Genomic DNA, 49370 nt, shown 5'->3' on the forward strand with positions numbered 1-49370 from the left:
CGTTGTTGTGCAGGATATCGAGGCGGCCGAAACGCTCGACCACCGTCGCAACCATGGCCTTGACCGAAGCCTCGGATGACACATCGGTGCATACGCCGATGGCCTGCCCACCCTGTGCCACAATCGACTCGGCAACCTGTTGCGCGGCATCGCCGTTGATATCCACGACCGCAATCTGCGCCCCATGGGAGGCCAGCACACGCGCGCATTCAGCGCCCAGACCGCCACCGGAGCCGGTGATAATGGCGACGCGACCGTCGAGTTTTCCTGCTGTCATATCGGATCTTCCTATTCAATATCTGCGCGGGCGCGCGTCATTCGCCGGTGAAGCGCGGGGCGCGTTTCTCACTGAAGGCTGTCGCAGCTTCCTTCACATCCTGAGTGGTGGCGAGCAAGGCGAACAGATTCAACTCAAGATCAAGGCCACTTTTCAAGTCCAATTCCAGGGCTGCGCGGGCAGCTTTTTTGACATAGGCCGAGGCCATCGGCGGCTTGCTGGCGATGCGCCGGGCAAGCTCGGTGACTTCGGCCTGCAAGCTCGCGCTGTCGCTGGCCAAACGGCTTACCAGACCGATATGCCGGGCTTCTTCGGCATTCATTCGGTCACCGGACAGCAGCATGTCCAGTGCCCGCCCAGCGGCGACCACGCGGCACAGACGCTGCGTGCCACCACCGCCCGGAATCAGGCCAAGGCCGGTTTCCGGCAACGCATAAATCGCGTCTGGCGAGGAGAAACGGATATCGCACGCCAAGGCCAGCTCCAAACCGCCGCCCATGCAGTAACCGTGAATCGCGGCAATGATCGGCTTGCTGATCTGATCCAATGCTTCGATCCAGCGGGCGCCTTCCATGCGTTGGCGCACCTGCAAGGACGATTCGACGCCGCGGCGCTCCTTGATGTCCGCGCCCGCGCAGAAGCCGCGCGGGCCTTCGCCACGGATGACGATGACCCGTACGCCTGGATCTTTTTCCAGCAGCGCCAACGCCTCGGGTACACCCTGGCGGATTTGATCGTTGATCGCATTGATTTGCCCAGGGCGGGTCAACACTACCCAACCAAGCGCCCCGTCGCGCTCGACGCGTACAGCTTCGTTAATCACCAACGGCAACTGTTGGCCAGCATCGGCGCTCATACCGGGCACTCCTCGAATTCAAAGACCTGACCATCCAGTTCTTTTGGATCGACCTTGATCAGCGAACGGCCGCCGACAGCTTCGGACGACTCGAGCCACTCGAACGCCGTCCCTCGCGCGCGCAGATCTTCGGCCTTGGCCGCCAGATCGTTAACGCCGATGCGGATGTAGTAAGGACCCGGCCCCCAATTGTTCAGATAGTGACCCGCATCGGTGTTCCAGTACGTTGCTTCGAGCACGTCCAAGGTCGCGCTGTTGGCCACCGTGAAGCCCATGCGCGCACGGCGATAGCCTTCGCTGCGGATGTTTTCCACCGGGCCGCTAGGCTCCCAGTCGAGGTTGCAGGAGACCTTGCGCAGGGTTTCATCGAGGTCGCGCACCAGGAACCCGCGAGCGGTCACCCGCACCATGTCACCGGGCTTCAGGTCACGCGGTTGAGCCGGCGGCAGGGCGTAGGTTTCCGCCGGCATCTGCAGCGGCTCGGTGGGCATGATTTCGATGCACAGGCCGCCATCGACCGTAGGCTGGTAGAACGGCTGCTCCGGGGTCGCCCCGAGCCAGAGGCGGTCGAATGGCATTTCCGGGGTGCGCTGAGCCATGCGGAACGGCAGCCGACGGCGCATCAACTTGTCCACCAGGGCATCGAACTTGTCGCCATGCAGCGCCAGGACGATGGAGTGGGTGAGCATCGGCCGGTGATGGCCCTGGAAGTCCTTCAGACTTTCCAGAAAGTCATGAAACAGCGGGTCGCCCGGATTGGGCAGATCAAGGTGCCATTGCGGCTCGATGCGCGTCGGCGCAACGGCCAGCGACTTGTGTACGCGCAGGAAGTGCGCGATGTATGGGTGATTGTCGAACGCCTGACGCCAGCGCTCGTGCTTGTAAATGCCGAGCTTGTCCACCAGCTTTTCCGTCATCCCATCGGGGTCCGGAACCATCATGTCGGCACTCATCAACAATTCAAACATAGCACTCTCCCTCCAATAGCTGGCCAGGGCGCTAGCCTTGGCCGATAAGTCAGTGGAGCCCGCCGTCTGTGCGGCGGACTCGGTCAATGAGCAGAAATCGCCTGGGTGTTGCTGTCGGCCTGCTTGCACGAGGGCCGCGGCTCGTCTGTGCCGAGGGTCTCGGCAGCCATGACGGTGGTCTTCGGGTTGAGCAGGAAATGCGACAGCGCCGGGATGAGGATCAACGCGCCGAGCATGTTCCAGAGGAACATGAAGGTCAGCAGGATGCCCATATCGGCCTGGAACTTGATCGGTGACCAGGCCCAGGTAACGACCCCGGCTGCCATGGTCAGACCGATCAGCGCCACCACGCGGCCGGTGAAGTCCAACGAGCGGCGGTAGGCGACGGCCAGCGTGCCGCCGCGCTCCTGCACCGCGAGCTGCACGCTGAGCAGATAGAGCGCGTAATCCACACCCACACCCACACCCACGGCAATCACCGGCAGGGTTGCCACCTTGAGGCCGATACCCAGCCAGACCATCAACGCCTTGCAGATAATCGTGGTCATGATCAGCGGAATCAGCGCGACCACGGTGGCGCGCCAACTGCGGAAGGTCAGCAAACAGAGCAACGCAGTGGCGCCATACACCGCGAGGTACATGGTGACGATGCCCTTCTCCACTTCGATGTTGGTGGCGGCTTCAATCCCGGCATTACCGGCAGCCAAGAGAAACTCAAGCGGTTGTTCGGCATCGGCGGCGCTGTTGTGCTCGGCGGCGAACGTTTCCGCGACCTGCAATACGCGGGTCAGAGTGTCGGCCTTGTGATCCGCCAGATAGGCGATCAGCGGCGTGACCGAGCACTTCTGATTGGTGATGCCCGGCGACGAGATCATCGCCGCATCCACCGACGAGTTGGTAATCGCCTGGTCGCGGCTGATGGTCAACCACTTGGCACTGCCCTCGGCCATCCCCGAGGTCACGAAACGCACGGTTTCAGCCAGCGAGCTGGTGGTCTGCACGCCCTCGGTCTGGCGCAGGCGCCAGGCCAGGCGATCCATGGTTTGCAGAGACTGATAGAGGCGGCAGCTGTCCTCGTTGGTCTTCATGATGACCACGAACTGGTCGCTGGACAGACCGTAATGTTCGGTGATGTAAGCACTGTCGCGGTTGTAGCGCGAATCGGGACGCAACTCAGGCGCACCAGGATCGAGATCGCCGATTTTGAGGTCGAGCATGACCACGCTGCAAACCACCGTGACGACGACCGACAAGCCGATCACCACAGTTGCCCAGCGGCGCTCGGTGAAGCGATCAAGACCGTGCCAGACATGCCCCAGCAAGCCGCGATTCTGCTCGCCGGCGCGGTCCTTCTCGATGGCGATCCGCGCGGCCTTCTCGCTCACACCGATATAGGACAGGGCGACCGGGATCAGCAGCAGTTTGGTAAAGATCAATACCGCCACGCCGATGCTGGTGGTAATGGCCAGATCGCGGATCACCGGAATGTCGATAATCACCAGCACGGCGAAACCAACGATATTGCACAACAGTGCGGTGAGCCCGGTGAGGAACAGCCGCCGGAAGGTGTAGCGGGCCGCGATGTACTTGTGGGTGCCGCGGCCAATGTCCTGGAGGATGCCATTCATCTTCTGCGTGCCATGGGAAACCCCGATGGCGAATATCAGAAACGGCACCAGAATCGAATACGGGTCCAGCTCATAGCCGAGCAGTTGCATCAGCCCCAGCAGCCAGACCACGCCCGCTACTGCGATACTCACCAGCAACAGGGTGCTGCGCAGGCAACGGGTATAGAAATAAACGAACAACGCGGCAATCACCACCGAGGCGCCAAAGAACATCATCACGGCGTAGAGGCCGTCGATCAGATCTCCCACGAGCTTGCTGAAGCCGACGATATGAATGCCAATCTTGTCGCTTTGCAACGAGCGTATCTGCTCTTCCAGCTGGGTGGAGAACTCGCCATAGTTCAGCGGTTCGCCCGTCTGTGGATTGTTGTCGAGCAGCGGCGCGACGATCATGCTCGAGGTCGCATCGTTGGCCACCAGGCTGCCGACGATGCCCGCGCGATTGATATTGCGCCGCAGGGCGTCGACCGAGGCGGCGCTGCCATCGTAGTCGGACGGCATGACCGCACCGCCATCGATACCGTCTTCGGTAACTTCCTTCCAGCGCACAATCGGCATCCACAACGACTTCATCCAGGAACGGTCGATGCCGGGAATCAGATAGAGCTTGTCGTTGACCTCCTGCAAGGCTTGCAGGTACTCAGGGTCGTAGATGTCGCCCTGTTTGTTCTGCACCACCACACGGATGCTGTTGCCCAAGCCCGGTAGCTGATCTTTGTAGGTCAGGTAGTTCTTGATATAGGGGCTGGAGCTCGGAATCATCCGTTCGAAGCTGGCATTGACCTGCAGCCGCGTCGCGAAGAAACCCAGCACCAGCGTAGCGAGCAGACAGGCAACGACGACCAGCATGCGGTTACTGAAAATAATCCGCTCGAGGAACCCCCCGGACGACTTGTCGAAGTCCTGAAGGTTCGGAATTACTGGCATCCCGCTGTTGTACTTTTGCTCTACCATTTCTGCTCACTCACTGAAGAATCGTGCCGGCAAGTCATTTTGCCTGGGCGATCTCGACGACCTGGGCGCCGGAAAAACGGGTCACGACCAACTTACCGGCCTTGTCGGTTGCGCTGGCTGCATAGACCTCTCCAGCATTGGCCGCTTGCAACGGGGTGACCTGCAGATTGCCGCGATCGATGGCGATCATCTCGCCGCTCTGGCTAACCAGAATCAATTGCCCGTCTTGCTCGACTGCGCTCACCAAGCTGGCATTCAGCCCCGTCTCCACCTTCACCCACTCTTGGCCTTGGTCACGGCTGACGAACAGGTTGCCGCGCAGGCCATGCACCAGCAGCAGATCGCTGAAGGCGCGTACCCCGAAGTAGGTACCGGTATAAGGGGTTTCCTGCATGAGAAAACGCTGTGACTGCGGGTCAAGCTGCATCAGCAAACCTTGCTCACCGCTGACGAAGAAGCGCCCCTGGTATTCGGCCAAGGCATACAGGTGCATGCGCCGGTCGTTTTCCGTGCGCTCGATCCAGGGCTCCCAAGTGGCGCCATCATCGGTGCTACGCAGGATCATGCCGAAGGCGCCGACGACGAAACCCTGACCATTGGCGTCGAACAGCACATCGAGCAAAGGCGCCGCCAAAACATCGGGACTCGCCGAGGTGCCCATCGCAAAGTCGATTTCCTGGAGCATGTCTTGCGCAGTCGAATCACCATTGCTGGCGCGCCGCCCATAAGTCTCGCGTAACAAGGTCAACAGGCTGCGACCGTCCAGTTGCACCACCCAAGTGCGCCCGCCATCGCGGGTGTGCAGCAGCAGCGAATCATGGCCGACAATCCAACCGTGCTGGGCATCGCGAAAGCGCACCTGCACCAGGTCGCTGGCGACCGGGCTTGGCACCTGCAGCCAACTCTTGCCGCTGTCGGAAGAACGCAAGATCAAGCCATGCGGACCAACGCTGAACAGATCGTTACCCGCCCGCGCTACACCGATCACCGGTGCGGGCAGTCGGGCATCGATCTGCTGCGCCGGTTCGGCCAGAGAATCGATATCGGCAGAGGACGCCGCGTCGGCGGCCACCACCAGTAGCGTAGAAAAAATCACGATGATCGACAGCAGAGATCTGCACAACTGCCGTAGCAGCTGGCGATTGCGCAACAGGCAGAACATCTCAAGGTTGGCGCCAATCATTATTTTTATCCTCAACCGCACAGGACTAGGCTGCCGCGCTGTCGCGCGTCAGTGCATGCCTACCTACTGCTAGCAAAACCTATCGTCAGCGCCCGAGTAAGAACAGGTTCGTACTCGGGCGCGGTAACGTGATCAGCGCTGGGTGACCCGCGAGACGATGGCCTCGGGCTTCATTTCGCGCTCGGAAAGTGGCGTGTCGACAAACTTGTAGCCACCTTTCAGGCCATCGTTGACCAAGGCGTACATACCCTTGTTGAAGTCATAGATGACGTTCTTCACGTTGTAAGGAATGTCTTTGTCGTAGATCTGTACACCGCTGAGGAACATCGAACGATACAAGGCATTGTTCTTGTCCCAGGCGTCGTACAGGCCTACCCCAAAGGTGTCCTCGTCGAGGTAGTAGGTACGCTTGCCATACACGTGACGCTTGCCTGGTTTGAGCGTCGCTTCGACGACCCAGACCCGGTGCAACTCCCAGCGTTCGCATTGCGGATTGGCATGGTTGGCCAGAAATTGCTCGTCCTGTTTGCAATCGAAGTAGAACTTGTAGGCGTTGTTAGGGATGTACATCTCCTTACGGCCTACCAGTTTGTAATCGAAGCGCTCTTGGCTACCGGAGAACATCTGCAGTTCGTCGAACAGCGTTACACCGCCCTGGCTGGCAACGGGGGTATCGAAGGCGAACTCAGGAGCCAGTTTGACCCGACGCTGTCCTGGCGTGTAGCTGAAGGAGCGACGCGGCTTGGCCAGCGGATCGAGGTAATCACTCAACACGATCACTTCACCGGAGCGACGTGCCGGGTAGTCATTGCGCGAGAACACCCGGGCATACATCAAGGGATCGCGATCGGCCTGCGTCACCTGGTAGTAAGGCGTTTCCTCGAAGGTGGCCTGCTCGGCCGCCTTGGTCACCTGACCGTTGCTATCGATGATCCAGCTGTTGGAGGACGAGGTGGTGGAGTAACCGGCACCGATCTTGTAGCGCAGTTGCTGGTTCCAGATCACCTCATTACCGGTTTTTGGGATCGGGAATGGCAAACCGCCGCGGCAGGCTGGATCGACCGCCAGGCCATCCTTCTGGATAACGCACTCGGTTGCATTGCGTAACGTCGCATCGACCACTTCCTTGGGGTAAGCAGCAGTGCGGTGACTCGGGTAAATATCCAGGTAGTACTCCGGATACTTTTTCAGCAGGGTTTTCTGCCCTTCGCTCAGCTTGTCGGCATATTGATCGACGTTCTTCGAGTCGATACGGAACAAGGGCTTTTCATCTTTGAAGGGATCGACCCAGAAGCCGCTGTCCGGCTTGAAGCCTGCTGGCGCCTGACGCAGACCACCTTCATAGGCAGGAATAGTACCTTCGGCGTTGCCGGCTTGAATGGCGCCCCAGGGCGTCAGGGTCTTACCCAGCTCGGCGGCTTCTTCGGGGCTCACCGCAGCGAGCGCACAGGCCGACAAGCCACTCAAGGCAATAGTTAGTGCGAGTTGGAGTTTCATAACCAGTCTCCGTTCTTGGAATTATTAAAAGGAGGTCTTGTACGTGAACGCCAGCCAACCGCGATCGGTGCCACCTACGGCACCGTTGCCGTTGATCATCCGGTCACCGTTAGCGTTGCGCGAGTTCTTTTCCTGTGCCGAGGTATCGGCATAACGCAGGCTGAATTCATGCTGCTGGCGGTAGGTCATCTTGGCACCAACCGACCAGGACAGAGCCCCTTCGCTGCCGCCGCCGGCAGTGGCCGCGTTGCCCTCCAGGCCGTAGTTGACGGTCAAGGGCACATCCAGGGTCCAGGATGGCAGGATCTCTACATATTGCGGGGTGTAGTTCACCGCAACGGCGTAGTAATCATCGGTCGAGCAACCATCCGATTTATCCCCGACTAATGCAGCGTTTTGTACATCCCGGCACGCGGCGGAACCTTCACCTTTGTACAGCTCCTCGTGGGAGGTCACTTTATCCAGGCGGCTGTAGGCAAACTCGGCCACCAGGGTGGCGTTATTGGCGATGAAGTTACGCGGCACGCCGTATACAGCGTTGGCGACAAAGTGAATGGTGTTACCACGCGGGCCTTCGTCATCCAGCAGGCTGACGCCTGTAGCATTGAGTGCGCCGTCCTTGCGGTAGGACAGATCCATCCCGACAGCAGCACCGCCAATGGCCTTGGAAATACTCACGCCATAGAGCTTGACGTCACGCGGGTAAACCAGGCGGTACGAGCGCTGCGCGACATCCACCTGCGGGGCCAGCCAGGCCTGGTAATCGTCGAACTCACGGTAGTAAGCACCCACCGTGCCCTCGATCGCTTCAATGTCCAGCTTGGCCATCACGCCCCAGTTCTGCCCATCGCGCCCCCGCTTGGAGGTTGCATGGTTAAGATCGAAACCTGGACCAGCGGCCAAACGATCGGGACCTTCGAAGAACGGGTCCGCAGCGCCGAAATAGGTGCCACCGTATGGAAAGCGGGTGTTATCCCACTCATAAAAGTATTGACCGGCAATCGACAGGTTATCGGTGACCTGCGCCTTGGCCGAGACCTGGCCGATGGGCAGGAACACTTCTTTGGTCTCGATACCTGGGCTGGTGACCGCTTTCACCGCATCGGTAGGTGCCTGCGAGTAGGACACGGCATGCGCGCCGAACAGCAAGCCCTCACCCCAGAACAACGCATGGCGACCGACTTTCAGGTTGACCGGCGCGGCGCCCAGATTGAAGTTGCTCCATACGAAGGCATCGAGGATCTCGCCTGACGGGCCATTGACGTAGCGCTCAACCTCACGGCTGTATCGGTTGCCGTTATAGCTCGTCGAAAACCCTGGAACGCTGCTTTCAACCGAGGTGTCATCGTAGGCGTTGTCGTACCAACCCGCCGCACTGACACGCCCACCAAAATCATTCTTGTAGGAAACGTCAAATTCGGTCAGCAGGTCCAGACGGTTGGTGACGATGTCGCCCTTGTCGAACTTGCCATCTGATTCATCGAAGTTCGGGTTGTTGAGGATCTTTTGCTCCTGATCCTCCATGCGCATGCCCAGGTTGTAGCGCACGGTAGTGTCCAAGCGCACACGAATGTCGGGGTTACCAACATCGAGCTGCAGGGCAGCAGCACTTCCGGCAGAACTCATGATCGCGAGCGCCAGCACACTGCGTGGCATCGAGATATGGCTAAGCGTTCTAATCATTTTCATCTCAGCTCCGTTATTCTTATTTTTCAACGACTTAAGACAGAAAAGCAGGTCACGACTGCGTTGGGGTATTCCACAGAATGGCTCTACACCTGAACACTTACGACGGAATCGTTCCACTCATCGTGAAGCACACCTTAGCGGATAAAATCCTGTAATTCCATATCCAGATTTAGATTCTTTATTGAGAATAAGCACGCACCTAATACGAAAAGCGTCTCAAAGGAAACGCCTGTATCCAGGTGAATATCAGGTAAGACGCTGGATACAGAGCCCGCGCATGGCGAAAAGCAAAATAAACACATTATTGATATTTGTTCAATATCATCTTTAGTCGTGGTGAGATTTAAGCTTTAATAAGCCTAGCACCGAGCCCACTTGGCGCTATCCACGCCAGTGGAATTGAAGAGCCGAACGAACGCTCTGCCCCCTCACCCAGAAGGAGGACCTATGAACATTGATCTCAGTGGCAAGCGCGTCATTGTCACCGGTGCTTCGCGCGGCATCGGCTGGGCCATAGCCCAGGCATTCGCGGCAGAAGGTGCGCGGATCGCCATCTGCGCACGTACCGAAGAAGCCGTCATCAGCGCCGGCCAGGCCTTACAGGCAAACGCCCAGGCGGTAATTGCCCGGGCGGTGGATGTGACCGACAGCCAAGCGGTCAACGCCTTCGTCAAGGAGATCGCCGATGCCTGGGGTGGCGTGGATGTGCTGGTCAACAATGCCGGTCAGGGCAAGGGCGGCAACCTGGACACGCTGACGCCGGAGGACATCCTGGAGCATGCGAATATTCTACAAATGGGCCATTTCCGCTTTGTCCAAGCGGTGGTGCCCTACATGCGTGAACAACACTGGGGACGGATCATCGAAATCAATGCCTTGGCGGGCACTATTCCGACCCCAGACGGCATCCCCTCGGTGATCAACCGCGCCGCCTGCGTCGCCCTGTCGCGCTCGCTGGGCATGTCCCTGGCCAAGGACAACATCTTGGTCAACAGCCTGAACATGGGCTGGATCGACACCGGACAGTGGGACCGCCACTACAAGGAGATGGGCCCGGGCGTGAGCCGCGAAGAGTTCGATGCCATGGTCATGAAAGTGGTGCCGATTGGCCGCTACGGCAAGCCGGAAGACGTTGCCGGCATGGCCCTGTTCCTGGCCAGCGACTACGCCAGCTTCATCAGCGCCGCCTCCATCGATATCGCCGGCGGCATGGGCGGACAAATCGCCTACTTCCCGACCCTGAAACGCGATTTCGCCGCCACTATGCGCGAGCGCAACAACAGCAACCAGGAATGACCGTCGCGGCCCCAAACGTGCCATCCCGGCAGACTGTTCAAGGGCCGCGCCCCTTACCCGCAGGAGCAAGCGTATGAGTCAGAAACTCTTCGATATTCCGCTGACGTCGATTGGAGGCAACCACCTGACGCTCGAGCACTTCAAAGGCAAAGTGCTGTTGATCGTCAACGTCGCCTCGAAATGTGGGCTCACCCCGCAATACGAAGGCCTTGAAGCGCTGTATGCAGAAAAGCGTGAACAGGGGTTCGAAATTCTGGGTTTTCCAGCGAACGACTTTCACGGCCAGGAACCAGGTAGCAATGAGGACATTCAAGCGTTCTGCAACCTCAACTACAACGTACAGTTCCCACTGTTCGCCAAGATCGCAGTGACCGGCGCTGCACAGCATCCGCTGTACCGCCTGCTTACCGAGACGCTACCGTTGGCCAGCGGCGACGGCCCGATGCGCGAACGCCTCAAGGGCTACGGCATCGAAGCCGAGCCAGCTCCGGCGGTGCAGTGGAACTTCGAGAAGTTCCTGATCAGCCGTGACGGACAAGTAGTCGGGCGTTTTGCTCCGGACGTCGCCGCCGATGCCCCCAGCCTGCGCCAGGCCATCAGCGCCGAATTGAACCTGACGCCTTAAGCCGGCAGCGCCGCCCGGCCAAACATTGCGGCCTGCTGCAAGCGGGCCGCAATGCTCACCCGTTAGTACTCAGGATGCACACGCCATTATCAGGAACTGGCGAAACGCCTGGGCCGGCTCCGTCAATTGCGCGTCGGGGCACCAGATCAACCCCAGCTCCATCGGCGGAATGGCATCGGCCAAAGGTCGGCTCTCGATCTTCTTGCCTTCCAGCGACCAAGCTCGGTAGAGCATGTCCGACAGAATGGTCACGCCAAAACCATGGGCGACCAGCCCACGCAGCGCCTCCATCGAGGAGGTGCGAAAGGCCACATCCGGCGCCAAGCCTTGTGTACGCCAATAACGCAATGCCGACTCCTCGCCCTCGTCCACCGTCGGCATGATGTACGCGTGCTGGGCAACGTCGGCGAGGGTGATCGCAGACGCCGAAATAAGCGGATGCTGGCTCGCCAGCCACAGTTGTCGCCGCGAGCGGATCAACACATGGTGTTCGAAACGCTGCAGGTTGTGGGTGTTGGAGACGATGGCCAAGCCCATGTCCAGGCTACCGCCCGCGACAGCCGCCTCGATGCTCGCGCGGTCCATGTCGAGCAGGTCGATTTCCACCTGCGGGTAACTGCGTTTGAAGCGTGCCAGCAAGGCGGGCAAGAAATAACCGAGTACCGTATAAGACGCGCCAACCCTTACCACACCTTGCATCGAGTGGCCGAGGAACAACGGTTCGCTGAGTGCATCCTGCAACGTGTCGAGAATATGCCGGGCATGCTGGGCAAACTTATTGCCTTCAGCGGTCAACGCAACGCCATACGGCAAACGCTCGAACAGGCTGACCCCCAGCGCCTGTTCGAGCTGTAAGACCGCTGCGGTAATCGCCGATTGCGAGACGTGCACCTTGAGTGCCGCCTGGGAAAACTGCCCCGCGTCGGCAGCCGCCACAAAGTAGCGCAGCTGACGCATCGAAATGTCCTTGCCCTTAGCCATTTGTTTTTCTAATACCTGCGACGTGTATTTGTGAACTACCTGCGAGCAGCCGCTGAGTAAACTCAATTTTCGAGCGGATCCCCGCCCCACGGAAAAGGCGTGGCCGGCTCCCTAAAGCGGTCTCGCGACCGTCCGAGTTTCAGCACCAACAATAAGAACGGCTGAAGGTAGAAGATGAACGCGATCAACTATAGCGAGTACACCTCCGAACATTCCGGCGACTTTCAGACTGAAGCCTCTTTATCCAAGAAAGGCTTCGACATTCGTGTCGAGCATGCTCGGTGGTCCTGTTCCGGAACCGCAGTGGTGGAAATCCGCAACAGCTGCCTGATACGTCTGCTGTTGCCCGCTGACAACGTCAACCGCGACGACAGCGCATACAACCTCGGACGTTTTTCCGGGCAGGGCATGCGCCACTTCAAGCAACTTGGCCCGCTGTTGTTCATTCCTCATGGTACCGAGTTTCATCTCAAGCATGGCGTCTGCCAACAGAAAGCACTCATCTGCCTGTTCGACCCCACGGCACTGGGAGCACTGTCGGCTTATCGCTGGAACTGGGAAGAACGCGCCAACGAAAGCATGCTCAACCTGCAGAGCCTCTACCTCCAGGCATCGTTGCTGCGGCTGGCAGAAGAAGTCGCTGCGCCGGGATTCGCCAGCGAGCTGCATACCGAATGCCTGTTGACCAGCATCGCTTTGGATCTACGGCGAGAGTTTCTCGGCCCCCAGGAGGTCAGCGAAGTCGTTGGCAAACTTAGCGCCAGACAGCTAAAGCTGGTGTACGAGCTGGTGGAAGCCGGCCCCGAGGAAGACCTTTCCCTGAACCGCCTGGCGAATGTTTGTGCCTTACCGGTAAGGAAGCTGTCGCTCTACTTCAAGAACACCACTGGCAAGACCCTGCGTGGCTATGTCGCCCAGGCGCGCGTGGAGAAAGCCATGGCTTTGCTCGCCGACCAGCGCCTGCTGATCAAGCAGGTGGCGTATGGGGCAGGCTTCCAGAATGCCGCGGCCTTTACCGCGGCCTTCCACAAAACAGTCGGCCTGACCCCCGAAGAGTTCCGTCGCCAGCGTTTGGGCTGAAACGCGCCTACGGCGAACCACTCACCTGGCAGCCGCTGCGCTAACTGAACCGAGTTAAAAGCCGTCAAAAAAAACGGCCCGTAAGGGCCGTAAAACTCATGGAGCGGAGCACTGGGCTAACAGCGGCCTGCTACACGCGCATCAACGTTGCGTTTCCAGGGACACAATCGATTCGGGGCTCATGTCGCGCTCCGAGTGCGGCTTGTCATGGAATCGGTAGCCACCCTTCAGGGCGTCGTTGACCAACGCGTACATGCCTTTGTTAAAGTCATAGCTGACGTTCTTGACGTTGTAGGGGATGGTCTTGTCGTAGATCTGCACCCCGCTGAGAAACAGCGAGCGATACAGCGCGCCGCTCTGATCCCAAGCGTCGTACAGGCCGATGCCGAAGGTATCTTCATCGAGGTAGTAGGTCCGTTTGCTGTAGACATGGCGCTTGCCAGACTTGAGCGTGGCCTCGACCTCCCATACGCGATGCAACTCCCAACGCTCGCACACCGGGTTAGCGTGGTGCTTGAGAAATTGCTCCTCCTGCCCGCACTCGAAGTAGAACTTGTAGGCGTTGTAGGGAATGTACATTTCCTTCTTGCCGACCAGTTTGTAATCGAAACGGTCCTGGCTACCGGAGAACATCTGTAGCTCGTCGAACAGGTTCACCCCGCCCTGGTTCGGCACCGGGGTGTCGTAGGCGAACTCAGGTGCCAGCTTGATGCGGCGCATGCCGGGGGTGTAGCTCCAGGCAAGGCGCGGTTTGCTCTGCGGGTCGAGGTAATCGGCGAGGATGATCAGTTGCCCGGCGCTACGCGCGGGGTAGGTATCCATGGCCCATACCCGTGCGTACATCGCCGGATCGCGGTCGGCCTGGCCGACCTGGTAGTACGGCATTTCCTCGAAGGTGGTGGATTCGGCGGCCTTGGTCACACTGCCATTGCTGTCCACTACCCAGCTGTTGGACGAGCTCGTGGTGGAGAAGCCAGGGCCGATCTTGTAACGCAGCTGCTGGTTCCAGATCACTTCGTTGCCATTCTTCGGGATCGGGAACGGCAAGCCGCCACGGCAGGTGGGATCGACCGCCAAGCCATCCTTGAGCATGCTGCAGCCGGTGGCATTACGCACCGTCGCCTGCAAAATATCCTGGGGATAGGCCGTAGTCCGGTGGCTCGGGTAGATATCCATGTACCAGCTGTCCGGATGCTTCTTCAGCAGGGCCTTCTGCCCTGCGCTGAGTTTGTCGGCGTATTGCTCGACATTGCTTGAGTCGATGCGAAACAGCGGTTTCTCATCCTTGAAGGGGTCGACCCAGAAACCGCTGTCGGGTTTGTGTCCAGCCGGGATGGTGCGCAGCCCACCCTCGTAGGGCGGAATGCTGCCATCGGCATTGCCGGCCTGCACGGCACCGAAGAGCGTCAGGCTCTTGCCAAGCTCCTGCGCCTCATCGGCGCTGACCGCTGCCTGGCTGCATGTGGCAAACCCCATCAAAGCGAACGCCAGGGCTATTTGATTTCTCATCGGAAGGCTCCGTTATTGGATTTGTTAGATGGAGGTCTTGAAGGTGAGTGCCAGCCAGCCACGGTCGGTGCCACCCACCGCTCCGTTACCACCGACGCTGCCATCATTCAGGGTCTTGGACTGGGCGCGGCTATCGGCGTAACGCAGACCGAACTCGAAACGCTGCGCATAGGTGAGCTGAACCCCCGCCGACCAAGTCAACGCACCCTCGTTGCCGCCACCGGCCGTGGCCGCATTGCCATGCAGGCCGTAGTTGACGGTCAGCGGCACGCTCATGTCCCAGGACGGCAACACCGACAGGTATTGCGGGGTGTAATTGAGCGCCACAGCCAGGTAGTCGCGTGTCGAGCAGCCGTCCGACTTGTCGCCCGAGCCAGGCGTACCAACGCGTGGGTCAATGCAGTTGGCGCTGCCTTCGCCCAGATACAGTTCTTCGTGGTCGGTGACCTTGCGCAGGTGGCTGTAGGCAACTTCGGCCAGCAGCGTGGCGCTATTGGAGATGAAGTTGCGAGGCACCCCATAAATGGCGTTGGCCACGGCATGGATCGAGTCGCCGCGCGGCCCTTCGTGGTCTTGCAGATCCACGCCCACGGCATTCAGCGCACCGCCCTTGCGGTAGGACAGCTCGCCGGCGACCGACACCGTATCGAGCATGCGCGAGAAGCTCAGCCCTACCAGCTTGACGTTACGCGGGTAGACCAGTCGGTAACTGCCTTCCAACGGGTTGACCTGTGGCGCCAGCCAGGGTTGGTAATCGTCGAACTGGCGGTAGTACAGGCCAATGGTCGACTCGATGGCCTGGGCGTCGTATTTGGCCATCAGGCCAAAGTTGGCGGCATCGCGACCCAGGCGAGAGGAGCCACGCTGAAAGGTTGCACCGTTGGGCGCCAGCGGCAGACGGTCCGGCCCCTCGAAGAACGGGTCCGCCGCACCGAAGTAGGTACCGCCATAGGGAATCCGGGTGTAATCCCACTCGTAGAAATACTGCCCAGCGAGCGTCAGGCTCTCGCTGACCTGCGCCTTGGCGGATACCTGGCCGATAGGCAGGAACACCTCCTTGGTTTCGATACCCGGACTGGTCACCGCCTTGACCCCATCGGTAGGAGCCTGAGAGTAGGAAATGGCATGGCTGCCAAACAACAGCCCTTCGCCCCAGTAGTTGGTATGGCGCCCCACCTTCAGGTTGACCAACGACTCGCCGAGCCTGAAGTTGCGCCAGACGAAGGCGTCCAGAATCTCGCCGGAAGGCCCGTGCACATAGCGCTTCACTTGCGAACTGTAGCGATTGTCGTGGTAGCTGGTGGCATAGCCGGGGACAGCACTGTGCACCTGATCATCGCGGTAGGCATGGTCGTACCAGGCCGCCGCGCTGAGCCGGGCGCCCCACTCCCGGCGGTAGGAAAAGTCGATTTCACTCAGCAGGTCGAGGCGATTGGTGACGATATCGCCTTTGTCGAACTTGCCGTCGGACTCGTCGTAGGTGGGGCTACGCATGATGCGGCTGTCCTGCCCCTCCGTGCGCATGCCCAGGTTGTAGCGAACGGTGTTGTCCCAACGCAGGCGCATATCCGGGTTGGCCATCTCGATGGTGGCGCCCATCGCATGCCCCGTCCCGCTTAGCGCCAGGAACGTCATGGCGCCCCGGGTAAGCCACCATCGATCTTGTTTGCTCATGCCATTCATGTAATCCACCTTCTTGTTTTTGTTTTCAGTCGTGATGGGCGCTCGACGAAATTGCAGGCGTCGAAACCCCATGGCGTGGCGTACGGGCCACACCAGGTCGCATCGAAACGCGTCAGCGCCCGATGGGATAAATGATCGATTTCTCCTCGGTGAACTCCCTCAGCCAATCCGGGCCGAACTCTCGGCCGATGCCCGAGCGTTTGTAGCCGCCGATCGGCGCGTAGGGCATCTTGCCGCCACCACCGTTGAGGTAGACGCTGCCGGCGCGGATACGCCGGGCCATCTGGTAGGCGGTCGCGGCGTCGGCTGTGGCGATGCCGCCGTTGAGGCCGTAGCGCGAGTCGTTGGCGATGGCGATGGCCTCTTCGTCCGTGTCGAAGCCGATGGTCACGCCGACCGGGCCGAAGATTTCCTCTTGGGCAATGCTCATGTCGTTGCGCACGTCATCGAACAAGGTGATGTCGCTAAAAAAGCCCTTGGCCAATCCCGCTGGGCGGCCACCACCGCACACCAGGGTCGCCCCAGCATCGCGCCCACTGGCGACGAAATGCTCGACCTTGCCGCGCTGCGACTCACGAATCAGTGGCCCCATCACCACGCTGGGGTCGGCTGGGTTACCGATCTTCATCTGGCTGGCCACGGCCTTGGCGATCTGCACGAACTGCTCGCGCACCGAGTTGTGCACCACGAAGCGCGTGAGCAAGGCACAGCCCTGGCCCGCATTCACCGTCAGCCCGGCGATGGCGCCCAAGGCGGTGGCCTGGATATCGGCATCCGGGCGCACGATCAACGCGGACTTGCCGCCCAACTCCAGGTGCACGCGTTTCAGGGTGGCGGCTGCCTGGGACATGATGCTCACGCCAACCGCTTCGGAGCCGGTAAAAGACACCATGTCCACCCGCGGGTCGCTGCTCAGCAAACTACCGACCTCGGCCCCGCCCGTGACAATGTTCAGCACGCCCTTGGGCAGGCCGATTTCTTCAGCGATCAGGCCGAACAACAGCGCCGAATACGGCGTGAACGGCGATGGTTTAAGCACCAACGTGTTGCCCGCCAGCAGGGCCGGAAACACCTTGGCCAGGTTGAGCAGAAACGGAAAGTTGTAGCCGGTGATACCCGCTACCACGCCGATAGGCTCGCGCTCGATACTGCCGCTGCCGAGAATCATCGGCCCCGCCGGATTGAACGGATTGACCGTCGCGTCCACCGGAATCTGTCGCGCGTCGTTGTGCAGCGACTGGTCGATGGCGGTGAGCACGTGGGCCAGCGGCATGTCCACCTGCATGGCGTAGGTGACGCCCTGTGAGCAGCCAACCTCGGCGATGATCAGTGCGGCGATCTGTTCGCGGCGCACCACCAGTGCACCGTGCATGCGGCGCATGTAGTCAGCCCGTTCGGCCATGCTCAAGCGGGGCCAGGGACCGTTGTCGAACGCTTGTCGTGCAGCGGCGATGGCGGCATCGGCGCTGACGCTATCGCCGACCGGCGCATGGCCGATCACCGCTTCGCTGGCCGGGTTGAGCACGGCCTCGCTGGCACCGTCGGCCGCCACCCAGGCACCGTCGATATAGAGTTTAGTCAGGTGGGTAAATGGAATACTCATGCGCCTACCGCTCCTGCGACTTTCCCAGTGATGATTTCCGCGGCGCGCATGGCAATCGCCATGGCCGGCGCATTGGTGTTGCCCGAAATCAGGCAGGGCATGACCGAGGTATCGACCACACGAATGCCCTCGACCCCGCGCACGTTGAGTTGCGGATCGAGTACCGCATCGCGGTCGGTGCCCATGCGGCAGGTGCCGGAGACGTGATAGGCGGTCTGCCCGTAGCGGCGGAAGGCGGCAAGGATCTCCTCATCACTTTCCACCTGCGGACCAGGCGTCAGCTCATGCACGATGAACGGTTTAAGCGCCGGCTCCGCGGCCAGACGGCGGAACCAACGGAACAGCGAGATGGCCGAACTGCGGTCGACTTCAGCACTCAGGTAGTTGGCGACGATCTGCGGCGGCATGGCCGGATCAGCCGACTGAATGCGGATCTCGCCCTGGCTTTGCGGGCGCAGGAAGTAGCCGCCGATAGTCAGGCCCGGCTGCTTGTCGATCATCACCTGGTTGCCGTCGCCGTCCATGGAAAACAGGCTGACGCCAATCTGCGCATCCGGGCGCTCCAACTCGGGACGGGTTTTCACGAAACCGCCGGCCTCATGCGCCGCGTGCGTCATCGGACCTTTCTTGCGCAGGAAGTACTGGATGACCGAACGCAGCAAGCCCACGCCGGCAAAGCAATGATTCAGGCTGCCGCGGGTGACCCGGTACTGCATGGCCATGTACACGTGTTCGCGCAGGTTGCGGCCCACGTCCGGTGCATCGCACACCAGGGCGATGCCATGCTGCTTAAGTAACTCGGCCGGGCCAACGCCAGACAGTTGTAGCAATTTCGGCGACTCGATGGCCCCCGCACACAACAGCACCTCGCGGCGCACGCCGAAGCGCAACGGGGCGGATGCGCGCTGGGCGTGCACAGCAACCGCACGGCGCTGGCGAAACTCGATGCGCTGCACGTCGGTGCCGGTCATCACCGTCAGGTTGGCACGACCGCGCACCGGGTCGAGAAATGCCTTGGCCGCGCTGAAACGCTGGCCGTTCCAAGTGGTTTGCGGCTGATAACCGAACCCGCCGTGGCTGACCGCATCGACATGGTTGGTATCGGCAACGCGGGCGGCGCCCACCTCGCCCGCAGCGCTGATGATCGCCTCGCACAGCGGATCGCCCGCCGGGTGCACGCTGACCTTGAGCGGGCCACCAACACCGCGCCATTGCGCCGCACCAAGCTGGTGATCCTCCAGGGCGACGAATTGCCGACCCATGTCTTTCCAGCCCCAGCCGGTACATCCCTGGGCTTCCCACGCATCGTAGTCGGCCGGTGCGCCGCGGACGTAGACCATGCCGTTGACCGAACTGGAGCCCCCAATGGTTTTGCCCTTGAGCCATAGTTCATTGGCCATGCCTTCGCCACGCGCGGCCTGGTAATTCCACACATGCGGGTTGCCGGCGCTGAGTAGTTTGCCGATACCGCGCGGCATCGCGATCAGTGGGCTGGTGTGATCCGGCCCGCTCTCGAGCAGCAGCACCGACACCTCGGGGTCAGCGGAAAGTCGGTTGGCCAGTACGCAACCGGCAGACCCGGCCCCGATAATGATGTAGTCGTAGGTTTGGCTCATAACATCTCTTTTTCTTCTGGATTGCCGAATAAGGTCACGTTTGTACGGGGGCATGCACTACGCATGCATGGCGCATGCGTTATGCCGGTAACAGCTAACTCAGCCGGTGCTGGGCTCGTCGATACCTGAATGATTCGTTCCGGGCAGGCTCGGGCTCCGCGCAGGGCAAGCCCTTCCTGCCCCGCCGCGACCACAAAACCGCAGGTGGCGATGTAACCGTTGTCATCCAGCTCATACAGCCCGGGCGCCACGTGATGGCAGCGCGCATGACCGGCGCAGGCCAAGCTGTCGACGATGATCTTCATGGGCTCACCTGCTGGGCCTGGACAGCGTGCGCATGAGCGGTTGCACTGGGCAGGTCCCATTCCAGGTGCAGGTCTTCCATGCCGAACACGCCATAGGCGTTGAAACGCGGCTGGGTGTCTGCGGCGATGCGAAATGGCGGCATCAGTTGCAGCCACAGTTCCAGGGCGATACGCAATTCGCGGCGCGCCAGGTGCGAGCCAACACAGCGGTGCACGCCGTAGGAAAACGCCATGTGCGGCGCATGACCGGCGCTGCGCAGGAAGTCGACCTGGTCGGCGGCATCGAATACCTCGGGGTCGAGGTTGGCCAGCTCGGTGCTGATCAGCACGATGTCGCCCTTCTTCATCGTCGCCTCGCCGATCTGCACATCGCAGGTCACGGTACGGCGCATATTGACGATGAAATACGCGCGCAGCAGTTCCTCCACCGCGTCAGGGATCAGCTCCGGCTTGACGCGTAGCTGCGCCTGCTGCTCGGGGTTACGCGCCAGGTGGCGGAAAAACAGACCAATACTGGAGGTCACGGTATCCAACCCACCGATGAAGATCAGGAAGTTGATACCCAGCATTTCGTCGTCGGTCAGCGGGCGCCCGTCGATCTCGCTGGCCAGTAGATAACTGGTGAAGTCGTCGCCCGGATTCTTCCGGCACTCGGCGATGTGCGCACGAATCCAGCCGGTGATAGCCTGCGCATTTTCCGTGACCACCTGGGGGTCGACGCTCTTGATCAGCGTCTGCGTCCAATGCTGGAACAGCGGCTGGTCGGCCAGTGGCCAGCCCATCAGCTTGAGGAAGATCAGGGTCGGAAAGGGTTTGGCGAAATCTTGGTTGAAGTCGCAGCGTCCGCTCTGCGCGATCTGGCCAATCAACTGGGTGGCCAGTTCGCGGATGTCTTGCTCCAGCGCATCGACCTTCTTCGGTGTGAACAACGGGTTGAGCAAGGCGCGATATTTGGCATGCTCCGGTGGGTCGACTTCCAGCGGCGCCAGCCGCCAGCTTTCACCAAGCAGCCTCGGATATGGCGTCAGGCCAACGCTGCTGAACGTCTGCGGGTCCTGCAGGATGCGCCGTAAGTCTGCTGAACGGCGCGGAATCCAGGTGCCTGGAAGAAAGCCCAGACTCGGCACCCAGAAAATCGGCGGCATGCTCTGGTGCAATTTGGCAGCCCAGGCGTAGGCGTTTTCACCTTGAGCGGTGAGCTCGGCCCATAGATCGAAATTGCGAATCAGATGCGGCGGAATATGCGCAGGCACAGCATGTTCGGTGGTCATTTTTATTGTTCTCCGGTCGTCTCTAATGGACGGAGAGCACGGTAGGTCTCGGCCTAAAAACCCACAACAGACAGAATTTAAAAACCGTCCGCTTTCAATATTAGAATTTCCATCTACACGCATTGCCTTGCCTAGCAGACGAAGCCTGTGCCAGGCTGCCTCCATCACCGCTATATCGCGCCCGTGCGCATGGCGCCATGACTCCAATAAGAAAGCCTTGCAGAGGTACAGGATGAAGCAGCGAAACCCTGTCCACCTGGACGCGCCTCACGCGGACATGGTCGGCAACCGCCATGCACTGCGCTCGCAGCGCACCCGCGAACTGCTGCTCGACACCATGTACCGGCTCGCGCTGGAGAAGGACTATCGCGATATCACGGTGCAGGAGTTACTGGAACGCACCGGGGTGGCCCGCTCCACTTTTTATGCACACTTTCGCGACAAGGAAGACCTGCTGGTCGCCGGTTACGAAAGCATCGGTGTGCCTCCCACCAAGGTCTGCGAAGTATCCGGCGACAGACGGGTGCTGCTGGATGTCTCAAGCTGGCTGTTCGCCGCCACCGAGCGACACGCCGAGCTGACCACCTCGTTTTTCAGCAGCCCATCGCAGGGCGTCATTCTTGCCCACCTGGAAAACATCTTGATCATCCAGGTGCGCGAGCATTATCAGAAGCAAGGCCTCTACGACTCACAGGGCTTGCGCGGCGAGGTGGTGGTACGTTGCTTTGTCGGTGCCCTGATTGGGTTATGGCTCTGGTGGGTACGCCATGACTACCCTAGCTCGGCCAAAGAAATGACCGAAGCATTCGATAGCCTGATGAACAACGGCACATGGCCTGCCGCTGGCTGATCTGCCGGCAGGCCGCCGCAGGGTCAAGGCATTGCAGCATCCAATAAATGCGCGGCCCCGTGGCCAGCTGAATTCGCCACTGTAATCACCCGGATCGACGGTTGACCCGGTGCGGTCATCCAGCATGGGGTACGTCAACACCTGACAAGCGATAGGCACCTCGCCGCGATCCCGTGCCAGCAACACCAAACCCGCTGCAATCCCACCGCCAGCGCTGTCGCCCAGCACCGCAATGCGCTGCGGATCGACGCCAATAGTTGCCGAGTCGCGGTAAAGCCAGCGCAGCACCGTGTAGCAATCGTCGACAGCGGCCATGCCGCTCGCTTCAGGCGCGAGCCGGTAATTCACCGCCACCACGACACAGCCCAGGGTTTCGGCTAACTGGAGATTGTGCCCATCACTCTGCTCCGGTACGCCCATGACAAAGCCACCGCCATGAATTTCCAGTATCGCGGGGGTGGCCAATGCAGCTGAGACCGGCCTGTAGATAATCACCCGCACTGCGGGTGCAGAGCCCTCACCTGGGATATGCCGCTCTTCGACCGCGACAGCCGCAGATGACAGCGCCTGAGCCGGAACAGCCAGCATTTCCAGCAGATAATCACGTGCCGCCGGCAGGTTCTCCAACGACAACTCAAATCCGGGCACTTGCGCCATGGCGGCCAGCTCGGGATCGACAACGCTTGCTACATTCATGCGGCTTTCCTTACAAATAGACCCACAGCCTGTGCCCCATTTACCGACCAACAGAACGCAGTGGCGGTGGATAGCGGAGCACCTGGGCAGAGGGGGAAATGTAGGAGCAGGCCGGGCAATCCACAACGCACAGAAAGCTGGATATGTTTGCCTGGCTATTCAGGCTCCGACAGCAGCCTGCAAGCCGCTGCGGCCATCACGACGTGAGTGCTTAGCGTGCAGTATCAACGGCGCTCAGACGAGCAAAAACGGACCCTCCGCAGTCGGCGCCGATGATCTGCGGCAGTATTCGACAGGATGAGAAATGTCGGCACAAGGCCACTCAAAAAAGGGATAGAAGAGTTGATCACCCTTTATCAATGCCGCCCATGCCCCTTCCGCGGGGCAGGGCAATAGGCTGAGCGCTTATGCCAAACGCGAGCTCAGCTTCAGCCGCGGATACGCGCGGTGATCTTGGCGTGCGGGCCAGACACTTGCGCTGCCCACGCCTCGGCGGCCTGGTCCAGGGTGTAATCGGCGTAGTCGATCAGGATCTCCTGCTCCTTGGCAATTTTCAGCAAGCGCAGCCATATCTGCTCGCGGTCGGCGGGCGGGCGCTGGCCAGTACCGATGCAGGACAGCGAACGGAACAGCAGGTCGGCGATATCGAGATTGAGCTGGCGCCCAGCCCCGGTACCGACGGTCAGAATCCGCGCGCCCCAGTTGGTCGCCTTCAGTGAGGTGAGCATCGGCTGGCCGCAGACCAGATCCAGAACCACATCGAAACCACCACCGGCAGCCTCTTTCAGTGCCGCGACATCGTCGTCGCCACCCAGGCGCACCACGTCATCGGCAATGCCTCGCGATTTCAGGCGCAGCAATGCTTCTTCGGAACGCGCCGCCCCCACCACCTTACCAGCGCCCATGTGGCGGGCCAGTTGCAAAGCGATCTGCCCGAGGGTGCCGGTGGCGCCGAGGATCAGCACCTTCTCACCCTTCTGGATCTTGGCATTCTCCAGCGGCACGATGGCACCGGTGCCGGCGATACCCATGCTGATGGCAGTCTTATCGTCGACATCGTCAGGCACATTCCAGACTTCTGCAGCCGGCACCAAGGTGCGTTCTGCCCAGGCGCCGAACGGCAGCACCGAGCGCTCGCCGAAGTACACCCGACGCCCGTCTTCGGCGCGGCCGACGCCCTCACCACGAATGACGCAGGGGTATTCCACGCCGAGGCGATAGGCCCCCAGGACATCCCAGCCACCCAACCCGGCCGTATCGACATCAATCAGAACAGCCCCGTCCTGCGGCTCTGGCTCACGAAATTCACCGACTACCGGCAGGGCATTGCGCTCGGAAATCACAGCAGCACGCATAGAAAGTCTCCTTGGAAGTTTTGTTATGGGACCCCATCTGGGCACTACATAATGGAACACTTATTTAATATTTGTTCAATATCATGTGGCACAAATCAATACGCAGGGAGCGCCTCGCGCTTGAACACCGGGTAACCACCCAGCGTCAACAGCAACAGCGGCCCGACCACAAAACAGACGAAACTGAAACCGAGCAGACCCGAATAGCTGTCAGTCATGCTGAACAACGCGCCGAACAACAAAGGCGCCGTGGCGGCACCTGCGGTGATCAGGCCCAAATGCGCGCCAAACAAGCGACCATAGTCACGCATGCCGAAATAGCGGGCGATCAGAAAGGCCGCGATATCGAATTCCGCACCGGCGCCAATCCCTACCAGCATCGTGGCAAGGGTGAATAGCAGCAGGTTGTTTTCCGCAAAGGCAAATATCAGGCAGGCGAAAGCCGGCATCAGCAAGGCCAGCGCGGCAACGCCCGGGGCCCACAACCGATCGATCAGATACCCCACCACCAGCCGTCCAAGGATCAGCGAGATGCCAAAGGTGCTGAACACCTGGCTGGCCTGCGTGGCCGTCAGCCCGCGATCCTGCAACAAGGGCACGATGTTGGTGACCATGCCGACCACGCAGGCCACCACCAGGGTCATCGACAGGTTGCAGATCCAGAAGCGCCAAGAGCGTAGGGCCTCTTTCAACACGATCCCCGGCAAACGACTCACGTCGTTACTCATTGGCGCCGCCGCACGGCCCACCGGCACCACCGGCAGCAACCAGCGCAGGGCCAGCGGCAAGGCGAAGATCACTGGCAACAGGCCGAGGGCGAAAAATCCCGCCTGCCAGTTCCAACGGCTGATCGACCAGGTGGTGAGCAGTGGCAAAGCGATAGCCGCCAGGCCCGAGCCGCTGAGAATGATCGCCAGGGCAAAGCCACGGTTTTCCTCGAACCACAGGTTGACCAAATGCGACCAGGTGATCTGCAAAGTACCCAGGCCCGCCAGCGGCACCAGAAAAAACCCCAGGTACAGGCTCCAGATCGAGCCGCCCATATGCGTAAGCAGGTACAGGCTGAGCGACAGGGTGACCAGTGAGACCAAGGTGACGGCCCGCAGGCCATAACGCAGGTTGAGCCAGCCGGCCAACTGCGAAGCCACGATCGTGCCCAGGGACAAGGCCGTGATGGCCGCCTGTAATTCGCTACGGCCCCAGCCCATCGCCTGCTCGAGCGGGATGATCATCGAACTGAAGCTGTACAGCAGCAGCGAACTGGAACTGGTGGCAACGCCGACAATCGCCAGAATCAACACGCGCCAGCCGCGTTTGAACTCCATGTTGTTGAAGTTTTTCATGAACAATACTCGTCTCGGGAGAAGAATCGACTGCCTCGCAGCGACCGCCAGCACCGACGGTCGCGCCACTCAGTCAGCACCGATGAACAGCGCCGCTTCGGCGCTTTTCTTCAGCACATGCCGATGGCGGGCGAGGCCAGGCTTAGCCTGTGGGTCGCTGGCGACGACATCCTCGGGATGGATCAGCGTCGGCCCATTGGCAAGCTCGCGCAGCGCAACGGCAACGATGTCTTCGGCCTTGGCCAGCGGCATGCTCAGCGCATCGGGAATGTTCAGTTTGACCATCGCCTCGCGCATCGTTGGGGTGTCCACCGTGCCGATGAGCAGGTTCAGCACATCGATGCCGCGCTCCTTCCACTCGGCCCACAGCGACTCGCCGAGATTCATCGCGAAGGCCTTGGTCGCGGAATACATCGCCAGCTTGCGCACACCTCCCAAAGCGGCTTGCGAGCCAACCAGAATCAGCCCACCGCGCCGACGTTCGAGCATTCGCCCGCCAAAGGCATGGCAGCACTCCATCACGGTCTGGGTGTTGAGGCGCAACAACGCGCTCCAATCGACCGCCGAGGTATCAAGGAACCGGGTGATATAAGGATCGCCACCGGCGTTGTAGATCAACAGACCGATTTCGCGCTCCGCCACGGCGGCGACCAAGCGAGTCGTCGCATCGGCATGCGACAGGTCCAGGCTGAGCGTCACGACTTCAATCCCGTAGCGCGTCACCAACTGTTGCTGCAGCGTGGCCAAGGCGTCCGCGCGGCGCGCCACCAACACGCAGTTGAGACCGTGCGCGGCCAACTGCTGGGCAAACGCCGCGCCGACCCCGTGCGAGGCCCCGGCGATCACCGCCCAAGGCCCATATTTATGTTTGAACGCCAGTGCCTCACTGGCTTGCTTGGCATGCTCCGACATCATCGACTCCAGGCCTATGGCCAAATGGGTGAAGCGAACCGTCACTGCGGCTCGATGGGCGGCAGGTCGATATGGCTCGCCGAGCCACCGATTGCCGTGGCGCCGTAAACCAATACACGCCGCTCGATCTGCGCCATGAACAGGCGCAGCAGGCGCTCGTCGTACTCCGCGCCGGCCGATTTGACGAAGGCCTCCAACGCCTCATCGATTTGCCCGTACTCATCGAAACGCAGCCCCAACAGCTTCTCCACGTCGCTCTGCTCCACGTGCTGTAGGTGCAGCGCCATGGCGTCGGCCTTGCTCAGGTACTCCACAATTTTGCCTGCGGCAGTGCGCTTGGATTTCTGGAAGTCGCTGCTCACCTCAATCTGCTCGACGGCATCCGCCAGCATCATCAGCAATTGCGCGTTCGGCCCAGCGCTCACGATCGGCAACTGCGGTGTTTCGATGGCGATACCCATCGCCTCCGCCAAGGCATGCACCACCACGCGGCGCAGGGCAATATCGAACTCGATATAGGTGTCGTGTGGGTCGCCCGGCTGCGGCGTGGCGACGGTCGCAGAGAACTGCATAGTGCTGACGGTGGAAAACAGCACCGTGTGGTAGCGCACCACGTCGGCATCGGCGGCCTCGCCGGTGACTTCCTGGTAGTAGCGGTACAGATCGCTGAAACGCTCCCCCAGCGGTTCGTAGTTGTCGCGCATGCGCGCCGACGCAAGGTCCGCCAGCGGGTCGCCGATCATCGCGAATTCAAAATCATAGAGTGCGTTGACCTGGCCATTTTCGAACAGATACTGACCGGAGTCGTACTGCACGAACGCAGGCTTGATACGGTGCTGCGGCACGTTGCGGCGCAGCCAGCCCAGGGCGAATTCGGCCAGGGGTTGCGGCTTGGTCTTGTTGCGGACGTACAGTGGGTAATAGGCCTCAAGCCCGGCCAGGGTGATCGCATCGGCGCCTTGCGGTAGCGCGATGCCCTGCGCGACGAAAGGCTCGAGCGGCAGCTGATGCATGGCCGCCATCGCCCGCACATACTGGCGGGCGACCGAACGTCGCTCTTGCGCATTGGCTGCGGCAGCGACGTCACGCGTGCCAGCAACCAACGCCATGACGATGGCCGGTGGGTCCTCGCAGTAGCCGTAGATATGCGGAACCGGGATACCCTGCTGGCCCAGCAGGCTGAGGATATCCGCTTCGCGCCGCAGGTCCGGAAACGGGCTAACATCGCCTCCCCGCTCGCCCCGAAGATGCAGCTGCAGGGTTTCACCGTCGCGCTCAAGCTCAAGGTTCCACGCCGGCCGCCAACGCAATAAGCGCTGCATGCCGGTGACCTTGCCGCCGACAAGCTGCTCTACGAAGGTGCGTAATTTCTGTTCGATCAGCGCGTTCGCACCGACTTGCTCGTCTAACATTTGCATCTGGATTTATCCCCAAGGTTGTCTGGATTACACATCGGCCACGCGGCGTGTCTTCAGCCCATGGCCTGGCTCAGGCTGGGGCCACCGACCTGTTCGAGCGGTACGCCCTTTTTCTTCGCCAGGTCCGCGGTATCCAGGTATTCGCGCCACGCCTTGATCAGCCCGTGCTCATCCAGTTCATAAACCGCCACCATCGAATGCGGCATCGGCTTGCCGCTGGACACCGCATAATCGTCGCGCTCGGTCATCACCACGTTGTCCGAGGACACCATGTGCCGGATCGTGCATTTGTTCTGCGTCACGTAGGTCATCTGCCGCTCGATCTCCTGCCTCAGCGCGGCGCGGCCGCGGATGACCAGACCGCCCGGCACCCACAATTGCCAGACGGCGTCCTCGGCCATCATGGCAATGATCTTGTCGACCTGCGGACGTGACTCCAGGGTGCCGTCGCCCCAGGCGTCACAAAATTCACGGATGAAACTTTCTTGTCGTATACCCATGAGGGAATCCCGCTTCGTTGATGGAATGTTCGGACTTCGCGTGAGCCTCAGAGGTAGGCCCGCACCACTGGCACCATGGGGGTCGCGCAGCTCATGCCGCCATCGACCCGCAGCAGCGCGCCATTGACGTAGCGCGACTCGTCGGAAGCGAGAAACAGCGCCATGGCGGCAATATCCTCCGGTTCGCCGAGACGTGGCACGTTTTGGATATCGAGAAAGGCCTGGGTCATCTGCGCATTGGCCCAGCCTTCCAGCGCCGCGGTACGGATGACCCCGGGCAAGATCGCGTTGCAGCGCACACCGCGCTTGCCGAAAGTCGCGGCGATACTCTGCACGTACCAGTTCAGCGCCGCCTTCGAGGCGCCATAGCTGAACTGCGCCACCTCCCCGGCGATCGAGCTGGTCGAAGAGGTGAAGATGATCGACCCCTCGCCCTGCGCCAGCATGTGCGGCAAGGCGTACTGGCAGGCCAGCACGCCGCCGAGCACATTGACCCGCATGTTGGTGTGGAACAGCGCCTGATTGAAATTGAGGAAATCCACGTCGCGCGCGGTTTCCGGGTTCTTGCTCACGGCATTGTTGAATAGCACATCGATCCGGCCGAAGGCCTGCAAGCTGCTGTCGATCATCCGTTGCAGATCGTCCTCGACGCCAACATCGACCTTTAGCCCGATGGCACTGCCACCACTGTCGACAATCGCCTGTGCCACCCGCTGCGCCGCATCACCGTAGAGGTCGGTGACCACCACGTGCGCGCCCTGAGCGGCAAACATCTGCGCGGAGGCACGGCCGATGCCGCTGGCGGCACCGGTGATCAGCGCCACCTTTCCTTGAAGTCGTTGCATAGACGCTCTCCTGTTGCAGCAAGGTTCGGGCGCAGCGCACTGCGCCCAGCTCAATCACGGGTGTCAGCGGGTCTGACCGCTGGCGATGGTCTGCGGATTGGCTTCGCGCTCGGCCACCGGAGCCTGGCGATAGCGAGTCGGGCCGTTGCCGAACATGCCGTACTGGTTACGGGTGAAGTCGTACAGCGAATAGGCATCGTTTTGCGGATTATTGGGGATGCCATAGGCCTGGATGTTGTACTGCGCGCCGCTGCGGAACATCGCCCCGCTGTCGTCCCAGGCGTCGTACAACGCAGCACCGTAGGTGTCTTCGTCGATGTAGTAGCGGCGGGATTTTTGCGCGTGACGCACACCGTCCTTGCGGGTCGCCTCGACCACCCAGACGCGGTGCAGCTCCCAACGTTCGCAGGCCGGATTGATGTGTTTCTCCATCAATTTGGTGGCCATGTCGCATTTCCATTTCAGGTCGTAATTGCTGTAGGGAATCAGCATTTCCTTCTTCCCCAGCAGCTTCCAGTCGAAGCGGTCCATCTTTCCGGAGAACAGGAAGATTTCGTCGTAAAAGGCCACTCCACCAAAAGCCGAGTTGGGGGTGTCGTAGGCGAACTCCGGGGCCTTGCGCACGCGCCGCTGGCCGGTTGAATAGCTCCAGGCGGAACGTGCATTAGCCACCGGATCGAGGTAATCCCAGTAACCGGATGCCTGCCCGGCGGTGCGTGCCGGAGCGATGATGCGCGACCAGATACGCTGGGCCATGCGCGGGTCACGCCCGGGAACATCAAGCTGGTAGTAGGGCTTCTCGCCGGTGGCGCGGTTGGTGTTGGTTAATGTGGCGTGGCCCTGATTGACCACATAGGCGCTGTGGTTCCAGTCCCAACCATTGATCCCCTGGTAGTTGAGGATGTAGTTCCACATCACCTGCTGGCCGTCCTTGGGCAGCGGGAACGGTAGGCCGCCGCGGCAGGCTTCACTGATCGAAAGGCCGTCGTTTAGTGACTTGCACTCCGGGTTGCTGGCGTTGCGCTCAGTGGCGGCGAGAAACGCCTCGGGAAAGGCCGCCGTGCGATGAGTCGGGTAAACCTCCATGAAATAGCTCTGGGGATTGTCCTTGATCAGCTTCATCTGCCCGGCGGACAACTGCGCGGCGTATTGTTCGACGTTGCTCGCATCAATGCGCAGGCGCGGCTTTTCAGCGACAAAGGGGTTGGGCCAGAAGCCGTCGCTAGGTTGCAACCCGGCGGCAACCTTGAGGCCGCCGTCATAGGCGGGAATGCTGCCATCGGCGTTGCCGGCGGCGATGGCGCCGAAGCGGGTCAGCGTGGTGCCAAGGTCACTCGGCGAGGTGCGGTCATCGGCAACTGCGGCACCGGCCAGCAGCACCGCCAACAAACCCAGCGCACAGGTATTTATAGTCATGAAGACCTCCAGTCATTGTTGTGGTAATCGCCTGCAACCATGCATAACGCACGCGAACAAACAGGCACGCGTAAGCCGCACAGCATTCGCAGCACGAACCGGGTTATCGTCAAAGGTGGGTTGCCGGAGGCCCGCCAGCGGGCCTTGGCAATCAATCAGAACGCGGTGCTGAAGGTCAGCGAGAGCCAGTTGCGGTCAGACAGACCGATATCGCCGGTACCGCCCACCACCGTCTTGCCTACACCGGCGATGTCGGCATATTTGCGCTGGCTGCCATACCCGATATAAGCCAGGGTGACGTCGTAGCGCTCGTCCAGAGTGCCCTTGATGCCGACCTTGTAGCTGTACTTGCCCTCGCTGCCGCCACCGTTGGCCGCATTACCGGAAAGGCCGTAGTCGAGGCTCATCGGCGCGGAAATGTTCCAGCCGGGGAACACCCCCAGCCATTGCGGGGCGAAGTTGAACGCGACACCGACATAATCCCGTGTCGCGCAGCCCCAGGCCTTGTCCTGCCCTGCGGCGCAACCACCATAGCCTTCGCCGCGATACAACTCCTCATGCTCGGTGACTTTCTGCACGTGGCTGTAGGCCAGTTCCGCGATGAAGCTGCCGGTATCGAAGTATGCGGTGCGCGGTAGCAGCCACAGACCGTTGACGACCATGTGCCAGGTATCGCCGCGTGCGCCCTGGTTATCCACGGCGTTGAAATTGCTGGAGATCAGCGAAGCATTCTTGCGGTAGGACAGATCGACGCCCAACGAGCCGCCGCCCAGCACCGGCCCGGCCGCCCAGCTCAGGCCATAGAGTTTGACGTTCTCGGCATAGACGTAGCGCGCGAAGTCGGCACCGACCTGTAGGCCCCAGGGCGTGTAGTCATCATATTCGCGGTAGTACAGACCGATATCCGAGTGCAGAAAATCCAGGCTGTAAGTGCCCATCACGCCCCAATTGCCACGGTTGTCCGGGGTCAGCGGATCGATCAGCGGGCGGGCAAACCCCTGAAACAGCGGCAACTGATCTGGCCCCTCCAGGGCCACGTCGGCAGACGCCAGGTAGGTGCCGCCCTCCGGTGCACGGGTGGTGTCCCACTCGAGGAAGTACTGCGCGGCCAGCGACAGCCTATCGCTGATCTGCGCCTGCGCCGATAGCTGGGTGAGTGGTAGGAAGATCTCGCGGGTTTCGGTGCCGGGGTTACTCACCGCTTTGCGCCCGTCGAGCGGGGCCTGAGAATAGGAAACCGCATGGCCGGGAATCAGCAGGCCGTTGCCCCAGTACACCGTATGCCGTCCAGCACGCAGGCTGACGGGCGTATCACCAAGGTTGAAGCGGGTAAACGCGAATGCATCCAACAACTCGCCACTGGGGCCGCGGTGGTAGCGCTTGGTGAAGGCCGAGTAGTGACCATCGCGGTAACTCGGCGTGCTCGCGCCGGGAAAAGCACCGGGATAATAGACATTGCCGGCGGCGGTCTCGACATCGCTATCGGCATACGCCTGGTCATACCAGGCCGCGCCGCTGATGCGAAAGCCATGGTATTGCTGGTAGGCCAGTTCGAACTCGCTCATCAAATCGATGCGGTTGGTGACCACATCGCCGCGGTCGAACTTGGAATCGGACTCATCGTAGGTGGCATTGTTGGCCAGCGCCCGCTCGCGCTCCTCGGCACGCACCCCCAGGTTGTAACGTAGCGTATTGTCCCAGCGCAGATTCAAATCTGGATTCGCTGTCGCGAACTCCTTCGCCTGCAGTTGACCGCTACAGGCCAAGGCGATTGCCACGCCAATCGCCAGACGGGTCGCTATCAGGTTGGCACTCGACATCGGAAAACCTCCATCACACTCATTATTTTTATTCGCTGCGGATGCGCCGTCCCCATGGCGGAGACGTGGAATGAGTAGACGGAAGAGCAAGAGAAGAGACAACGAATCAGACTATCGATGAAATGCACAACGCTATCGCCGAAATGCACTGTCACTGCCTGGCGTACCTTTCGCGACGTTCGGTTACAGAGCGGAAGGCACCGCGCAGCCGCAATTCACCGCAGCAGGTATCTGTTTATCAAATACCTAAAACCAGTTTTTATCACTTTAAGATAATTAAACACTAACCAATAATCTGTTCAAATCTATACGCAGCTCCGCCACGGCTGGCTGCATCGATAAGAATAAGACTGGAGGTTAGCCATGAGCACGTCTCCCTCACTGGACGACAAGTACGTTCAGCAAAGCGGAAAAGTATTGCTAACCGGCATCCAGGCGCTGGTGCGCCTGCCCCTAATGCAGCGCCAGCGCGATCTGGCCAATGGCCTGAATACCGCAGGTTTCATTTCCGGTTACCGCGGCTCGCCCCTGGGCACGCTCGACCAGGCGCTGTGGAAAGCCCGCGACCACCTCAAGCAGAACCACACAGTCTTTCATCCTGGGGTCAACGAAGACCTCGCCGCCACCTCGCTGTGGGGCACCCAGCAAGTCAACATCTTCGAAGGCGCCAAGTACGACGGCGTATTCGGCATGTGGTACGGCAAGGGCCCAGGCGTGGATCGCTGCGGCGATGTGTTCCGCCATGCCAATGCCGCCGGTACCTCGAAGTTCGGCGGCGTTTTGGCGATTGCTGGCGACGACCATGGCGCCCGCTCCTCCTCGCTGCCGCATCAGACCGAGCACATCTTCAAGGCAGTGATGATGCCGGTGTTGGCGCCGTCCGGCGTACAGGAATACCTCGACTACGGCATGCATGGCTGGGCCATGTCGCGCTACTCCGGTTGCTGGGTAGCACTCAAGGCAGTGGCCGACACCGTGGAAAGCGCGGCCATCGTCGATGTCGACCCGCAACGGGTACAGCCGGTGATCCCCGACTTCGCCCTGCCCGAAGGTGGCCTGAATATCCGCTGGCCGGACCCGCCCCTGGCTCAGGAGCAGCGCCTGCTGGAACACAAGCTGTATGCCGCACTGGCGTATGCCAAGGTCAACCGCCTCGACCGCATCGTGCTCGACTCGCCCAAGGCGCGTATCGGCATCATCACGTCCGGCAAGTCTTACCTGGACGTGTGCCAAGCCCTGAAAATTCTCGGCATCGACGACGCGCTGGCGCAGCAGATTGGCCTGCGCGTGTACAAGGTCGGCATGATCTGGCCGCTGGAGGCCGAGGGCGTGCGTCAGTTCGCCGACGGCCTGGAAGAAGTCGTGGTGGTCGAAGAAAAACGCCACCTGATCGAATACCAGCTTAAGGAAGAGCTCTACAACTGGCGCGAGGATGTGCGTCCGCGCATCGTCGGCAAGTTCGACGACAAGGGCGAGTGGAGCCTGCCGCACACCGGCTGGCTGTTGCCGGCGATCGGCGAGCTGACCCCGGCACAGATTGCCCGCGCCCTGGCCCGGCGCATTCTGCGCCTGCACCAGAGCGGCCCATTGCAGGTCATCCTGGCGGTACTCGACGCGCAGTTGGCCAGCAAGGATAACTTCAATAACCTGATGGATCGGGTGCCGCACTACTGCTCAGGTTGCCCGCACAACACCTCGACCAAGGTCCCCGAAGGCAGCCGCGCACTGGCTGGCATCGGCTGCCACTACATGGCCGCCTGGATCTACCCACAAACCCAGACCTTCAGCCAGATGGGCGGCGAAGGCGTGGCCTGGATCGGCCAGGCGCCGTTCACCGAGACCCAGCACGTGTTCGCCAACCTCGGCGACGGCACCTACTTCCATTCCGGCCTGCTAGCGATTCGCGCAGCGGTCGCGGCCAAGGCACGCATCACCTACAAGATTCTCTATAACGACGCCGTGGCCATGACCGGCGGCCAGCCCGTGGACGGCAGCCTCAGCGTGGCGCAGATCAGCCGCCAGCTCGCCGCCGAAGGCGTGCAGCGCATCCTCGTGGTCAGTGACGACCCGGACAAGTACCAGGACATCAAGGACCTGGCCGATGATGTACCGGTCTACGGCCGCGAGCAGATGGATGAGCTGCAGAAAGAGCTGCGCGAATTCCCCGGTGTTTCGGCGCTGATTTACGACCAGACCTGCGCCGCCGAAAAGCGCCGCCGGCGCAAGCGCGGCAAATTCCCCGATCCGGCGCGCCGGGTGGTGATCAACGAAGCGGTGTGCGAAGGCTGCGGCGATTGCAGCAGCAAATCCAACTGCATGTCAGTGGTCGCAGTGGAAACCGAGTTCGGCCGCAAGCGCGAGATCGACCAGTCGTCGTGCAATAAGGATTTTACCTGCCTGTCCGGCTTCTGCCCGAGCTTCGTCACCGTCGAAGGCGGCAAGCTGCGCAAGCCCAAGGCCCTGGCCGACAACAACGAAGAACGTTGGGAGCTGGCGCAACCCGCGCCACTCAACCTGGATCAGCCTTACAGCATCCTTGTCACCGGTGTCGGTGGCACCGGCGTGGTCACCATTGGCGCCCTGCTCGGCATGGCGGCCTTTATCGAAGGCAAGGGCGCGCTCAACCTGGACATGGCCGGCATGGCGCAGAAAGGCGGCGCGGTGTGGTCGCACATCCGCATTGCCGCACGCCAGGAACAATTGTTCGCACCACGTATCGCCGAGGGCGAAACCAGCCTTCTGCTGGGCTGCGACCTGGTGGTGAGCGCCAACAGCGAGACACTCTCGAAGTTGCGCCAGGGAGTCACCCACGCCCTGATCAACAGCGAGGAAAGCATCACCAGCGCCTTCGTCCGCACCTTCGCCCAGCAGGCGGAAAGCGGCGACCTGCACGCCCACCCCGACCCGCAGTTCCGCACCCGGGGCATGTCCGCGCAGATCAACGAGGCGGTCGGCGAGCAGCAGGCCACCTTTATCGACGCCAGCCAGATCGCCACCGCACTGATGGGCGACTCCATCGCCACCAACACCTTCATGCTCGGTTTTGCCTACCAACAAGGCTGGCTGCCGGTGGGCGAAGCTGCGCTGTTGCAAGCCATCGAGCTCAACGGCACCGCCGTGGAATTCAACCGCATGGCCTTCACCTGGGGCCGTCGCGCGGCAGTCGACCTGCCACGGGTGCAGCGCAAGCTCGCCGCCGGCAAGGTCGAGAGCCGCGACCGTCAGCTGTCGCAGAGCCTGGAAGAAACCATCGCGCGGCGCGTCAGCTACCTCACCGATTACCACGACGCCGCCCTCGGCAAGCGTTACCAGGATCGCGTCGAACAGTTCCGCACGGCAGAGACCGCACTCGCCGGCCAACCCGGCCCGCTCACCGAAGCCGTAGCGCGCTACTACTTCAAAGTGCTGGCTATCAAGGACGAATACGAAGTGGCGCGCCTGTTCACCAATGGCGAGTTCCTCAAGAAGATCGACGCGACCTTCGAGGGCGACTACAGCCTGCGCTTCCACCTCGCCCCGCCACTGCTGAACAAGGCCGCACCTGGCGTCGAACCGGCAAAACGCAGCTTTGGCCCGTGGATGCTCAAGGGTTTCAAGCTGCTGGCCAAACTCAAGATACTGCGCAATACCTGGCTCGATCCGTTCGCCTACACCCATGAGCGCAAGGTCGAGCGTGAGTGGTTAGGCAGCTACGAGCAGATGCTCTACCAACTGCTGGCGGACCTCAACACGGACAACCTCGACCTCGCGGTCCAGTTGGCCAGCCTGCCAGACAGCGTCCGCGGCTATGGCCCGGTCAAGGAGCGCTATCTGGCGCATGCGCAAGCACAGCAGGCCCAGCTTCTCGATCAGTGGCGCAATGGCGGTCAGTTCCACGATGCCAGCAAAGCCGACAAAGCCGAACGAATCCACGCAACCCAACTGTGATCAAAGGCCCCGCCGCAAGTCGGCGGGTCGCTGAATCGAGCGCCGCCAGGCAACACAGCGGTGCTGGATCGACGGCAGCGGATGAACGTTAACGTAAAGGTAATAAGCGCGTGAGCATGCCAAGGACATACAGCATTTCCGAGCTCGCCCGTGAGATGGAGGTGACCACCCGCACCATCCGTTTCTACGAGGAGCAGGGGCTGCTGGTGCCACAGCGGCGCGGTCAGGAGCGTATCTACTCGGTACGCGACGGGGTCACCCTGAAGTTGATCCTGCGGGGCAAGCGCATTGGTTTCTCCCTCGCCGAATGCAAGGAGCTGATCGGCATGTACGACCCCGCAGGCGGCAATCACAAGCAGTTGAGCCGCCTCCTGGAAAAGATCGTCGCGCGCCGGCAACAACTCGAACAACAGATGGTGGACATCCAGCACATGCAGTTGGAGCTGAACACCGCCGAGCAACGCTGCCAGGCAGCACTGCGGCTATCGGCGTGATGAACCAAACAATCGACACTCATTTGAGGAGAACTGGACCATGAGCAATTTGCCCGGACTGAATTTCTTCCTTGGCGAAGACATCGACATGCTGCGTGATTCCGTCGCCAGCTTTGCCGCCAAGGAAATTGCCCCGCGCGCGCAAGACGCAGATCGCACCGACCAGTTCCCCATGGACCTGTGGCGCAAGTTCGGCGATATGGGCCTGCTCGGCATGACCGTTCCCGAGCAGTACGGCGGCTCGGGCATGGGCTACCTGGCGCACATGATCGCCATGGAGGAAATCTCGCGCGCGGCGGGCGGCATCGGCCTGTCCTACGGTGCCCACTCCAACCTGTGCGTGAACCAGATCAACCGCAACGGCAGCGCCGCGCAGAAAGACAAGTTTCTGCCCAAACTGGTCAGCGGCGAACACATCGGCGCCCTGGCCATGAGCGAACCGAATGCCGGCTCCGATGTGGTGTCGATGAAGTTGCGTGCCGACAAACGCGGCGACCGCTACGTGCTCAACGGCACCAAGATGTGGATCACCAACGGCCCGGATTGCGACGTGCTGGTGGTTTACGCCAAGACCGATCTGACCGCCGGCGCCAAGGGCATGACCGCGTTCATTCTTGAAAAAGGCACGCCAGGCTTCAGCTGTGCGCAGAAGCTCGACAAGCTCGGCATGCGTGGCTCACACACCGGCGAGTTGGTGTTTCAGGATGTCGAGGTGCCGGAAGAGAACGTACTCGGCGGCGTTGGCGAAGGCGTCAAGGTGCTGATGAGCGGCCTCGACTACGAGCGTGCGGTACTCAGCGGCGGGCCGCTGGGGCTGATGCAAGCGGCAATGGATGTGGTGATTCCCTACATCCACGACCGCAAGCAGTTCGGCCAGAGCATCGGCGAGTTCCAGCTGATCCAGGGCAAGGTCGCCGACATGTACACCACCCTGCAAGCCTGCCGCGCCTATCTTTACGCCGTCGGCAAGCACCTCGACTCCCTGGGCACCGGTCACGCCCGCCAGGTCCGCAAGGACTGCGCCGGAGTGATTCTCTACACCGCAGAAAAAGCCACCTGGCTTGCCGGTGAGGCGATTCAGATCCTCGGCGGCAACGGCTATATCAACGACTACTCCCCCGGCCGCCTGTGGCGCGACGCCAAGCTCTACGAGATCGGTGCCGGCACCAGTGAAATCCGCCGCATGCTGATCGGCCGCGAGCTGTTCAACGAAACCAAATGATGGTTTCGCGCGCGCTGCGTATTTGTAGGGTGGACATGCCGCAGCGCGGCTTGTCCACCGGGGCACCCCTTTATTGGTGGACAAGGCTACGCCATGTCCACCCTACGCCTTGAGGTTCTCATGGCCATTCTGCACACCCAGATCAACACCCGCTCAGCGGAGTTCGCCGCCAATAGTGCGGCGATGCTCGCTCAGGTCAACGACCTGCGCGCCCTGCTCGCCCGCGTTCACGAAGGTGGCGGCGCCAAGGCCCAGGAACGCCACACCTCGCGCGGCAAGCTGCTGCCGCGGGAACGGATCAACCGCCTGCTGGATATCGGCTCGCCCTTCCTTGAAATCGGCCAGCTGGCCGCCCACGAGGTGTATGGCGAAGAGGTGCCCGCCGCCGGCGTGGTCGCCGGTATCGGCCGGGTCGAGGGTGTGGAGTGCATGATCGTGGCCAACGACGCCACGGTGAAAGGCGGCAGCTACTACCCGCTGACAGTGAAAAAACACCTGCGCGCGCAGACCATCGCCCAGCAGAATCGCCTGCCGTGCATCTACCTGGTGGACTCCGGCGGTGCCAACCTGCCGCGTCAGGATGAGGTGTTCCCCGATCGCGAGCACTTCGGGCGGATCTTCTTCAACCAGGCCAATATGTCCGCCATGGGCATCCCACAGATTGCCGTGGTGATGGGGTCCTGCACCGCTGGCGGGGCCTACGTGCCAGCCATGGCGGATGAAGCGATCATGGTGCGCAACCAGGCCACCATCTTCCTCGCCGGCCCGCCGCTGGTAAAAGCCGCCACCGGCGAAGTGGTCAGCGCCGAAGACCTTGGCGGCGCCGATGTGCACTGCAAGACCAGCGGTGTGGCCGACCATTACGCCGACAACGACGAACACGCCCTGGCCCTGGCGCGCCGCTCAATTGCCAACCTCAACTGGCGCAAGCTCGGCGTGTTGAATAACCGTACGCCGATCAATCCGCTGTACAGCTTTGATGAGCTGTACGGGGTGATCCCGGCAGATGCCAAGCAGCCCTTCGATGTGCGTGAAGTCATCGCCCGCATCGTCGATGGCAGCGTGTTCGATGAGTTCAAGGCGCTGTTCGGCACCACCCTGGTCTGCGGCTTTGCGCATATCCACGGCTATCCGGTAGCGATCCTCGCCAATAACGGCATCCTGTTTGCCGAATCGGCGCAGAAAGGCGCGCACTTTATCGAACTGGCCTGCCAGCGCGGCATTCCGTTGCTGTTCCTGCAGAACATCACCGGCTTTATGGTCGGGCAGAAGTACGAAGCCGGTGGCATCGCCAAGCACGGTGCCAAGCTGGTCAACGCGGTGGCCTGCGCCAAGGTGCCGAAATTCACCGTGATCATCGGCGGCAGCTTCGGCGCCGGTAACTACGGCATGTGTGGCCGCGCCTACGACCCGCGCTTCCTGTGGATGTGGCCGAATGCACGGATCGGCGTAATGGGTGCCGAACAGGCCGCCGGCGTGCTGGTGCAGGTCAAACACGAACAGGCTGCCCGCGCCGGGCAGAACTTTTCCGCCGAAGATGAAGCCAAGCTCAAGCAGCCGATCCTCGAACAGTACGAGCGCCAGGGTCACCCCTACTACTCCAGCGCCCGCCTGTGGGACGACGGCGTTATCGACCCGGCGCAAACCCGCGACATCTTGGGCCTGGCGTTGTCCGCCAGCCTTAACGCGCCGATTGAGCCGACCACCTTTGGCGTGTTCCGCATGTAAGGCAGCGCCCTGCCCCGGATTCTAGAGCGACAGACCATGACCGACTTCAACACCCTAGAACTGCAAACAGACCCACGCGGCTTTGCCACGCTCTGGCTCAACCGCGCGGACAAGAACAACGCCTTTAACGCCGAGATGATCCGCGAGCTGATTCTCGCCCTCGACGCGGTGATGGCCGACAAAAGCCTGCGCTTCCTGCTGCTGCGCGGCCGTGGCAAGCACTTCTCCGCCGGCGCGGACCTAGCCTGGATGCAGCACGCGGCGACCCTGGACTACACCGCCAACCTGGCCGATTCGCGCGAACTGGCCGAGCTGATGCACAACCTGTATCAACTGAAGATTCCCACCCTGGCCGTGGTGCAAGGCGCGGCCTTTGGTGGGGCGCTGGGTTTGATCAGCTGCTGCGATATGGCCATCGGCACCGTTGATGCCCAGCTGTGCTTGTCCGAAGTGCGCATCGGTCTGGCACCGGCGGTGATCAGCCCCTTTGTTGTACAGGCCATCGGCGAACGCGCTGCACGGCGCTATGCCCTGACCGCCGAGCGTTTCAGCGGCCAGCGCGCTCAGGAACTGGGGCTGTTTGCCGAATGCTACCCGGCAGACCAGCTCGATGAGGCAGTAAACACCTGGATCGATAACCTGCTGCTCAACAGCCCGCAAGCCATGCTGGCGAGCAAGGATCTGCTGCGCGAAGTCGGCAGCGGCGTGCTGACCCCGGCGCTGCGCCGCTACACGGAAAACGCTATCGCCCGTATCCGCGTCAGCCCCGAAGGTCAGGAAGGTCTGCGTGCCTTTCTGGATAAACGCAAACCCGCATGGCAGGAGCCACAAGCATGAGCCTCAAGCCTATCGATACCCTGCTGGTGGCCAACCGTGGCGAAATCGCCTGCCGAGTGATGCGCACGGCCAAGGCCATGGGCATCCAGACCGTGGCGGTGCACAGCGCCATCGACGCCAACGCCCGCCATGTGCGCGAGGCCGATCAGGCGGTCAATCTGGGCGGTGCCAAACCGGCCGACAGCTACCTGCTGGTGGACAAGCTGATTGCCGCAGCCAAGGCCAGCGGTGCCCAGGCCATTCACCCCGGTTATGGCTTTCTCTCGGAAAACGCCGGCTTTGCCCGCGCCATCGAAGCCGCGGGCCTGATCTTCCTCGGCCCGCCCGCCAGCGCCATTGACGCCATGGGCAGCAAGTCCGCCGCCAAGGCGCTGATGGAAACCGCTGGCGTGCCACTGGTGCCGGGTTATCACGGCGCAGCGCAGGATATGCAAACCTTCCGCACGGCCTCGAACGCAATCGGCTACCCGGTGCTGCTCAAGGCCGCGGCCGGCGGCGGTGGCAAGGGCATGAAGGTGGTAGAGCGCGAAAGCGAACTGGCCGAAGCCCTGGCCAGCGCCCAGCGCGAGGCGCAGTCGTCGTTCGGCGACTCGCGCATGCTGGTGGAAAAATACGTACTCAAGCCGCGCCATGTGGAAATCCAGGTGTTTGCCGACCAGCACGGCAACTGCCTGTACCTGAATGAGCGCGACTGCTCGATCCAGCGTCGCCATCAGAAGGTGGTCGAAGAAGCCCCGGCTCCAGGGCTGTCAGCGGAGCTGCGTCGCGCCATGGGCGAGGCGGCGGTCAAGGCGGCGCAAGCCATCGGTTATGTCGGGGCCGGCACCGTGGAATTTCTCCTGGATGAGCGCGGCGACTTCTTCTTTATGGAGATGAACACGCGCCTGCAGGTGGAGCACCCGGTAACCGAGCTGATTACCGGCCTGGATCTGGTGGCCTGGCAGATTCGCGTGGCCCGTGGCGAGCCTCTGCCGCTGACCCAGGAACAGGTGCCGCTAATCGGCCACGCCATCGAGGTGCGCCTGTATGCGGAAGATCCCGATAACGACTTTCTCCCCGCCACCGGCACGCTAAAGCTGTACCGCGAAGCCGCGCCTGGCCAAGGCCGCCGGGTAGACAGCGGCGTCAGTGAAGGCGATGAAGTCTCGCCCTTCTATGACCCGATGCTCGGCAAACTGATCGCCTGGGGCGAAAACCGCGAAGAGGCGCGCTTGCGCCTGCTGGCCATGCTCAAGGAAACCTGCGTAGGCGGGGTTCGCACCAATCTGGCGTTTCTCACCCGCGTGCTGGCCCATCCAGCCTTTGCCGCTGCGCAGCTGGATACCGGCTTTATTCCGCGTCACGAAGCACAGTTGCTGCCGCCGGTGAGCGAGCTGCCGGCCGAATTCTGGCAATTGGCCGCCGAGTCCTTTGTGCAGAGCGCCGCGCCGCTGCAACGCCTCGACGATGCGCATTCCCCCTGGAGCAACCACAACGGCCTGCGTTTAGGGCTGCCGGCGGAAACCGATCTGCACCTAAGCTGCCAGAACGAGCGCCAGGTGGTACGTCTGCGCCATGCCTCGGCGTCCAACGTACAACTGCAAGGCGAAGTCCTGCAGGTGGAGCGCGACGGCCTGCGTCAGCAGCATCAGGCGATTCGCCGCGGCGACAATCTCTATCTGCACTATGCCGGTGAGTTGCGCAGCATCCAGCGTGTCGACCCGATTGCCGAAGTCGAAGCCAGCCATCAGCACCACGGCGGCCTCACCGCCCCCATGAACGGCAGTATCGTACGGGTACTGGTCGAGGCCGGCCAGCAGGTCGAAGCCGGCACCGCCCTGGTGGTGCTGGAAGCGATGAAGATGGAGCACAGCATCCGCGCAACCCATGCCGGCACCGTCAAGGCGCTGTATTGCAGCGAGGGCGAGATGGTCAGCGAAGGTGCGGTGCTGGTGGAGCTCGACGAAGCCAACGCATAAACGCATATGTGGGAGGGGCTTTAGCCGCGACGAATGAGAAAAATCTCGCGGCTAAAGCCCCTCCCACAGGTAGTCAGTGCGATACCCATCGAGATAAATAACGAGGCAACCATGAACCTACCCAAACAAGTCCGCCTGGTCGAAGTCGGCCCGCGCGACGGTTTGCAGAACGAGCAACAGCCGATCAGCGTGGCCGACAAGGTGCGCCTGGTCGATGACCTGTCCGCCGCTGGCCTGGGCTATATCGAAGTGGGCAGCTTTGTTTCGCCCAAGTGGGTGCCGCAGATGGCCGGCAGCGCCGAGGTGTTTGCGCAGATCCAGCAACTGCCAGGCGTTACCTACGCGGCGCTCGCGCCCAACCTGAAGGGGTTTGAGGCCGCGCTGGCCGCCGGGGTCAAGGAAGTCGCGGTGTTTGCCGCCGCCAGCGAGGCGTTCTCGCAGAAGAACATCAACTGCTCGATCAGCGAAAGCCTTGAGCGTTTCGTGCCGCTGATGGACGCCGCCAAGCAGCACGGCGTGCGCGTGCGTGGTTACGTGTCCTGCGTGCTCGGCTGCCCCTACGAAGGCAACGTGCCGCCCGAGCAGGTCGCCAGCGTCGCCCGCGAGCTGTTCGCCATGGGCTGCTACGAAGTCTCGCTGGGCGACACCATCGGCAGCGGCACCGCCGGCGACACCCGCCGTCTGATCGAAGTGGTTGGCCGCGATATCCCTAGAGGCAAATTGGCCGGGCACTTTCATGACACCTACGGCCAGGCCCTGGCCAACATCTACGCCAGCCTGCTCGAAGGCATCAGCGTGTTCGACAGCTCGGTCGCCGGCCTGGGCGGCTGCCCCTACGCCAAAGGCGCCACCGGCAATGTCGCCACCGAAGATGTGCTGTACCTGCTCAGTGGCCTGGGCATCGCCACCGGCATCGACATGGACAAATTGATCGCCGCCGGCACACAGATCAGCAGCGTACTAAACCGGGAAACCGGTTCACGCGTTGCGCGGGCACTCAACAACCAGCAGAGCAAAACGCTAACCGCCTAAAAACGCGATGAGGAGTTGCACAACATGAACAAGATCTACCCCAACGCCCATCACGCCCTCGAAGGGCTGGTGGAAGACGGTATGACCCTGGCCGTCGGCGGCTTCGGTCTATGCGGGATTCCCGAAGCCTTGATCGCGGCCCTGCGCGACAGCGGCAAGCGCGAACTGACAGTCATCAGCAACAACGCTGGCGTCGATGGCTTCGGCCTCGGCCAACTGCTGGAGACCCGGCAGATTCGCAAGATGATTTCTTCCTATGTCGGCGAGAACAAGGAGTTCGAGCGCCAATACCTGGCGGGCGAGCTGGAACTGGAGTTCACCCCACAGGGCACCCTGGCTGAAAAGCTGCGCGCCGGCGGTGCTGGCATTCCTGCCTTCTTCACCAAAACCGGTTACGGCACCCTGGTCGCCGAAGGCAAGGAGACCCGTCAGTTCAATGGCGAATGGTTCGTCATGGAACACGCGCTGACGGCCGACGTGGCCCTGGTCAAGGCCTGGAAGGCGGATAAGTCCGGCAACCTGGTGTTCAACAAGACCGCACGCAACTTCAACCCATTGGCCGCCACGGCCGGCAAAATCTGTGTGGTCGAGGTCGAGGAAATCGTCGAGATCGGCGAATTGGACGCGGACCAGATCCACCTGCCAGGCGTATACGTGCAACGCCTGGTGCTCAACAGCAGCCCGGAAAAACGTATCGAACAACGAACCCTGCGGAGCGTTTGATCATGGCTTGGACACGCGAACAAATGGCACAACGCGCCGCACAGGAGCTGCGCGACGGTTTCTATGTGAACCTCGGTATCGGCCTGCCGACCCTGGTGGCGAATTACATTCCCGCGGGCATGGACGTCTGGCTGCAAAGCGAGAACGGCCTGCTCGGCATCGGTCCCTTCCCCGACGAACACAACGTCGACCCTGACCTGATCAACGCGGGCAAGCAGACCATCACCACCTTGCCCGGCAGCGCGTTCTTCAACAGCGCCGAATCCTTCGCGATGATCCGTGGCGGCCATATCAACCTGTCGATCCTCGGCGCCATGCAGGTGTCGGAGCAAGGCGATCTGGCCAACTGGATGATCCCCGGCAAGATGGTCAAGGGCATGGGCGGCGCCATGGACCTGGTCGCAGGCGTCAAGCGCGTGGTGGTGCTGATGGAGCACTGCGCCAAAGGCGGCGCACACAAGATTCTCGCACGCTGCGACTTACCACTGACCGGCGTGGGCGTGGTCGACCGGCTCATCACTGATCTGGCCGTACTCGATGTAACCGAGCAAGGCCTGCGTCTGGTCGAACTTGCCGAAGGAGTCAGCCTCGACGAACTGAGCGCCGCCACCGGCTGCCAGGTACTTGTCGACTGAAACCCAACTAGGCGATAGCCCAGCGTTGCATCAGCAGATTGGCGGCTCGGCCGCCGAACTGGCGAGAGTTATGCCGCCTGGCAACACGTGGTCCACCTCGAAGAGGCACCGCGCCACGTTTTTTATTCGGAGTTAAACATGCAAGACGTCGTCATCGTAGCCGCAACCCGTACCGCCATTGGCGCCTTCCAGGGCAGCTTGGCGAATGTCAGCGCCGTCGAGCTGGGCAGCACCGTCATCCGCGCTCTGCTCCAGCAAACCAGCCTGGACCCAGCCAGCGTCGATGAAGTGATTCTCGGCCAGGTACTCACTGCCGGCTGTGGACAGAACCCCGCGCGCCAGTCCGCAATCAACGCCGGTTTGCCACACAGCGTGCCTGCGCTGACCGTCAACAAACTCTGCGGCTCAGGCCTGAAAACCGTGAGCATGGCCGCGCAGGCGATTCGCTGCGGCGACGCCGAGGTGATCATCGCCGGCGGCATGGAAAGCATGAGTCTAGCGCCCTACGTCCTGGCCAAGGCCCGCACCGGCCTGCGCATGGGCCATGCGCAACTGGCCGACTCGCTGCTGCAGGACGGCCTGATAGATGCCTTCAACGACTACCACATGGGTATCACGGCGGAAAATCTGGCCGAATGCTACAGCCTGACCCGCGAAGAACAGGACCATTACGCCGCACGCTCACAGCGCCTGGCCTGCGCCGCAATTGAAGCCGGGCGTTTCAACAACGAAATTACCCCGGTGACGATTTCTCAGCGCAAAGGCGAACCCCTGCTGTTCGCCACGGATGAGCAACCACGCGCGGAAACATCCGTTGAATCGCTGGCCAAGCTCAAGCCTGCGTTCAAGAAAGATGGCAGTGTCACCGCCGGCAACGCCTCAACCCTCAATGACGGCGCCGCCGCCGTACTGTTGATGAGCGCAGCCAAGGCCAAGGCGCTCGGCTTGCCCGTACTGGCCACTATTCAAGCCTACGCCAGCGTCGGCGTAGACCCGCAGATCATGGGTATCGGCCCGGTATCGGCGAGTAAGAAATGCCTGGAGAAAGCCGGCTGGAATCTCGCCGACCTCGACCTGATCGAAGCCAACGAAGCCTTCGCCGCACAAGCCCTATCGGTAGGCAAAGAACTGGGTTGGGATATCGACAAGGTCAACGTCAACGGCGGCGCCATTGCCCTCGGCCATCCGATTGGCGCATCCGGTTGTCGGGTCCTGGTCAGCTTGCTCCACGAGATGATTCGCCGGGATGCCAAAAAAGGTCTGGCTACCTTGTGTATCGGTGGCGGCCAAGGAGTGGCACTGGCACTAACCCGTTAACCCCTAGGACTCCAGCCAGAAAAGCGCTCCGCGTAGCAGGCTGGAGGCCCCTCGAACTAGTACTCAGTGGATATTTTCATGTCATTAAGCTCCTCGACTACACCTGCAAAGAGGACAAAGGCGAATAGTGGCCTTGCCTCCTCGCATGAACAGGTAAGGGAGATCGCCCTGACACTTTTTGCCGAAAACGGATTTCAGAATGTCAGCCTGCGCAAACTAGCGGAAACAGTAGGGGTACAACCCGGTTCGTTGTACAACCACATTGAAAGCAAAAACGATCTGCTGTTCGAACTGATAGATGAACATGAAACCGACTTGCTTGATGCGCTTGAAACGGGAACGCCCCGCAATGGCGGTGCGCAGGAAAGACTTTTTGCTTATATTCGCGCACATTTGGATTTCAACATTCAACATCAGCAACGCTTTTCACTTACACACTTCGAGTTTCGAAATCTAACCACTGGCCAGAAAAAAACAATTGAAATACTCCGCAACAAGCAAGTAAGCGTTCTCAACGAAATAATTCAACAAGGGGTTCAGAAGAAACTATTCAAATCTATGCCACACCAAATCGGCACAGCCATCATTGTGGCTATGCTAGGCGAAGCGTCCAATACAAAACATGTAAACAACGGCACAGCATCCCAGTGCACGACAGCTTTACTGCAAAACATGATCCTTAATTTATTATCCCCAGCAAGCCCGGCCACGCCGCATAGCGTCATATCACCCACTTAATACCACGGCAAAATACCCGATACTCGTGCAGGTAACCTGATCGACAGTGAGAAACCAGATGACAAACCAAGATGCAATTCTTGCCCTGCTCCTAGCCGCTAAAATCCACGGCACCCCCAAAGCCGTAAAGAACACAGCCAAGCGCTGTGCAAAATTGTTACCCAGAAGCAAGCGCAATTTCATGTTCACTGTAGCGGAGAGTCCACGCCCATTAGAGATGATCGTCTATATAGGAGAAAACCTGGATCGTGCTTACAAAGGAAAGCCCGTATTCATAAATTAAAATTTATACATAAATGTGAAATCACTTATTTCCAGGCAATCTATATCAAGCCAAGTCATCGTGAGTGACCGCATTTAGCGGCCACGACAGCAGCAGTCCGTGAACAAATGAATGGCCAACCTGCATATAACCGACAGCGCACACTCCACATGCCACGCAATCCGACAAGCGGCAACGCCCAGCACTTGATATGCGAACAAACAAGGATATATTGAGCTTAAGAAGCTAGCTGTTAATCAAAAATAAAAACCACAAAAAGTGGAGCATGACGTGAAGACAAAAATAATTATCAGTTTTGTTTTTTTATTAAATCTAACGGGTTGTGCCGAGCTTGAAGAAACTAGTCAAGCTGCGGATAAACCCTATACTTCCGCCGACTGTCAAAACCAGCAAAGCGGTTGCCGTTACGGCGCATCGCCTTCTTGGCAAAATGCGTTTTAATTATAAACCCTCAAATAAACCTATAATAATTTCTCGGAATCCCCCTACTCAGGGATGTTCTAAAATAGCCATGTATGTCTGACCGACTTCAGCCCCGCTGATTTTGAAAGCGGCGAATTGATCGTAAGCGCTCCATAAACCCCACCTCCCGCTGGTGGGGTTTTGCGTTTTACAGCGATGTCGTTGGTTGGCAGTTCCACGGCAGCAGCGCTTCGTAGTCTTCGATGCGGTTGGCCTGCGGTAGGCGTTCGAGGATATAGCGCAGGTAAGCGTAGGGTTCCTGTGCGTTAGCCTTGGCGATTTCCACCAGGCTGTAGAGCTGGGCGCTGGCGGTCGCGCCCTTGGGCATGTCGCTGAACAGCCAGTTCTTGCGGTTATGCCAAGCTTGGCTTAACCGCAATTATCCGCAGTCGGAAATTATGTCGGGTATGCAGCAGTGGCGGCGGCGCGCCTGGCTGCCAACCACTGCCGACTTTGCATAACTTCAGAGGCTTTCCAGAAACTTCAGCAGGGCGTCAGTCGGACGCTAGCGCGTGCGCATGGTTTCAGGTGGAAGCGCATATTCCTTCATGGCCAGGTCGGCTTCGACATAACCGTGGTTGGTGACCGGGCTTTCGTGGCCCAACCATAGAGCGATGACGGTGATGTCCACTCCGGCCTGCAGCAGGTGCATGGCCGTCGTATGACGAAGCGCGTGTGGTGACACCTTGCGTTACTGCAACTGGGGACACTTCTTTGTCGCCACGGTGACAGCCAAGGCAATCCGCTCGGCCACATTCGAACGCGTCATCGGCAGTCCGCGTCGGCTGGGTAGCAGGGGCTGCCCCGCCCGCAAGCCAACGTACTGCAGCCAGTGACGGATCGGCTGGCTGCGCTGCTCGGCGCGGGCGTCCTTGAGCTCGCGTTCGATGCCGTAGAGCTTGTTGATCAGGTTCAGCGCCACGCCGGCGCACCCAGTTTTGCCCTTGGGCTGCACCTTTTACGCTTCGATAAATTTACGCCGCGCATGCGCCCAGCAGGCCAGGCGTTCATTCGGCGCATTAAGGATGGTCTGAAGTACCCACTACCGACGACAGCAGGATCGGAGACGCATCCGCCCCCATCGAATCCGCAGGCACTCCTACGTCTTCGTCCAGCACAGGCACACCATCGATGCGGATAGTCAGATGCGCACTGGCAGCTTTCACCTCCCCCTGATCCAGCAGATCGAGCCGATCAGCCCAGTCCTGCATCATTTTCCGGCGTGGGACCACATACAGGGCGTGGTTGTAAGTGGCACTGACCTTATTGGGGTCCGCGTGCGAGAGCTGGGCGTCCACCCAACTCTTGGGGTAACCAACCTCGTTGAGCGCCGTGGAGAGCGTGCCACGGATACCGTGGCCGGTGAGCAGCCCCTCGTAGCCCATACGCTTGAGTGCAGCGTTCAGCGTGTTCTCGCTGATGCGCTTCTTCAGGTCGCTACGGTGAGCCAACAGGTAACGCTGTGCAGGTTTGACCTGGCCCAGCAGATAGCGAACGATCTCGATAGCCTGAACCGATAATGGCACAACGTAGGGCGGAATATCCTGCGGTCGCTGTCCCCGCTTGCGCATGCCATCCTGCAGTTGCTTGACCACCTCAGGGGGAATGATCCACAGACCGCACTCAAGATCGAACTGATCAGGGGTCGCCAAGCGCAGTTCACCGGTACGCACACCCGTCAGTAACAACAGACGAATACCGAGTTGTGTGGTGATCTTGCCCCGATAACGGCGCAGCTTGTGCAGCAGGTCGGGCACCTCAGGTAGCCGTAGGAAGGGATTATTAGCCACAGGCGGCTTGGGGACAGCCACCACATCTGCGGATTCCACGCCATTCGG

Annotated in this window: 41 protein-coding genes and 2 pseudogenes (1 of these 43 running past the window's edge); 16 read left to right on the forward strand and 27 right to left on the reverse strand. The window is 60.9% G+C overall.

Annotated features, from left to right (window positions below; all coding sequences use genetic code 11):
- The 7 genes from B3M58_RS15785 to B3M58_RS15815 form a co-directional block, all read right to left on the reverse strand.
- Positions 1-277: the 5' portion of an SDR family NAD(P)-dependent oxidoreductase gene (locus tag B3M58_RS15785; RefSeq protein WP_296220502.1), read on the reverse strand. It extends 554 nt beyond the left edge of the window; only the first 277 of its 831 coding nucleotides appear in the window; the start codon lies at positions 275-277; its stop codon lies beyond the left edge, outside the window.
- Between the two features lie 37 nt (positions 278-314).
- Complete coding sequence (locus tag B3M58_RS15790) at positions 315-1133, reverse strand: enoyl-CoA hydratase/isomerase family protein (protein ID WP_296220504.1); 819 nt, start codon at positions 1131-1133, stop codon at positions 315-317.
- Entirely contained in the window at positions 1130-2101 is a 972-nt protein-coding gene (locus B3M58_RS15795) for a lactoylglutathione lyase (protein WP_296220505.1), read from the reverse strand. The genes B3M58_RS15790 and B3M58_RS15795 overlap by 4 nt, the downstream gene beginning before the upstream one ends.
- A gap of 83 nt (positions 2102-2184) precedes the next feature.
- Positions 2185-4683 (reverse strand): efflux RND transporter permease subunit, encoded by a 2499-nt coding sequence (locus B3M58_RS15800; protein ID WP_296220507.1) that lies wholly within the window; start codon positions 4681-4683, stop codon positions 2185-2187.
- A 34-nt stretch (positions 4684-4717) separates the two neighbouring features.
- On the reverse strand, positions 4718-5866 hold the full coding sequence (locus B3M58_RS15805; protein ID WP_296220509.1) for a WD40/YVTN/BNR-like repeat-containing protein: 1149 nt from the start codon (positions 5864-5866) through the stop codon (positions 4718-4720).
- Positions 5867-5998: 132 nt separating this feature from the next.
- Entirely contained in the window at positions 5999-7363 is a 1365-nt protein-coding gene (locus tag B3M58_RS15810) for a DUF1329 domain-containing protein (protein ID WP_296220511.1), read from the reverse strand.
- A 24-nt stretch (positions 7364-7387) separates the two neighbouring features.
- Positions 7388-9052 carry a DUF1302 domain-containing protein gene (locus B3M58_RS15815; protein ID WP_296220512.1) on the reverse strand — a complete coding sequence of 555 codons (1665 nt, stop codon included), beginning with the start codon at positions 9050-9052 and terminating at the stop codon, positions 7388-7390.
- Positions 9053-9499: 447 nt separating this feature from the next.
- Here B3M58_RS15815 and B3M58_RS15820 point away from each other — a divergent pair, with 447 nt between their 5' ends.
- Together B3M58_RS15820 and B3M58_RS15825 are read left to right on the forward strand one after the other, a co-directional pair.
- Positions 9500-10348: an SDR family oxidoreductase gene (locus tag B3M58_RS15820; RefSeq protein WP_296220514.1), complete on the forward strand. Its 849-nt coding sequence runs from the start codon at positions 9500-9502 to the stop codon at positions 10346-10348.
- 73 nt (positions 10349-10421) lie between these two features.
- Entirely contained in the window at positions 10422-10973 is a 552-nt protein-coding gene (locus tag B3M58_RS15825; protein WP_296220516.1) for a glutathione peroxidase, read from the forward strand.
- Between the two features lie 69 nt (positions 10974-11042).
- Here the strand turns inward: B3M58_RS15825 and B3M58_RS15830 are convergent, their stop codons facing one another.
- Positions 11043-11954, reverse strand: coding sequence for a LysR substrate-binding domain-containing protein (locus tag B3M58_RS15830; protein ID WP_296220517.1), 912 nt, complete (start codon positions 11952-11954; stop codon positions 11043-11045).
- Positions 11955-12128: 174 nt separating this feature from the next.
- Here B3M58_RS15830 and B3M58_RS15835 point away from each other — a divergent pair, with 174 nt between their 5' ends.
- Entirely contained in the window at positions 12129-13034 is a 906-nt protein-coding gene (locus tag B3M58_RS15835; protein WP_296220519.1) for a helix-turn-helix domain-containing protein, read from the forward strand.
- Positions 13035-13175: 141 nt separating this feature from the next.
- Here B3M58_RS15835 and B3M58_RS15840 read toward each other — a convergent pair whose 3' ends face one another.
- The 6 genes from B3M58_RS15840 to B3M58_RS15865 form a co-directional block, all read right to left on the reverse strand.
- Positions 13176-14543 (reverse strand): DUF1329 domain-containing protein, encoded by a 1368-nt coding sequence (locus B3M58_RS15840; protein ID WP_296220520.1) that lies wholly within the window; start codon positions 14541-14543, stop codon positions 13176-13178.
- 24 nt (positions 14544-14567) lie between these two features.
- Entirely contained in the window at positions 14568-16226 is a 1659-nt protein-coding gene (locus B3M58_RS15845) for a DUF1302 domain-containing protein (RefSeq protein WP_296220522.1), read from the reverse strand.
- A 112-nt stretch (positions 16227-16338) separates the two neighbouring features.
- Positions 16339-17829: an aldehyde dehydrogenase family protein gene (locus tag B3M58_RS15850; protein WP_296220524.1), complete on the reverse strand. Its 1491-nt coding sequence runs from the start codon at positions 17827-17829 to the stop codon at positions 16339-16341.
- On the reverse strand, positions 17826-19445 hold the full coding sequence (locus B3M58_RS15855) for a GMC family oxidoreductase (RefSeq protein ID WP_296220525.1): 1620 nt from the start codon (positions 19443-19445) through the stop codon (positions 17826-17828). The genes B3M58_RS15850 and B3M58_RS15855 overlap by 4 nt, the downstream gene beginning before the upstream one ends.
- Positions 19442-19750 carry a ferredoxin gene (locus B3M58_RS15860; protein WP_296220527.1) on the reverse strand — a complete coding sequence of 103 codons (309 nt, stop codon included), beginning with the start codon at positions 19748-19750 and terminating at the stop codon, positions 19442-19444. The genes B3M58_RS15855 and B3M58_RS15860 overlap by 4 nt, the downstream gene beginning before the upstream one ends.
- Positions 19747-21021 carry a cytochrome P450 gene (locus tag B3M58_RS15865; protein WP_296220529.1) on the reverse strand — a complete coding sequence of 425 codons (1275 nt, stop codon included), beginning with the start codon at positions 21019-21021 and terminating at the stop codon, positions 19747-19749. Before B3M58_RS15865 ends, B3M58_RS15860 begins: the two co-directional genes overlap by 4 nt.
- 232 nt (positions 21022-21253) lie before the next feature.
- Here B3M58_RS15865 and B3M58_RS15870 point away from each other — a divergent pair, with 232 nt between their 5' ends.
- Entirely contained in the window at positions 21254-21871 is a 618-nt protein-coding gene (locus tag B3M58_RS15870) for a TetR/AcrR family transcriptional regulator (RefSeq protein ID WP_296220531.1), read from the forward strand.
- On the opposite strand, the gene B3M58_RS15875 is transcribed toward B3M58_RS15870, so the two are convergent.
- The 9 genes from B3M58_RS15875 to B3M58_RS15915 form a co-directional block, all read right to left on the reverse strand.
- Positions 21767-22567, reverse strand: coding sequence for an alpha/beta hydrolase (locus B3M58_RS15875; protein ID WP_296220533.1), 801 nt, complete (start codon positions 22565-22567; stop codon positions 21767-21769). The two genes, B3M58_RS15870 and B3M58_RS15875, sit on opposite strands and share 105 nt — an antisense overlap.
- A 428-nt stretch (positions 22568-22995) precedes the next feature.
- On the reverse strand, positions 22996-23922 hold the full coding sequence (locus B3M58_RS15880; RefSeq protein WP_296220535.1) for a quinone oxidoreductase family protein: 927 nt from the start codon (positions 23920-23922) through the stop codon (positions 22996-22998).
- A 95-nt stretch (positions 23923-24017) separates the two neighbouring features.
- Complete coding sequence (locus B3M58_RS15885; RefSeq protein ID WP_296220537.1) at positions 24018-25265, reverse strand: MFS transporter; 1248 nt, start codon at positions 25263-25265, stop codon at positions 24018-24020.
- Positions 25266-25334: 69 nt separating this feature from the next.
- Positions 25335-26177: an SDR family NAD(P)-dependent oxidoreductase gene (locus B3M58_RS15890; RefSeq protein WP_296220539.1), complete on the reverse strand. Its 843-nt coding sequence runs from the start codon at positions 26175-26177 to the stop codon at positions 25335-25337.
- A gap of 41 nt (positions 26178-26218) precedes the next feature.
- A complete protein-coding gene (locus B3M58_RS15895; RefSeq protein ID WP_296220540.1) occupies positions 26219-27595 on the reverse strand; it encodes a phosphotransferase family protein in 1377 nt (458 codons plus the stop codon).
- A gap of 53 nt (positions 27596-27648) precedes the next feature.
- Positions 27649-28095, reverse strand: a complete 447-nt coding sequence (locus B3M58_RS15900) for a nuclear transport factor 2 family protein (protein WP_296220542.1) — start codon at positions 28093-28095, stop codon at positions 27649-27651.
- 47 nt (positions 28096-28142) lie between these two features.
- Complete coding sequence (locus tag B3M58_RS15905; RefSeq protein WP_296220544.1) at positions 28143-28940, reverse strand: SDR family NAD(P)-dependent oxidoreductase; 798 nt, start codon at positions 28938-28940, stop codon at positions 28143-28145.
- 63 nt (positions 28941-29003) lie between these two features.
- Complete coding sequence (locus tag B3M58_RS15910; protein WP_296220546.1) at positions 29004-30356, reverse strand: DUF1329 domain-containing protein; 1353 nt, start codon at positions 30354-30356, stop codon at positions 29004-29006.
- 155 nt (positions 30357-30511) lie between these two features.
- On the reverse strand, positions 30512-32176 hold the full coding sequence (locus B3M58_RS15915; protein ID WP_296220547.1) for a DUF1302 domain-containing protein: 1665 nt from the start codon (positions 32174-32176) through the stop codon (positions 30512-30514).
- A gap of 363 nt (positions 32177-32539) precedes the next feature.
- Between B3M58_RS15915 and B3M58_RS15920 the strand changes: the two genes are divergently transcribed.
- From B3M58_RS15920 to B3M58_RS15980, 12 genes are all read left to right on the forward strand, one after another.
- Positions 32540-36103 carry an indolepyruvate ferredoxin oxidoreductase family protein gene (locus B3M58_RS15920; protein ID WP_296220549.1) on the forward strand — a complete coding sequence of 1188 codons (3564 nt, stop codon included), beginning with the start codon at positions 32540-32542 and terminating at the stop codon, positions 36101-36103.
- Positions 36104-36219: 116 nt separating this feature from the next.
- Entirely contained in the window at positions 36220-36597 is a 378-nt protein-coding gene (locus B3M58_RS15925) for a MerR family transcriptional regulator (protein ID WP_296220551.1), read from the forward strand.
- A 40-nt stretch (positions 36598-36637) separates the two neighbouring features.
- Positions 36638-37819 (forward strand): isovaleryl-CoA dehydrogenase, encoded by a 1182-nt coding sequence (locus B3M58_RS15930; RefSeq protein WP_296220553.1) that lies wholly within the window; start codon positions 36638-36640, stop codon positions 37817-37819.
- Positions 37820-37939: 120 nt separating this feature from the next.
- Positions 37940-39547, forward strand: a complete 1608-nt coding sequence (locus tag B3M58_RS15935) for a carboxyl transferase domain-containing protein (RefSeq protein ID WP_296220600.1) — start codon at positions 37940-37942, stop codon at positions 39545-39547.
- A gap of 36 nt (positions 39548-39583) precedes the next feature.
- Positions 39584-40384 carry a gamma-carboxygeranoyl-CoA hydratase gene (locus B3M58_RS15940; RefSeq protein WP_296220554.1) on the forward strand — a complete coding sequence of 267 codons (801 nt, stop codon included), beginning with the start codon at positions 39584-39586 and terminating at the stop codon, positions 40382-40384.
- Complete coding sequence (locus B3M58_RS15945) at positions 40381-42342, forward strand: acetyl/propionyl/methylcrotonyl-CoA carboxylase subunit alpha (RefSeq protein ID WP_296220556.1); 1962 nt, start codon at positions 40381-40383, stop codon at positions 42340-42342. The genes B3M58_RS15940 and B3M58_RS15945 overlap by 4 nt, the downstream gene beginning before the upstream one ends.
- A gap of 111 nt (positions 42343-42453) precedes the next feature.
- Positions 42454-43374: a hydroxymethylglutaryl-CoA lyase gene (locus tag B3M58_RS15950; RefSeq protein WP_296220559.1), complete on the forward strand. Its 921-nt coding sequence runs from the start codon at positions 42454-42456 to the stop codon at positions 43372-43374.
- Between the two features lie 24 nt (positions 43375-43398).
- Positions 43399-44097 (forward strand): CoA transferase subunit A, encoded by a 699-nt coding sequence (locus B3M58_RS15955; protein ID WP_296220561.1) that lies wholly within the window; start codon positions 43399-43401, stop codon positions 44095-44097.
- Positions 44098-44099: 2 nt separating this feature from the next.
- Positions 44100-44732, forward strand: coding sequence for a CoA transferase subunit B (locus tag B3M58_RS15960; protein WP_296220562.1), 633 nt, complete (start codon positions 44100-44102; stop codon positions 44730-44732).
- 138 nt (positions 44733-44870) lie between these two features.
- The gene (locus B3M58_RS15965; RefSeq protein WP_296220565.1) at positions 44871-46049 is read left to right on the forward strand and encodes an acetyl-CoA C-acetyltransferase; all 1179 of its coding nucleotides are present in this window, start codon (positions 44871-44873) and stop codon (positions 46047-46049) included.
- A 78-nt stretch (positions 46050-46127) separates the two neighbouring features.
- Positions 46128-46787 (forward strand): TetR/AcrR family transcriptional regulator, encoded by a 660-nt coding sequence (locus B3M58_RS15970; protein ID WP_296220566.1) that lies wholly within the window; start codon positions 46128-46130, stop codon positions 46785-46787.
- A gap of 553 nt (positions 46788-47340) precedes the next feature.
- Complete coding sequence (locus B3M58_RS15980) at positions 47341-47511, forward strand: hypothetical protein (protein WP_296220569.1); 171 nt, start codon at positions 47341-47343, stop codon at positions 47509-47511.
- A 169-nt stretch (positions 47512-47680) separates the two neighbouring features.
- On the opposite strand, the pseudogene B3M58_RS15985 reads toward B3M58_RS15980, so the two are convergent.
- The 4 genes and pseudogenes from B3M58_RS15985 to B3M58_RS16000 form a co-directional block, all read right to left on the reverse strand.
- Positions 47681-47884, reverse strand: a pseudogene (locus B3M58_RS15985) (transposase domain-containing protein); the annotation flags it as partial.
- A gap of 153 nt (positions 47885-48037) precedes the next feature.
- Entirely contained in the window at positions 48038-48217 is a 180-nt protein-coding gene (locus B3M58_RS15990; RefSeq protein ID WP_414704096.1) for a tyrosine-type recombinase/integrase, read from the reverse strand.
- Between the two features lie 165 nt (positions 48218-48382).
- Positions 48383-48541: pseudogene (locus B3M58_RS15995) on the reverse strand (IS66 family transposase); the annotation flags it as partial.
- 10 nt (positions 48542-48551) lie between these two features.
- Positions 48552-49370, reverse strand: an 819-nt coding sequence (locus B3M58_RS16000) for a tyrosine-type recombinase/integrase (protein WP_296220573.1), incomplete at its 5' end; no start/stop codon positions are given.

It is taken from the genome of Pseudomonas sp. UBA2684 (genome assembly GCA_002354655.1).
GTDB lineage: Bacteria > Pseudomonadota > Gammaproteobacteria > Pseudomonadales > Pseudomonadaceae > Aquipseudomonas.

Coding starts and splice junctions, on each gene's coding strand:
- B3M58_RS15805 (WP_296220509.1), bottom strand. CDS start 5,866: ATGATTGGCGCCAACCTTGAGATGTTCTGCCTGTTGCGCAATCGCCAG.
- B3M58_RS15875 (WP_296220533.1), bottom strand. CDS start 22,567: ATGAATGTAGCAAGCGTTGTCGATCCCGAGCTGGCCGCCATGGCGCAA.
- B3M58_RS15810 (WP_296220511.1), bottom strand. CDS start 7,363: ATGAAACTCCAACTCGCACTAACTATTGCCTTGAGTGGCTTGTCGGCC.
- B3M58_RS15865 (WP_296220529.1), bottom strand. CDS start 21,021: ATGACCACCGAACATGCTGTGCCTGCGCATATTCCGCCGCATCTGATT.
- B3M58_RS15960 (WP_296220562.1), top strand. CDS start 44,100: ATGGCTTGGACACGCGAACAAATGGCACAACGCGCCGCACAGGAGCTG.
- B3M58_RS15925 (WP_296220551.1), top strand. CDS start 36,220: ATGCCAAGGACATACAGCATTTCCGAGCTCGCCCGTGAGATGGAGGTG.
- B3M58_RS15945 (WP_296220556.1), top strand. CDS start 40,381: ATGAGCCTCAAGCCTATCGATACCCTGCTGGTGGCCAACCGTGGCGAA.
- B3M58_RS15830 (WP_296220517.1), bottom strand. CDS start 11,954: ATGGCTAAGGGCAAGGACATTTCGATGCGTCAGCTGCGCTACTTTGTG.
- B3M58_RS15820 (WP_296220514.1), top strand. CDS start 9,500: ATGAACATTGATCTCAGTGGCAAGCGCGTCATTGTCACCGGTGCTTCG.
- B3M58_RS15950 (WP_296220559.1), top strand. CDS start 42,454: ATGAACCTACCCAAACAAGTCCGCCTGGTCGAAGTCGGCCCGCGCGAC.
- B3M58_RS15965 (WP_296220565.1), top strand. CDS start 44,871: ATGCAAGACGTCGTCATCGTAGCCGCAACCCGTACCGCCATTGGCGCC.
- B3M58_RS15900 (WP_296220542.1), bottom strand. CDS start 28,095: ATGGGTATACGACAAGAAAGTTTCATCCGTGAATTTTGTGACGCCTGG.
- B3M58_RS15940 (WP_296220554.1), top strand. CDS start 39,584: ATGACCGACTTCAACACCCTAGAACTGCAAACAGACCCACGCGGCTTT.
- B3M58_RS15910 (WP_296220546.1), bottom strand. CDS start 30,356: ATGACTATAAATACCTGTGCGCTGGGTTTGTTGGCGGTGCTGCTGGCC.
- B3M58_RS15915 (WP_296220547.1), bottom strand. CDS start 32,176: ATGTCGAGTGCCAACCTGATAGCGACCCGTCTGGCGATTGGCGTGGCA.
- B3M58_RS15880 (WP_296220535.1), bottom strand. CDS start 23,922: ATGCGTGCTGCTGTGATTTCCGAGCGCAATGCCCTGCCGGTAGTCGGT.
- B3M58_RS15840 (WP_296220520.1), bottom strand. CDS start 14,543: ATGAGAAATCAAATAGCCCTGGCGTTCGCTTTGATGGGGTTTGCCACA.
- B3M58_RS15905 (WP_296220544.1), bottom strand. CDS start 28,940: ATGCAACGACTTCAAGGAAAGGTGGCGCTGATCACCGGTGCCGCCAGC.
- B3M58_RS15970 (WP_296220566.1), top strand. CDS start 46,128: ATGTCATTAAGCTCCTCGACTACACCTGCAAAGAGGACAAAGGCGAAT.
- B3M58_RS15920 (WP_296220549.1), top strand. CDS start 32,540: ATGAGCACGTCTCCCTCACTGGACGACAAGTACGTTCAGCAAAGCGGA.
- B3M58_RS15795 (WP_296220505.1), bottom strand. CDS start 2,101: ATGTTTGAATTGTTGATGAGTGCCGACATGATGGTTCCGGACCCCGAT.
- B3M58_RS15890 (WP_296220539.1), bottom strand. CDS start 26,177: ATGTCGGAGCATGCCAAGCAAGCCAGTGAGGCACTGGCGTTCAAACAT.
- B3M58_RS15935 (WP_296220600.1), top strand. CDS start 37,940: ATGGCCATTCTGCACACCCAGATCAACACCCGCTCAGCGGAGTTCGCC.
- B3M58_RS15835 (WP_296220519.1), top strand. CDS start 12,129: ATGAACGCGATCAACTATAGCGAGTACACCTCCGAACATTCCGGCGAC.
- B3M58_RS15860 (WP_296220527.1), bottom strand. CDS start 19,750: ATGAAGATCATCGTCGACAGCTTGGCCTGCGCCGGTCATGCGCGCTGC.
- B3M58_RS15930 (WP_296220553.1), top strand. CDS start 36,638: ATGAGCAATTTGCCCGGACTGAATTTCTTCCTTGGCGAAGACATCGAC.
- B3M58_RS15885 (WP_296220537.1), bottom strand. CDS start 25,265: ATGAAAAACTTCAACAACATGGAGTTCAAACGCGGCTGGCGCGTGTTG.
- B3M58_RS15870 (WP_296220531.1), top strand. CDS start 21,254: ATGAAGCAGCGAAACCCTGTCCACCTGGACGCGCCTCACGCGGACATG.
- B3M58_RS15895 (WP_296220540.1), bottom strand. CDS start 27,595: ATGCAAATGTTAGACGAGCAAGTCGGTGCGAACGCGCTGATCGAACAG.
- B3M58_RS15845 (WP_296220522.1), bottom strand. CDS start 16,226: ATGAATGGCATGAGCAAACAAGATCGATGGTGGCTTACCCGGGGCGCC.
- B3M58_RS15800 (WP_296220507.1), bottom strand. CDS start 4,683: ATGGTAGAGCAAAAGTACAACAGCGGGATGCCAGTAATTCCGAACCTT.
- B3M58_RS15825 (WP_296220516.1), top strand. CDS start 10,422: ATGAGTCAGAAACTCTTCGATATTCCGCTGACGTCGATTGGAGGCAAC.
- B3M58_RS15815 (WP_296220512.1), bottom strand. CDS start 9,052: ATGAAAATGATTAGAACGCTTAGCCATATCTCGATGCCACGCAGTGTG.
- B3M58_RS15955 (WP_296220561.1), top strand. CDS start 43,399: ATGAACAAGATCTACCCCAACGCCCATCACGCCCTCGAAGGGCTGGTG.
- B3M58_RS15790 (WP_296220504.1), bottom strand. CDS start 1,133: ATGAGCGCCGATGCTGGCCAACAGTTGCCGTTGGTGATTAACGAAGCT.
- B3M58_RS15855 (WP_296220525.1), bottom strand. CDS start 19,445: ATGAGCCAAACCTACGACTACATCATTATCGGGGCCGGGTCTGCCGGT.
- B3M58_RS15850 (WP_296220524.1), bottom strand. CDS start 17,829: ATGAGTATTCCATTTACCCACCTGACTAAACTCTATATCGACGGTGCC.